General features: G+C 70.6%; 48 protein-coding genes and 1 pseudogene. 16 read left to right on the top strand and 33 right to left on the bottom strand.

The genetic code is table 11. The features are described 5' to 3' along the window. Positions 1-303: 303 nt before the first annotated feature. From ACFV9H_RS25910 to ACFV9H_RS25850, 13 genes are all read right to left on the bottom strand, one after another. A complete protein-coding gene (locus tag ACFV9H_RS25910) occupies positions 304-1,344 on the bottom strand; it encodes an ABC transporter ATP-binding protein (protein ID WP_385402420.1) in 1,041 nt (346 codons plus the stop codon). Next, positions 1,337-2,320 (bottom strand): ABC transporter ATP-binding protein, encoded by a 984-nt coding sequence (locus ACFV9H_RS25905; protein WP_385402417.1) that lies wholly within the window; start codon positions 2,318-2,320, stop codon positions 1,337-1,339. Before ACFV9H_RS25905 ends, ACFV9H_RS25910 begins: the two co-directional genes overlap by 8 nt. Positions 2,321-2,332: 12 nt before the next feature. Next, entirely contained in the window at positions 2,333-3,373 is a 1,041-nt protein-coding gene (locus ACFV9H_RS25900; RefSeq protein WP_385402414.1) for an ABC transporter permease, read from the bottom strand. Further along, entirely contained in the window at positions 3,366-4,289 is a 924-nt protein-coding gene (locus ACFV9H_RS25895; RefSeq protein ID WP_385402412.1) for an ABC transporter permease, read from the bottom strand. The genes ACFV9H_RS25900 and ACFV9H_RS25895 overlap by 8 nt, the downstream gene beginning before the upstream one ends. A 31-nt stretch (positions 4,290-4,320) precedes the next feature. Further along, positions 4,321-5,949, bottom strand: coding sequence for an ABC transporter substrate-binding protein (locus tag ACFV9H_RS25890; RefSeq protein WP_385402409.1), 1,629 nt, complete (start codon positions 5,947-5,949; stop codon positions 4,321-4,323). Between the two features lie 105 nt (positions 5,950-6,054). Next, complete coding sequence (locus ACFV9H_RS25885; RefSeq protein WP_385402406.1) at positions 6,055-6,999, bottom strand: GNAT family N-acetyltransferase; 945 nt, start codon at positions 6,997-6,999, stop codon at positions 6,055-6,057. A 338-nt stretch (positions 7,000-7,337) separates the two neighbouring features. After that, positions 7,338-8,390, bottom strand: coding sequence for an ABC transporter ATP-binding protein (locus tag ACFV9H_RS25880; RefSeq protein ID WP_385402404.1), 1,053 nt, complete (start codon positions 8,388-8,390; stop codon positions 7,338-7,340). Next, on the bottom strand, positions 8,383-9,438 hold the full coding sequence (locus tag ACFV9H_RS25875; RefSeq protein WP_385402401.1) for an ABC transporter ATP-binding protein: 1,056 nt from the start codon (positions 9,436-9,438) through the stop codon (positions 8,383-8,385). Before ACFV9H_RS25875 ends, ACFV9H_RS25880 begins: the two co-directional genes overlap by 8 nt. 13 nt (positions 9,439-9,451) lie before the next feature. Continuing rightward, positions 9,452-10,411 (bottom strand): ABC transporter permease, encoded by a 960-nt coding sequence (locus tag ACFV9H_RS25870; protein ID WP_385402398.1) that lies wholly within the window; start codon positions 10,409-10,411, stop codon positions 9,452-9,454. After that, positions 10,404-11,351: an ABC transporter permease gene (locus ACFV9H_RS25865; RefSeq protein ID WP_385402396.1), complete on the bottom strand. Its 948-nt coding sequence runs from the start codon at positions 11,349-11,351 to the stop codon at positions 10,404-10,406. The genes ACFV9H_RS25870 and ACFV9H_RS25865 overlap by 8 nt, the downstream gene beginning before the upstream one ends. Before the next feature lie 94 nt (positions 11,352-11,445). Further along, positions 11,446-13,062, bottom strand: a complete 1,617-nt coding sequence (locus tag ACFV9H_RS25860) for an ABC transporter substrate-binding protein (protein ID WP_385402394.1) — start codon at positions 13,060-13,062, stop codon at positions 11,446-11,448. A gap of 452 nt (positions 13,063-13,514) precedes the next feature. Next, positions 13,515-15,419, bottom strand: a complete 1,905-nt coding sequence (gene typA, locus ACFV9H_RS25855; RefSeq protein WP_385402392.1) for a translational GTPase TypA — start codon at positions 15,417-15,419, stop codon at positions 13,515-13,517. Positions 15,420-15,765: 346 nt separating this feature from the next. Further along, on the bottom strand, positions 15,766-18,225 hold the full coding sequence (locus tag ACFV9H_RS25850) for an ABC transporter family substrate-binding protein (protein ID WP_385402389.1): 2,460 nt from the start codon (positions 18,223-18,225) through the stop codon (positions 15,766-15,768). Positions 18,226-18,573: 348 nt separating this feature from the next. Here ACFV9H_RS25850 and ACFV9H_RS25845 point away from each other — a divergent pair, with 348 nt between their 5' ends. The 7 genes from ACFV9H_RS25845 (at position 18,574) to ACFV9H_RS25815 (ending at position 28,527) form a co-directional block, all read left to right on the top strand. Further along, entirely contained in the window at positions 18,574-18,804 is a 231-nt protein-coding gene (locus tag ACFV9H_RS25845) for a hypothetical protein (protein ID WP_385402387.1), read from the top strand. Positions 18,805-18,916: 112 nt separating this feature from the next. After that, positions 18,917-19,741: a hypothetical protein gene (locus ACFV9H_RS25840; RefSeq protein WP_385402385.1), complete on the top strand. Its 825-nt coding sequence runs from the start codon at positions 18,917-18,919 to the stop codon at positions 19,739-19,741. Position 19,742: 1 nt separating this feature from the next. Beyond that, entirely contained in the window at positions 19,743-21,659 is a 1,917-nt protein-coding gene (locus tag ACFV9H_RS25835) for a fumarate reductase/succinate dehydrogenase flavoprotein subunit (protein ID WP_385402382.1), read from the top strand. Then, a complete protein-coding gene (locus ACFV9H_RS25830; protein ID WP_385402380.1) occupies positions 21,656-22,432 on the top strand; it encodes a succinate dehydrogenase/fumarate reductase iron-sulfur subunit in 777 nt (258 codons plus the stop codon). The genes ACFV9H_RS25835 and ACFV9H_RS25830 overlap by 4 nt, the downstream gene beginning before the upstream one ends. 64 nt (positions 22,433-22,496) lie before the next feature. Continuing rightward, on the top strand, positions 22,497-25,589 hold the full coding sequence (locus ACFV9H_RS25825) for a protein kinase (protein WP_385402378.1): 3,093 nt from the start codon (positions 22,497-22,499) through the stop codon (positions 25,587-25,589). A gap of 42 nt (positions 25,590-25,631) precedes the next feature. Further along, entirely contained in the window at positions 25,632-27,722 is a 2,091-nt protein-coding gene (locus ACFV9H_RS25820) for a TPM domain-containing protein (RefSeq protein ID WP_385402375.1), read from the top strand. Positions 27,723-27,807: 85 nt separating this feature from the next. Continuing rightward, entirely contained in the window at positions 27,808-28,527 is a 720-nt protein-coding gene (locus tag ACFV9H_RS25815) for a PspA/IM30 family protein (protein ID WP_385402373.1), read from the top strand. A gap of 148 nt (positions 28,528-28,675) precedes the next feature. Here the strand turns inward: ACFV9H_RS25815 and ACFV9H_RS25810 are convergent, their stop codons facing one another. The 9 genes from ACFV9H_RS25810 to ACFV9H_RS25770 form a co-directional block, all read right to left on the bottom strand. Beyond that, positions 28,676-29,893, bottom strand: a complete 1,218-nt coding sequence (locus ACFV9H_RS25810; RefSeq protein ID WP_385402371.1) for a hypothetical protein — start codon at positions 29,891-29,893, stop codon at positions 28,676-28,678. A gap of 49 nt (positions 29,894-29,942) precedes the next feature. After that, positions 29,943-32,552, bottom strand: coding sequence for a SpoIIE family protein phosphatase (locus ACFV9H_RS25805; RefSeq protein ID WP_385402443.1), 2,610 nt, complete (start codon positions 32,550-32,552; stop codon positions 29,943-29,945). Between the two features lie 146 nt (positions 32,553-32,698). Further along, positions 32,699-33,127, bottom strand: a complete 429-nt coding sequence (locus ACFV9H_RS25800) for an ATP-binding protein (protein WP_385402442.1) — start codon at positions 33,125-33,127, stop codon at positions 32,699-32,701. A gap of 154 nt (positions 33,128-33,281) precedes the next feature. Next, on the bottom strand, positions 33,282-33,695 hold the full coding sequence (locus tag ACFV9H_RS25795) for a (deoxy)nucleoside triphosphate pyrophosphohydrolase (protein ID WP_385402368.1): 414 nt from the start codon (positions 33,693-33,695) through the stop codon (positions 33,282-33,284). Positions 33,696-33,720: 25 nt separating this feature from the next. Continuing rightward, positions 33,721-33,906 (bottom strand): SPOR domain-containing protein, encoded by a 186-nt coding sequence (locus tag ACFV9H_RS25790; RefSeq protein ID WP_214943524.1) that lies wholly within the window; start codon positions 33,904-33,906, stop codon positions 33,721-33,723. 160 nt (positions 33,907-34,066) lie between these two features. Then, positions 34,067-35,758, bottom strand: a complete 1,692-nt coding sequence (locus ACFV9H_RS25785) for a purine-cytosine permease family protein (protein ID WP_385402365.1) — start codon at positions 35,756-35,758, stop codon at positions 34,067-34,069. 340 nt (positions 35,759-36,098) lie between these two features. Further along, the gene (locus ACFV9H_RS25780) at positions 36,099-36,851 is read right to left on the bottom strand and encodes a GntR family transcriptional regulator (RefSeq protein WP_385402362.1); all 753 of its coding nucleotides are present in this window, start codon (positions 36,849-36,851) and stop codon (positions 36,099-36,101) included. Between the two features lie 148 nt (positions 36,852-36,999). Beyond that, a complete protein-coding gene (locus ACFV9H_RS25775; protein ID WP_385402360.1) occupies positions 37,000-38,160 on the bottom strand; it encodes a DUF4190 domain-containing protein in 1,161 nt (386 codons plus the stop codon). Positions 38,161-38,336: 176 nt separating this feature from the next. Further along, a complete protein-coding gene (locus ACFV9H_RS25770) occupies positions 38,337-39,914 on the bottom strand; it encodes a S8 family peptidase (RefSeq protein ID WP_385402357.1) in 1,578 nt (525 codons plus the stop codon). A 224-nt stretch (positions 39,915-40,138) separates the two neighbouring features. Here ACFV9H_RS25770 and ACFV9H_RS25765 point away from each other — a divergent pair, with 224 nt between their 5' ends. The 3 genes from ACFV9H_RS25765 (at position 40,139) to ACFV9H_RS25755 (ending at position 43,283) form a co-directional block, all read left to right on the top strand. Then, a complete protein-coding gene (locus ACFV9H_RS25765) occupies positions 40,139-41,251 on the top strand; it encodes a pyridoxal-phosphate dependent enzyme (RefSeq protein WP_385402355.1) in 1,113 nt (370 codons plus the stop codon). Between the two features lie 244 nt (positions 41,252-41,495). Then, the gene (locus ACFV9H_RS25760; protein ID WP_385402352.1) at positions 41,496-42,314 is read left to right on the top strand and encodes an isocitrate lyase/phosphoenolpyruvate mutase family protein; all 819 of its coding nucleotides are present in this window, start codon (positions 41,496-41,498) and stop codon (positions 42,312-42,314) included. Positions 42,315-42,368: 54 nt separating this feature from the next. Further along, on the top strand, positions 42,369-43,283 hold the full coding sequence (locus ACFV9H_RS25755) for an EamA family transporter (RefSeq protein WP_385402350.1): 915 nt from the start codon (positions 42,369-42,371) through the stop codon (positions 43,281-43,283). Positions 43,284-43,295: 12 nt separating this feature from the next. Here the strand turns inward: ACFV9H_RS25755 and ACFV9H_RS25750 are convergent, their stop codons facing one another. The 4 genes from ACFV9H_RS25750 to ACFV9H_RS25735 form a co-directional block, all read right to left on the bottom strand. Continuing rightward, on the bottom strand, positions 43,296-44,084 hold the full coding sequence (locus ACFV9H_RS25750; protein WP_385402348.1) for a trypsin-like serine peptidase: 789 nt from the start codon (positions 44,082-44,084) through the stop codon (positions 43,296-43,298). Next, a complete protein-coding gene (locus ACFV9H_RS25745; protein WP_385402345.1) occupies positions 44,081-45,190 on the bottom strand; it encodes an alpha/beta hydrolase in 1,110 nt (369 codons plus the stop codon). Before ACFV9H_RS25745 ends, ACFV9H_RS25750 begins: the two co-directional genes overlap by 4 nt. A 192-nt stretch (positions 45,191-45,382) precedes the next feature. Beyond that, positions 45,383-46,531: an alpha/beta hydrolase gene (locus ACFV9H_RS25740; protein ID WP_385402342.1), complete on the bottom strand. Its 1,149-nt coding sequence runs from the start codon at positions 46,529-46,531 to the stop codon at positions 45,383-45,385. A gap of 124 nt (positions 46,532-46,655) precedes the next feature. After that, entirely contained in the window at positions 46,656-47,093 is a 438-nt protein-coding gene (locus ACFV9H_RS25735; protein WP_385402340.1) for a MarR family winged helix-turn-helix transcriptional regulator, read from the bottom strand. Positions 47,094-47,180: 87 nt separating this feature from the next. Between ACFV9H_RS25735 and ACFV9H_RS25730 the strand changes: the two genes are divergently transcribed. Next, on the top strand, positions 47,181-48,161 hold the full coding sequence (locus tag ACFV9H_RS25730) for an SMP-30/gluconolactonase/LRE family protein (protein ID WP_385402338.1): 981 nt from the start codon (positions 47,181-47,183) through the stop codon (positions 48,159-48,161). A gap of 367 nt (positions 48,162-48,528) precedes the next feature. Beyond that, on the top strand, positions 48,529-49,143 hold the full coding sequence (locus ACFV9H_RS25725) for an antibiotic biosynthesis monooxygenase (protein ID WP_385402336.1): 615 nt from the start codon (positions 48,529-48,531) through the stop codon (positions 49,141-49,143). A gap of 95 nt (positions 49,144-49,238) precedes the next feature. Here the strand turns inward: ACFV9H_RS25725 and ACFV9H_RS25720 are convergent, their stop codons facing one another. After that, entirely contained in the window at positions 49,239-49,493 is a 255-nt protein-coding gene (locus tag ACFV9H_RS25720) for a Txe/YoeB family addiction module toxin (protein WP_385402333.1), read from the bottom strand. Next, positions 49,490-49,597, bottom strand: a pseudogene (locus ACFV9H_RS25715) (type II toxin-antitoxin system prevent-host-death family antitoxin); the annotation flags it as partial. The pseudogene ACFV9H_RS25715 and the gene ACFV9H_RS25720, both read right to left, overlap by 4 nt. Positions 49,598-49,637: 40 nt before the next feature. Here ACFV9H_RS25715 and ACFV9H_RS25710 point away from each other — a divergent pair. Beyond that, entirely contained in the window at positions 49,638-49,907 is a 270-nt protein-coding gene (locus ACFV9H_RS25710) for a type II toxin-antitoxin system Phd/YefM family antitoxin (RefSeq protein WP_019434848.1), read from the top strand. Further along, positions 49,900-50,163: a type II toxin-antitoxin system RelE/ParE family toxin gene (locus ACFV9H_RS25705; RefSeq protein WP_385402330.1), complete on the top strand. Its 264-nt coding sequence runs from the start codon at positions 49,900-49,902 to the stop codon at positions 50,161-50,163. The genes ACFV9H_RS25710 and ACFV9H_RS25705 overlap by 8 nt, the downstream gene beginning before the upstream one ends. 268 nt (positions 50,164-50,431) lie before the next feature. On the opposite strand, the gene ACFV9H_RS25700 is transcribed toward ACFV9H_RS25705, so the two are convergent. The 3 genes from ACFV9H_RS25700 to ychF form a co-directional block, all read right to left on the bottom strand. After that, on the bottom strand, positions 50,432-51,115 hold the full coding sequence (locus ACFV9H_RS25700) for a restriction endonuclease fold toxin-2 domain-containing protein (RefSeq protein WP_385402328.1): 684 nt from the start codon (positions 51,113-51,115) through the stop codon (positions 50,432-50,434). Continuing rightward, the gene (locus ACFV9H_RS25695; protein ID WP_385402325.1) at positions 51,112-52,086 is read right to left on the bottom strand and encodes a hypothetical protein; all 975 of its coding nucleotides are present in this window, start codon (positions 52,084-52,086) and stop codon (positions 51,112-51,114) included. The genes ACFV9H_RS25700 and ACFV9H_RS25695 overlap by 4 nt, the downstream gene beginning before the upstream one ends. Positions 52,087-52,281: 195 nt before the next feature. Beyond that, on the bottom strand, positions 52,282-53,370 hold the full coding sequence (ychF, locus tag ACFV9H_RS25690) for a redox-regulated ATPase YchF (protein WP_385402322.1): 1,089 nt from the start codon (positions 53,368-53,370) through the stop codon (positions 52,282-52,284). Between the two features lie 266 nt (positions 53,371-53,636). Here ychF and ACFV9H_RS25685 point away from each other — a divergent pair, with 266 nt between their 5' ends. Next, on the top strand, positions 53,637-54,026 hold the full coding sequence (locus ACFV9H_RS25685; RefSeq protein WP_385402320.1) for a DUF6542 domain-containing protein: 390 nt from the start codon (positions 53,637-53,639) through the stop codon (positions 54,024-54,026). On the opposite strand, the gene ppgK is transcribed toward ACFV9H_RS25685, so the two are convergent. Next, positions 54,023-54,769 (bottom strand): polyphosphate--glucose phosphotransferase, encoded by a 747-nt coding sequence (gene ppgK, locus ACFV9H_RS25680; RefSeq protein ID WP_385402318.1) that lies wholly within the window; start codon positions 54,767-54,769, stop codon positions 54,023-54,025. The genes ACFV9H_RS25685 and ppgK overlap by 4 nt on opposite strands. Before the next feature lie 21 nt (positions 54,770-54,790). After that, positions 54,791-55,795, bottom strand: a complete 1,005-nt coding sequence (locus tag ACFV9H_RS25675; RefSeq protein ID WP_385402315.1) for a 4-hydroxy-3-methylbut-2-enyl diphosphate reductase — start codon at positions 55,793-55,795, stop codon at positions 54,791-54,793. Positions 55,796-55,890: 95 nt separating this feature from the next. Between ACFV9H_RS25675 and ACFV9H_RS25670 the strand changes: the two genes are divergently transcribed. After that, positions 55,891-57,240, top strand: coding sequence for an APC family permease (locus tag ACFV9H_RS25670; protein ID WP_385402313.1), 1,350 nt, complete (start codon positions 55,891-55,893; stop codon positions 57,238-57,240). Positions 57,241-57,671 lie beyond the last annotated feature (431 nt).

Genomic DNA, 57,671 nt, shown 5'->3' with positions numbered 1-57,671 from the left:
CACACAGAAGGCCGGCCGGAGAGCTCCTACGTCTCTCCGACCGGCTGTCGGCACCCGCACGGCCGCACGTCACACAGGCTGCATGCCCCAGATCTCGGGGCAGAAACGGTCAAGTTGCCTACATGTTAACCGAGTTGCCCCCGTGAGCTCCCCCACCCCGTCGGCCGGCCAGGGGCCGCCGGGGGTGGCCGGAAATCATCGCCCGCTCGGCGACCGTGGCACGGCGGGGCGCACACGGCCGGATCCGCTCGGCCGTGCGCCCCGAACGACCGCCCCGCGCCGGGTCATACGCCCCCGGGGGCCCTAATCCGTGTCCTCCGGGGGCGACGGCGGGACCACCTGCTTCTCCGCCGCGAAGTGGCAGGCCGAGGGGTGGGCGGCCGGGCCCGAGGGGAAGACCCCCGGAATCGCGAGCAGCGGCACCTCCGTCGTGCAGCGGGGCTGGGCCTTCCAGCAGCGCGTGCGGAAGGGGCAGCCCGACGGCGGGTTGGCCGGGGACGGGACGTCGCCGCTGAGGATGATCCGCTCGCGGTGGGCGCGGGCCTGCGGGTCCGGGACGGGGACCGCGGACAGCAGAGCCTGGGTGTACGGGTGGGTCGGGTGGTCGTAGATCTGGGTGTCGGTGCCGATCTCCACGATCCGGCCCAGGTACATCACGCCGACCCGGTCGGAGATGTGCCGCACGATCGACAGGTCGTGCGCGATGAACACGTAGCTCAGGTCGAAGTCGTTCTGGAGCCGCTCCAGCAGGTTGATGACCTGCGCCTGGACGGAGACGTCGAGCGCGGAGACCGGCTCGTCGGCCACGATGATCTCGGGCTTGAGGGCGAGGCCGCGGGCGATGCCGATGCGCTGGCGCTGTCCGCCGGAGAACTGGTGCGGGTAGCGGTTGATGTACTCGGGGTTGAGCCCGACCACGTCGAGCAGTTCCTGGACCTTGCGGCGCCGGTCGACCTTCGGGGCCACCTCGGGGTGGATCTCGTACGGCTCGCCGATGATGTCGCCGACCGTCATGCGCGGGTTCAGCGAGGTGTACGGGTCCTGGAAGACCATCTGGATGTTGCGGCGGACGGCCTTGAGGGCCTTGCCCGACAGCTTGGTGAGGTCCTCGCCCTTGTACGAGATCGCGCCCGCGGTCGGGCGTTCCAGGTTGACCAGCATCTTGGCGACGGTGGACTTGCCGCAGCCGGACTCGCCGACGATGCCGAGGGTTTCGCCGGCGCGCAGCTCGAAGGAGACCCCGTCCACCGCCTTGACCGCGCCGACCTGCTTGCGGAAGACGATGCCCTGGGTCAGCGGGTAGTGCTTGACCAGGTCCTTCACTTCCAGAAGGGACTCAGCCATGGAGGCACTCCTTCCAGAAGTGGCAGGCGCTGGTCCGCTCCTCGGGCGACTCCGTCACCTCGTACAGCGGCGGGACGTCGGTGCGGCACACGGCCTGCGCCATCGGGCAGCGCGGGTTGAAGGCGCAGCCGGGCGGGATGGCCAGCAGGTTCGGCGGCAGGCCCTTGATGGCGTAGAGCTCTTGGCCCTTCTGGTCCAGGCGCGGGATCGAGTCCAGCAGACCGCGGGTGTACGGGTGCGCGGGCGCCTTGTAGATGGCGTGGACGGGCGCCGCCTCGACGATCCGGCCCGCGTACATGACGGCGATCTTGTCGGCCACGTCGGCGACGACGCCCAGGTCGTGGGTGATCAGGATGAGGCCCATGTTCAGCTCGCGCTGGAGCTCGGCCAGCAGGTCCATCACCTGTGCCTGGACGGTGACGTCCAGGGCGGTCGTCGGCTCGTCCGCGATGATCAGCGAGGGTTCCAGGGCCAACGCCATGGCGATCATGATGCGCTGGCGCATGCCGCCCGAGAACTGGTGCGGGTAGTCCCCCACCCGCTCCTTCGCCGCCGGGATCTTCACCCGGTCCATCAGCTCGACGGCCTTGGCCTTGGCGTCCTTGCGGGACATCCCGCGGTGCACCTCGTACATCTCGCCGAGCTGGGCGCCCACGCTCAGTACCGGGTTCAGGGACGACAGCGCGTCCTGGAAGATCATCGCCATCTCGGCGCCGCGGACCTTGCGCCGTTCGTCCTCCTTCATCTTCAGGAGGTCCTTGCCCTTGAAGAGGATCTCGCCGCTCGAAATGCGGCCCGGCGGCATGTCCAGGATGCCCATCACCGCCTGCGCGGTCACCGACTTGCCGGAGCCCGACTCGCCGAGCACCGCGAGGGTCTCGCCCTCGTCCACCGAGTAGTCGACACCGTTGACCGCCTTCGCGACTCCGTCGCGCGTCTTGAATTCCACGTGCAGATCGCGGACTTCGAGCAGCATGTGCGGGGCTCCTCAGCGCAGCTTGGGGTCGAGGGCGTCGCGCACCGCGTCGCCGAGCATGATGAAGGCGAGCACGGTCAGGCTCAGCGCGCCGGCCGGGTAGAGCAGCATGTGCGGGGCGTTGCGGATCTGCGTGGCGGCGTTGGAGATGTCGATGCCCCAGGAGACGGTGGGCGGGCGCAGGCCCACGCCGAGGAACGACAGGGTGGCCTCCAGGGCGATGTACGTGCCCAGCGCGATCGTGGCGACGACGATGACGGGGGCGATGGCGTTCGGCGCCACGTGCCGCAGCAGCATCCGGCCGTTGCCCGCCCCGAGCGCCCGGGCGGCCTGGACGTAGTCGTTCTGTTTGGCGGTGATCACCGAGCCGCGCGCGATGCGGGCGATCTGCGGCCAGCCGAGCAGCACGATGAAGCCGACGACGGGCCAGACGGTGGTGCTGGTGACCACCGACAGGAAGACCAGGCCGCCGAGGACCACGGGGATGCCGAAGAAGATGTCGGCGACCCGGGAGAGCAGCGCGTCGCCCCAGCCGCCGAAGAAGCCGGCGAGCCCGCCGAGGAGGGAGCCGAGCAGCGCCGCGCCGAGGGTGGCGCAGACGCCCACGGTGATGGAGGCGCGGGCCCCGTAGACGGTACGGGTGTACACGTCGCAGCCCTGGGTGTCGTATCCGAAGGGGTGGCCGGGCGCGGAACCCTGCTGTGACTTGGACAGGTCGCACTGGAGCGGGTCGCCGCTCGCGATGAGCTGGGGCCAGATCGCGATGACGACGAGGAAGAGGATCAGCAGCGCGGAGAGGATGAAGACGGGGTTGCGGCGCAGCTGGTGCCAGGCGTCGGACCACAGCGAGCGGGCCCGCTCCCGGGGGCCGGGGCCGCCGGGGCCGCTTCCGGTGACCTTCTCGATGCCCTCGACGCTCTCTGCCTCCTGCAGTGCGAGATCCATGGCTCCTCCCTGGCCGGTGGGCGACATGGCCTCGCGGGGGCGGGGTCCGACGGGGTCGTAGCCGTGCTCTTCGGGGTGCTCGGGACGGTCGGGGTCGGGCTCAGGCATAACGGATCCTCGGGTCCAGGACCGCGTAGAGCAGGTCGACCAGCAGGTTCGCCAGCAGGAAGACGATGACGAGGATGGTCACGAAGCCGACCACCGTGGGCGAGTTGTTGCGCAGGATGCCCTGGTAGAGCTGGTAGCCGACACCGTGGATGTTGAAGATCCGCTCGGTGACGATGGCCCCGCCCATCAGGGCCCCGATGTCGGTGCCGATGAAGGTGACCACCGGGATCAGGGAGTTGCGCAGCAGGTGGCGGGTGATGACCCGGCGGCGCGGCAGGCCCTTGGCGACGGCGGTGCGGACGTAGTCGGCCTTGACGTTCTCGGCGATGGAGGTGCGCGTGAGTCGGGTGACGTACGCGAGGGAGACCAGCGCGAGCACGATGCCGGGCAGGATCAGCTCGTCGAAGGGGGCGTCCGGGGAAACGCTGGACCGTACCCAGTGCCATTTGACCCCGAAGACGAACTGGAGCAGGTAGCCCGTCACGAAGGTGGGCACGGAGATGACGACGAGCGTCATCACCAGCACGGACGTGTCGACGGCCTTGCCCCGGCGCAGTCCGCTGACCACGCCGAGGGTGATGCCGACAAGGATCTCGATGACGATCGCGACGATGGTCAGGCGCAGGGTGACCGGGAAGGCCGAGGCCATCAGCTCGGTGACCTTCTGACCGTTGAAGGCCGTGCCGAAGTCGCCCTGGAAGATCTGGCCCATGTAGTGCAGGTACTGCTTCCACAGGGGCTGGTCGAGGTAGAGGTCCTTGCGGATGCGCGCGGCGGTGGCCGGGTCGGGGGCCTTGTCGCCGAACAGGGCCGCGACCGGGTCGCCGAGCGCGTACACCATGAAGAAGATCAGGAACGTGCTGCCGATGAACACCGGGATCATCTGGAGCAGCCGCCGGATCACATAACGTCCCATGGACTGCTCCAGGATCGATCCGACGGGTTGGTCAGCTGACCTTGATCTGGTCGTAGACCGGCACGCTGAACTGGTTGAGCGTCACGTCCGAGAGCCGCTCCGAGTAGCCCGCGCTGCCGTTCTGGTACCAGAGCGGGATCGACGGCATCTGCTGGGCGAGGATCTTCTCGGCGTCCTGGAACTTGGCGGTCGCCTTGGCCGCGTCGCTCTCCCGGTTCGCCTCGTCGACGAGCTTGTCGAACTCCGGGTTGCTGAACTTCCCGTAGTTGGAGGAGGCGCCGGTGTAGTAGAGCGGCTCCAGGAAGTTCTGGATCAGCGGGTAGTCGGCCTGCCAGCCGGAGCGGAACGGGCCGGTCAGCTTGAAGCTGCTCTGCTGGTTCCTGAAGTCGGCGAAGGTGCCGACCGGGTTGACCGTGCAGACCGGGCCCTCGCCCAGCGCGTTGTTGATGCTGTTGCAGACGGCGTCCATCCAGTCGCGGTGCGAGCCGGTGTCCACGTTGGAGGTCAGCGTGACCTTTCCGCCGGGCAGACCGCCGCCCTCCTGGATGAGCTTCTTGGCCTCGGCGGGGTCGAAGGCGCAGGCCTCACCGCAGGCTGTGGCGGAGAAGCCGCCCTTCTCGCCGAGGGCCGGCGAGGTCCAGTCCTTGGCGGGGGTGCGGGTCTCGCGGAAGATCTGCTTGGTGATCTCGTCGCGGTTGATCGCCCGCGAGATGCCCTGGCGGACCTTCTCCACGCCCTCCTTGCTCCACTGGGGGTCGTACAGCGGGAAGGTGAGGGTCTGGATGATGAGGGCCGGCTGGTTGATGTACCGGTCGCCGAGGTCGTTCTTGACGTTCTTCAGCTGCTGCGCCGGGACGTCGTCGACGAGGTCGAGGTTGCCGGAGATCAGGTCGGTGTAGGCGGTGTTGTTGTCGGTGTAGACCTTGAGGTCCACTCCGTTGTTCTGCGCCTTGTCCTCGCCGGGGTACGCGTCCCACTTGCGCAGCTTCATCCCGGTGCCCTTGGTGTACGAGTCCACCGTGTACGGGCCGTTGCCGACGGGCTTGTTCAGCCAGCCGGCGTGGTCGGTGAAGAAGGCCTTGGGCAGCGGGGAGAAGGCCTGGTAGCCGAGGGTCTCGGGCCAGGTGGAGAACTTGTCCTTCAGGGCGACCGTGAAGGTCTTGGGGTCCTTGACGACCAGCCCGGACATCGTCTTCGACTTGGGCTCGCCGGACTCCGGGTGCACGTCCGCGTAGCCGACGATGTCGGAGAAGAACGGCGAGTTGTTCTGCTTGTTGCGCACGTCCGCGCCGTAGTTCCAGGCGTCCACGAAGGACTGGGCGGTGACGGGCTCGTCGTTGCTGAACTTCCAGCCGTCCTTCAGCGTGATCGTGAAGTTCTGACTGTCGGTCGTCTCGATCTTCTCGGCGAGCATGTTCTTGGCCTCGCCGGTCTTCGGGTCGTACCGCTTCAGGCCCCGGAAGAGCATGTCGAGCACCTTGCCGCCCTGCACCTCGTTGGTGTTGGCCGGCTCCAGCGGATTCTGCGGGTCACCCCATGAGGAGCTGACGATTCCCGCGCCACCGCCCCCGCCGCTGTCGCTGTCCCCACCGCAGGCCGTCGCCGTGAGGGCGACGGCCACCGCACATGCGGCCCACTTGGCGTGGGTGGCTCCGCGCATGGAGTGCCTCCTAAGGTCCCAAGACTCGCTTGGGGCCAATGTCACCCTATGTGCGGGGGCGTGCACTCCTGGTTGGACCGATTGCACCCTCGCGTCCGCCGCCTGTCACCCCTGCGAGTGCAAAGGCAGCTCCCAGGTGTCGACCGCGTAGTGCAGGCCCATGCCGTGCGCCTCGTACAGCGCGAGGGCGCCGGTCTCGTTGTGGGTGTCCACTCCGAGGCCCAGGGTGTCCCGGCCGCGGGCCGCGTAGACGGCGAAGCCGTGGCGCAGCAGGTACGCGCCGATGCCCCGGCCTCGCAGCGCCTTGGCGACGCCGATGTGGCTGATCCAGGCCATGCTGGTGCGGTCGTCGCGGGTGAGGAGTACGCCCACGTCGCCGTGCGCGGGCAGGCTCGCGATCCACACCACGGACCAGTCGAGCGCGCGGGCGTCGATGTGGTCGAGCCAGGGCTCGTACGCGCGCTCCACGTGCCCGAAGTGGTCGGCGAAGGTCTCCTCCACCAGGGCGTGGGCCCGACGGCGGTCGGCCTCGTCGTCGCCGCAGTGGCGCAGGGTGAGGCCGGCGGGGGCGGCGGGGGCCGCCGCGTCGGCCGGGGTGAGGTGGCGGGTCATCGCCTGGTAGCGGCGGACGGTGCGATAGCCGCGAACGGTCAGGAGGGCGAGGTCGAGGGTGGGTTTCACGTTGAGCTGGAGCCGCAGCCGGGCCTGCTCGGCGCCGGCGGCCATCGCGCGGGCCCGGTTCTCCATGAGCTCCAGCAAACGGACGGCGGCCTCGGTGTGGCCGGGCAGTACGTAGTGGTCGCAGTCGACGCGGCCGGGGCCGGAGTCGGCCCAGACCAGTGTGTAGGCCACGAGGCGGCCGCCCTGGAAGGCGAGCCAGGAGTCGGTGGCCAGGTCGATGTCGGGGTGGTTGAGGTCTGCCTCGACGGTGCCGAGGTCGGTTTCGGGTCTGCCGATCTCGATGACGTCGACGGCGTTGAGCAGGGCGCAGATGTCGGACGCGTCCCCGGGCCCTGCGGGCCGGACGGTCAGCGGGTACGTTTCGCGCATCCCCTCACTGTCCGGGCCCACGCGCCGCGCCCGCAACTCCCTTTCACCACACCCCCGACGGCCATATTTCAGCCTCGCCGGCGTTTGAGGCGCGGGGGCTCGGGGGCGGAGCCCCCGCAACGGCGCCGCACCCGACGGCACACACTGCCTGGCCCGGACCTGCTGACGACCCCCGCGGGGAAAACGGCGGAGCCCCCGCAACGGCGCCGCACCCGAGGGCACGCACCGCCTGGCCCGGACCTGCCGACGCCCCCCGCGGGGCAACGGCAGGGCGCCCGGCACCGGAGGATTCCGGTGCCGGGCGCCCTGAACGCCGTACGGCGGTGCGCTGCGCGGGGTCAGACGGCCAGGACGGCCTTCTCCTCCGCGAAGTGGCACGCCGACTCGTGCGCCGCGTGCGTGGTCAGTCCCTTGAAGCGCTCCGGGATCGCCAGCAGCGGCTCCTCGGTGGCGCACTTGTCCTGGGCCTTCCAGCAGCGGGTGCGGAAGCGGCAGCCCGACGGCGGGTTGGCCGGGGACGGGACGTCACCGGTGAGGATGATCCGCTCGCGGTTCTCGCGGACCTCGGGGTCCGGGACCGGGACCGCCGACAGCAGCGCCTGGGTGTAGGGGTGCGTCGGGTGGTCGTAGATCTCGGAGTCGGTGCCGATCTCGGCCATCTTGCCGAGGTACATGACGCCCACGCGGTCCGAGATGTGCCGGACGATCGACAGGTCGTGCGCGATGAAGACGTAGGACAGGTCGAACTCGTCCTGCAGCTTCTCCATCAGGTTGATGACCTGCGCCTGCACCGACACGTCGAGCGCGGAGACCGGCTCGTCGCAGATGATGATCTCCGGGTTGAGCGCGAGGCCGCGGGCGATGCCGATGCGCTGGCGCTGACCGCCGGAGAACTGGTGCGGGTAGCGGTTGATGTACTCCGGGTTCAGACCCACGACGTCCAGGAGCTCCTGGACCTTGCGGCGCCGGTCGCCCTTGGGAGCCACCTCGGGGTGGATCTCGTACGGCTCGCCGATGATGTCGCCGACCGTCATGCGCGGGTTCAGCGAGGTGTACGGGTCCTGGAACACCATCTGGATGTTTCGGCGGACGGCCTTGAGGGCCTTGCCCGACAGCTTGGTGATGTCCTGGCCCTTGTAGAAGACCTCACCGGCGGTGGCGGTCTCCAGGCTCATCAGGAGCTTGGCGACGGTGGACTTGCCACAGCCGGACTCGCCGACGATGCCGAGGGTCTCACCGCGGTAGAGGTCGAAGGAGATCCCGTCGACCGCCTTGACCGCACCGACCTGCTTCTTGAACAGGATGCCCTGGGTCAGCGGGAAGTGCTTGACCAGGTTGCGGACCTGGAGGATCGGCTCGCGCTCGGGGGCGTTATTGGTGAGCTCAGCCATGGATCTGCTCCTTCCAGAAGTGGCACGCGCTGGTGCGGCCGGACAGCTCGGTGCCATCCTGCGCGGTCACCTGGTGCAGGACCGGCACGTCGGTGCGGCAGACGTCCTGCGCCTTGGGGCAGCGCGGGTTGAAGGCGCAGCCCGAGGGGATGTTGAGCAGGTTGGGCGGCAGGCCCTTGATCGCGTAGAGCTCCTGGCCCTTCTGGTCCAGGCGCGGGATCGAGTCCAGCAGACCGCGGGTGTACGGGTGCGCCGGGTTCTTGTAGATCTCGTGCACCGGGGCGTTCTCGACGATCCGCCCGCCGTACATGACGGCGATCTTGTCCGCGACGTCGGCGACGACGCCGAGGTCGTGGGTGATCAGGATCAGACCCATGTTCATCTCGCGCTGGAGTTCCGCGAGCAGGTCCATGACCTGGGCCTGGACCGTCACGTCGAGAGCCGTGGTGGGCTCGTCGGCGATGATCAGGTCGGGCTCCAGGGCCATCGCCATGGCGATCATGATGCGCTGGCGCATACCGCCGGAGAACTGGTGCGGGTAGTCACCCACGCGCGCCTTGGCGGCGGGGATCTTCACCCGGTCCATGAGCTCGACGGCCTTGGCCGTGGCGTCCTTCTTCGACATGCCGCGGTGCACGCGGTACATCTCGCCGAGCTGGGCGCCGACGGTGTGCACCGGGTTGAGCGACGACAGGGCGTCCTGGAAGATCATCGCGATCTTGGAGCCGCGGATCTTGCGGTACTCCTCGGCCGGGAGCTTCAGCAGGTCGGTGCCCTGGAACATGATCTCGCCGTGCGGGATCTTGCCGGGGGGCATGTCCAGGATGCCCATGATGGCCTGCGCCGTCACGGACTTGCCGGAGCCGGACTCGCCGAGGACGGCGAGGGTCTCGCCGGCGTTCACGGAGTACGAGACGCCGTTGACGGCCTTGGCGACACCGTCGCGGGTGTGGAACTCGACGTGCAGGTCGCGCACTTCGAGCAGGGGGGTCCCCTCCGGCGCCGAACGGGGCGCGGGGACGTTCGAGGTCTTGTCGATGATGGTCAACGTACGCCCTTCCTCAGCGCAGCTTCGGGTCGAGGGCGTCGCGCACCGCGTCGCCGACCATGATGAACGCGAGCACGGTGATGCTCAGCGCGGCGGCCGGGAAGAGGAGCACGTGCGGAGCCTGCAGCCAGCGGACGGAGGCGTCGCTGACCATGAGGCCCCAGGAGATCTCCGGGGGCTGGACGCCGATGCCGAGGTACGACAGGGCCGCCTCGGCGGAGATGTACACACCCAGGCTGATCGCGCCGACCACGATGACGGGGGCGACGGCGTTCGGCAGGATGTGCCGGATCGTGATGCGCCAGGCGCCGGCACCGAGGGCGCGGGCGGCCATCACGTAGTCGTTGTTCTTGTTCTGCAGCACCGAGGACCGCATGATGCGGAAGATCTGCGGCCAGCCGAGGGTCGCCAGAACGATGGAGACCGTCCAGGCGTTGCCGGGCAGGGCCGACATGATCAGCATGCCGCCGAGGAGCAGCGGGATCGCGAAGAAGATCTCGGCGAAGCGGGAGAGCGCGCTGTCGACGATGCCGCCGAGCCAACCGGCGAGCAGACCGAGGCCGCCGCCGATGATGATCACCAGCGAGGTGGTCACGACGCCGACGATCACCGAGTTCCGGGCCGCCCAGACGGTACGCGTGTAGACGTCGCAGCCCTGGATGTCGAACCCGAACCAGTGGTCCACGCTCGGGGTCTTGAGCGAGTTCTGCAGGGTGCAGGCGGTCGCGTCGAACGGGCTGCCGTCGGTGAACCACTGCGGCACGGCCGACAGGACCAGCATGGCCAGCACCAGCACGCTGCCGATGAGGAAGATCGGGTTGCGGCGCAGGTCCCGCATCGCGTCGGACCAGAGGCTGGCCTCGCGGTCCTTCTTCTTCTTGCGGTCGGCCTTGGTGACCGGGCCGGTCGGGGCCGGGGCTCCGGTGGTCTGGGTGTCGGTCAACTCATCCCCCACCGTAGTTGTGTCACGCATAGCGGATCCTCGGGTCGAGCACGGCGTACAGCAGGTCCACCAGCAGGTTGGCAACGAGGTAGATGAGGACGAGGAGCGTCACACCGCCGACGACGACGGCACCCTGCTTGAGGTACACGGCTTGGGCGAGCGTGCCGCCGAGGCCGTGGATGTTGAAGATGCGCTCCGTGATGACCGCGCCGCCCATGAGGCCGCCGAGGTCGGCGCCGAGGAACGTGACGATCGGGATGAGCGCGTTGCGCAGCGCGTGGCGTCCGACGACGGTGCGGCGGGGCAGGCCCTTCGCGGTCGCGGTGCGGACGTAGTCGGCGCGCATCGTCTCCATCAGGCTGGTACGGGTCAGTCGGGCCACGTACGCCAGGGAGGTCGAAGCGAGGACGAACGCGGGGAGGAGGTACGCCCGCATGCCGTCGGCCTCGTTGAAGGAGACGGGGAAGAAGTCGATGCCCCAAGCGGTGTTGAGCTTCACGCCGAGCGTCAGCTGCAGCACGAAGCCGGTGACGAAGACGGGGATCGAGATGACCATCAGGGTGGAGAGCAGCACCAGCTGGTCGAGGAACTTTCCGCGGCGCAGCGCGGCCATGATGCCGGCGAGGACGCCGACGATCGCCTCGATGACGAAGGCCATGATCGCGAGGTTCACCGTGTACGGGAACGCTTCGGCGATCAGGTCTGCCACCTTGCGACCGGTGAGGGTTTCACCGAGGTCGCCCTGGAAGACGCCGCTGATGTAGTTCCAGTACTGCAGCAGGAACGGGTCGTCGAGGTGGTACTTCTCGCGCAGCATGGCGGCGACGAGCGGGTCGGCCTTCTTGTCACCGGCGAGGAGCTGAATCGGGTCAGCGCCAGGCATCTGGAAGGTGAGGAAGTAGATCAGGAAAGTGGCACCGAGCAGAACAGGGATCGCCTGTATGAGTCGGCGGATGAGGTAGCGGCCCATCAGACCTCCAACGGAGAGCAGGGGGAAGGGGCAGGCAGGGCGGAAACCTGATTCCGCCTGCCCGCCCCCGATGTCCCCTTGGTGAAGAGGGGTGTTAGTTGAGCTCGACCTTGGCCAGGTCCATGCGGCCCTGGGCGTCGATCTCAACGTTCTTCACGGACTTGGAGTAGGCCGAGGAAGACATGTAGGTGAAGACCGGGATGTACGGCAGGTCCTTGATGATGATGTCATCGGCCTGCTGGTACAGCTTGAGGCCCTCAGCCGGGTCGGTCGCCTTGTCGGCGTTGTCCATGAGGGTCTCGAACTCCTCGTTGACGTAGGCACCGTAGTTGGAGCCGTTGTCGATCGCGATCTTGGAGAAGATCGGACGGAGGTAGTTCTCGGCCGCCGGGTAGTCCATGGACCACGCCATGCGGAAGGCGCCCTTGTACTTCTGGTCGCCCAGCTCGGTCAGCATGTCGCCGAACTTGGTGAACGGCTTGGCGGTGACCTCGAGGCCGAGGTTCGCCTTCAGCTGGTTGGCGACGGCCTCGATCCACTCCTTGTGGCCGCCGTCGGCGTTGTAGCCGAGCTCCAGCTTGTTGCCGGGGATGCCACCGGCCTGGGTGTAGAGCTCCTTGGCCTTGGTCGGGTTGTAGGTACCGACCTCACCCAGGGCGCCCTTGCGGTAACCCGGGATGATGGGGCTGATGAAGTCATCGGCCGGCTTGCGGGTGCCGTTGAAGATGGTCTTCGTGATGGCGTCCCGGTCGATGGCCATCGAGATGGCCTTGCGGATCTCGACCTTGCCGAACGCCTCGGGGTTGGTCTTCAGCGGGAGGCCGATGTAACCGACGCCCGACTCCGGCTTGTAGATGTAGCGGTCGCCGAACTCCTGGGAGACGGTGGCCATCGCCGAGACGGGGAGCTTGTCGACGATCTGGATGGTGTCGGCGCGCAGGTCGTTGTACGCCGTGTCCAGGTTGTCGTAGATCTTGAACGTGACGCCCTCGAGCTTCGCCTTGTCACCGGCGAACTTGTCGTAGCGCTTGATCTTGATCTGCTTGTTGTGCTCCCAGGCGCCGTCCATCTGGAAGGCGCCGTTGCCGATCGGGGCCTCGCCGAACTTCTTCGGGTCGGCCTCGAAGGCCTTCGGCAGCGGGTAGAAGGCGTTGTAGCCCAGCATCGTCTTGAACTGGGAGAACGGAGCCTTCAGCGTGACGGTGAAGGTCTTCTCGTCGACGACCTTCAGGCCCTTGAGCTCGGTGGCGGTGGGCTTCTTGTCCTTGCCCGGCGCCAGCTCCTCGGAGCCCTCGATCTTGTCGTAGAAGGGCAGGCCCTCAGCGGCGTTGTCCTGGTTGGCGCCCCAGTTCCAGGCGCGGACGAACGACTGGGCGTCGACCTTCTCGCCGTTGTGGAACGTGTAGCCGTCCTTCAGCTTGATCGTCCAGACCTTCGAGTCCGTGGTCTCGATGGCCTCGGCGACCGCGAGCTTCGGCTCGTTGGTCTTGTTGTCGTACTCAACAAGCCCGGAGAAGAGGGCGTTGAGAACCTCGGCGCCCTCGGACTCCGCGGTGTTCTGACCCACCAGGCCGTGCTGCGGCTCGCCGAGCACCACGGTGATGTTTCCACCGGACTTGCCGGCCTCGTCCTTGCTGGTGCTGCAGGCCGTGGCAGCCATCGCCACGATGACGGCACCCGCGACCCACTTGGCGCTCGTTGCTCCGCGCATGGGTAATTGCCTCCTCAGGAGTCACTGTCGATACGTGAAGGGCCCGGTAAGCCGCTGACACCCCTGACAGCGAAATCCGGTCCCATCGTGTGTGCTCGTGAGTCGGCGCTCCCCACAGCGCGTGACCCATTGACCCGAGCTCAATGGAGCCATCCTCAGGGACGCCCAGACGGTAAACCACACTTAAGTGGTCTCGTTTTCACAACATCACCTCATCCCGAAAACCCGAAATCCGGACAAACGGATAGGAGACAGACACGTGCGAAACGGACGGTTAGCTCATCTTCCGGAGTGTCACGGTCGGTATGCGGACACCAGAACGCAACAATCCGTTTGACAAAAGCAAACAGCCCCTCCCGTCACGGACAACGTGACGGGAGGGGCTGCTGGGTACTACGACGTTTCAGCCAACCCGGTCGCCACCCAAGCGGCGACTGGAGTCGGACGGGGTACTACTTGCCGGACTTGGCGCGCGACGCGGTACGCGAGCGCTCCTTCTGGTCCAGGACGACCTTGCGGATGCGGACGGCCTCCGGGGTCACCTCGACGCACTCGTCGTCGCGGCAGAACTCCAGGGACTGCTCCAGGGAGAGCTTGCGGGGCGGCACCACGTTCTCGGTGTTGTCCGCGGAAGCCGCACGCATGTTGGTGAGCTTCTTCTCCTTGGTGATGTTCACGTCCATGTCGTCGGCGCGCGAGTTCTCGCCGACGATCATGCCCTCGTACACCTCGGTACCGGGCTCGGTGAACAGGACGCCGCGCTCCTGCAGGTTGATCATCGCGAACGGCGTGACCGCACCCGAGCGGTCCGCGACCAGCGAACCGTTGTTGCGGGTGACCAGCTGGCCGAACCACGGCTCGTGGCCCTCGTGGATCGAGTGGGCGATACCCGTACCGCGGGTGTTCGTCAGGAACTCCGTACGGAAGCCGATGAGGCCGCGCGACGGGACGACGAACTCCATGCGGACCCAGCCGGAACCGTGGTTCGACATGTTGTCCATGCGGCCCTTGCGGACGCCCATGAGCTGCGTGACCGCGCCCATGTGCTCCTCGGGGACGTCGACGGTCATGCGCTCGACCGGCTCGTGCACCTTGCCGTCGATCTCCTGCGTGACGACCTGCGGCTTGCCGATGGTCAGCTCGAAGCCCTCGCGACGCATCTGCTCGACCAGGATGGCGAGCGCGAGCTCACCACGGCCCTGGACCTCCCAGGCGTCCGGGCGCTCGGTGTCGAGCACGCGGAGCGAGACGTTACCGATCAGCTCGCGGTCGAGGCGGTCCTTGACCTGGCGGGCGGTGACCTTGCGGTCCTTGACCGCGGACTTGGCGTCCGCGCCCTTGCCCGTGCCGCCGCGGCCGACCATCGGGGAGGTGTTCGTACCGATGGTCATGGAGATCGCCGGCTCGTCCACCGAGATCAGCGGCAGGGCGATCGGGTTCTCCGGGTCGGCCAGGGTCTCGCCGATCATGATGTCGGGGATACCGGCGACCGCGCAGATGTCACCCGGGCCCGCCACCTCGGCCGGCTTGCGGGTGAGCGCCTCGGTCATCATCAGCTCGGTGATGCGGACGTTGGAGATCGAGCCGTCACGCTTGATCCACGCGACCGTCTGGCCCTTGCGCAGCTCGCCCTGCTCGACGCGGAGCAGCGCGATGCGGCCGAGGAAGTTGTCGGCGTCCAGGTTGGTGACGTGGGCCTGGAGGGGGGCCTCCTCGTCGAACACCGGGGCCGGGACGTGCTCCAGGATGGTGGAGAAGAACGGCTCCAGGCTGTCGCTGTCCGCGGGGACGGTGCCGTCCTCGGGCTTGGTCAGCGAGGCGATGCCGTCACGGCCGCAGGCGTAGACGATCGGGAACTCGATCTGGTCCTCGGTGGCGTCCAGGTCCAGGAAAAGGTCGTACGTGTCGTTGACGACCTCGTCGATCCGGGAGTCCGGACGGTCGGTCTTGTTGATGCAGAGGATGACCGGCATGTTCGCCTGCAGGGCCTTGCGCAGGACGAAGCGGGTCTGGGGCAGGGGACCCTCGGAGGCGTCCACCAGCAGAACGACGGCATCCACCATCGACAGACCGCGCTCGACCTCACCACCGAAGTCGGCGTGGCCGGGGGTGTCGATGATGTTGATCGTGATCGGGGCCCCGCCGTCCTTGGGGTGATACTTCACCGCCGTGTTCTTGGCGAGGATCGTGATGCCCTTCTCACGCTCCAGGTCGTTCGAGTCCATCATGCGGTCGTCGAGGTGCTGGTGGGCGGCGAAGGCACCGGCCTGCTTGAGCATGGCATCGACGATGGTCGTCTTGCCATGGTCGACGTGGGCGACGATGGCGACGTTACGGATGTCGTGGCGCGTGGGCACTTCGGCGCTTCTCCCGGGATAGTGGATGGCGTCGCGTACGGTCCGGCACGCTCGCCTCGGCCGGGCGAAAACCTGCCACGGCCTTACCCCATGGTACGTCGCGCAGCGGGAACCGCCTGCCGGGGGGTCTGTCAAGAGGCCGGACGTATGAGTGCGGCCGAGTGCGGGGTGGGGTGCCTCGGGCGCCGGTCCTGCCTGAATTCCTGCGGGTCAATGGGTATCTCAAGACCTTGCCCGCCGGTGATCCGGCGGGCAAGGGACTTGAGTCACATCTGAGGTTGCGACCCTCCGGTCAACCGGACAGGCACCTGTTTGTCACCACTTCTTACGCACGGCTTCCGCTCGGCTACTTCTTCTTCTTGTCCTTCGCGGTCGGCGGCTTCTTCCAGCCGATGTCCTGGAAGCGGGGGGCGCCGAGGCCGAAGGCGCCCGCGTTGACCAGGCCCGGCTTGACCGCCACCAGCTCGGGGCGCTGGTAGAGCGGGATGGAGCCGGCCGCGGCCCAGATCCGGGCGTCCGCCTTGCGCACCAGCTCGCGGGACTCCTTCTCGTCCAGGGCGCTGACCGCCTGGTCGAACAACTGGTCGATGTGGTCGGTGCCGACCCGGGTGTAGTTCTGTTCGACGAGCAGCGAGCCGTCCGCGGCCGGCTCCGGCTTGGCGAAGATGGGCCGGGCGTCGGTGGCGGGGTAGGCGGTCGCCGGCCAGGAGTAGAGGGCCAGGTCGTACTGGCCCGCCGCGATGTGGTCCTTGAAGAAACTGTCGTCGGCCACCTTCGTCGTCTCGGTGGTCACGCCGATCTTCCGGAGCATCTGGGAGATCCGCTCGCCGACCGTGCGCAGGGCCTCCGAGCCGGGGCCCGACGGGACCACGAAGCGCAGGGTCAGCGGCTTGCCGTCCTTGGCCAGCACGCTTCCGGAGGTGCGCACCGCCCCCTTGGCCGGGGCCTGGGACGCCTTGTCGGGCTCGACCGCGTCCCCGTCACGGGCCGGGCTGCGCTTGCCGTCGTCGACGGCGAGTGCGCCGACGGCCGCGGCCTGGGCGAGGAGGGAGTCCTCCTGCTGGGCCAGGAAGGGGGCCGGGGCGAGCACCGGGGATGGCCGGGCTCCGGCCGCGCCCTTGGCGAATGCGTCGGCGTCGACGATCTCCCCGTCGAGTCCGTACGCGGCCGCGCCCTCGGCCCCGGCGAGGAGGCCGTCGCCGCTGTGGCCCTCGGGGCCCTCGGGGCGGCTCCCGAGCGTGCCCTGGTGGTCACGGCGGGCCGTGCCGGTGGTCACCGCCCGCAGGTCGGCGCCGGCCGGGTGGAGCTCGCCGTTGCGCTGGTCGTCCTGGCCCACGATGTACAGGCCGTCGTTGCCGGTGCCCGGGCCCGAGGGAGTCTTCGAGTCGTCCTGCTCCGCGCTCTCCGGGCCGGCCTTGGCCCCCGCGGGCTCGGTGATCTTCCCGCCGGGGCGCCAGCCGGCGTCCGCGAGCAGGGCCTGGGCCGCCTTGGTGTCCTGGCCGCCGAGGGAGTCGCTGTTGTCGGCGTACGCCTGCTGCCCGGCCAGGGCCACATGGCTGCCGACGGGCTTCGCGGGCAGGCCGAGCGGCTTCAGCACGATCTCGGCGAGCGCCTTGCGGTCCAGGGCCCGGGCCAGCGCCCGTCGCACCCGCTCGTCGGCGAGCGGGCCGGAGGCCCCGTTCATGGCGAGCTGGGTGTAGGCGGGCTCCAGGGACTTGCGCACGGTGAAGGTCCGCAGGGCCGACTGTTCGTCGGCGTAGCGCTGCACCGACTCGGCGTGCTTCTGGCGGCTCTCCTTCTCCGCCGCGGCCTTGCCCTCGTCCGCTCCGAAGGCCACCGCCCACGACAGGGTGGCCTGCGCCGGGGTCAGCGCGGCGGCCGGGCCGTGCGCCGGGGCCCCGCCCGAGCCGGCCGCGCCCGGGCCGTTCTTGCCGGAGGCGTCCCGGTGGGCCAGTGCGATCCGCTCGGCGCCCGCCCGGTCGATCTCCGCCAGATCGAGCTTCCCGGCGGCGAGCGCGGCCGGTCGCTCCGCCCGGGGCACGGCCGTCAGGACCAGCGTGTCCAGCTTGGTCGGGGCTCCCCACCAGCGGGGGTTGCGGGTCAGGGCCACCGTGCCCGTCTTCTTGTCGACCGCGCCGAGCGCGAAGGGTCCCGCGGTCACCTTCAGCGTGCCGCGGGCGGACTCGTTGAAGGCGTCCGGGGCGCCGGTGACCTGCTTGGGGTAGAGCGGGGTGAACAGGGAGCGCCAGTCCGCGTACGGCTTGACGAAGGTGACCTTGACCTCCAGGTCGGTCTTGCCCCGCTCGATCTTCTCGATCCGCTCGTAGCCGGCGTTGCGGGCGGTCCAGTACGCCGAGTCCTTGCCGTTCAGGGCCCGCCACTGCGCCACGAAGTCCGCCGCGCCGATCTCGCGGCCGTCGCTCCACACGGCCTGCTGGTTCAGCTTGTACAGGACGACCTGCTTGGGCTCCCGCTCGACGACCTCGGCCTTCTCCAGGTAGTCGGGATTGGCCACCGGCCGCCCCTTGGCGTCCAACACGAACAGCTGGGGCAGCACCGCCCCGGCGATCCGGGTGGTCGTGGCGTCGGCGTCGGCCTGGAAGGCGTTGAAGGTGTCGGGGAGGCTGTCCACCGCCCAGCGCAGCGTGCCGCCGTCGGCGACCTTGTCGCGGGTGGTCGCGGCGATGTCCTGTCCGGCGGCGGCCGGGCCGCCCTCGTCGTCGCCCGCACCGCAGCCCGCGAGCAGCGGCAGCGCGAGGACTCCCGAGGTCAGCAGCGCCAAGGACCTGCGCCTTCTCTGGGACATGGGTGGTACCTCCGGGGCGGGGCGTGGGGGATGCATGATCACGTTCGGCGGTATATGGAGCTGATCACACCGGTTGCCGAAAACCACTGAAATCGACGTCCTGCCGCACCCCTCGCAGCAGCACCTCGCCACGCCGCGAACCCCACCCGTGCGGACCAATCCCGCTTGCGCGCCGAAGGAGCGTTCCCCCGGGAGAGGGATGAGAATGGGGGGCAGGGAGGGGCGCACGGTTTACGCCTGCGCGCCCGCAATCGCTGCACGTCCCTTCACAACCGGGGACGGGAAGCGCGACACTCGCAGGCGCACATGAGCGTTGCCACCGCACCTTGGCGGAAGTGAGGGCAAATCATGTCCCTGCAAGACGATCTGACTGCCGTACGACGCAACCTGGACGAGCTGACGCGCAAAGTCGAGCAGCTGGAGCAGCAGGCCAAGCGCCAGAGGCCCGGGAGCTCGACGCCGGCGGCCGCTCCGGACCCGTCCCGCATGGTGACGGTCCCGGACACGCCGTACGACAGCTCGCTGTGGCAGGACGTCGACGACGAGGGCCTCGGCGCCCGCGACCGCCGCGCCCCCTGACCGGGGCGACGTCCCGACACACCCATCCCGACCCCCGCACACCCCATCTGGCCCGGCCGCCCCGCGGCCGGGCCTCCTGGGCCACCCCTCATCACTCCACCCGGAGTCCCCTTTGGCCACAGGCACACAACCACCTCAGCAGCGGCCCGGCGGCGTCCACGACGCCTCCCGGGCCGCGATCGCTGCCCGGCACCTGCGGACCGACCGGTGGTGGCTGGCCCCCGCCGGCACCGCGGCCGGGCTGCTCGCCTTCATCGTCTACTCGACCTGGCGCGCCTTCGCGAACGCCGACTACTACGCGGCCCCGTACGTGTCCCCGTTCTACTCCCCGTGCCTCGCGGAGAACTGCGTCCCGATGAAGGACGGCCCGAACTGGGACCTCTTCGGCAGCTGGTGGGGCCTGTCCCCCGCGCTGCTGATCTTGATCTTCCCGCTCGGCTTCCGGCTGACCTGCTACTACTACCGGAAGGCCTACTACCGGGGCTTCTGGGCCTCGCCGCCGGCCTGCGCCGTCGCCGAGCCGCACGGGAAGTACACGGGCGAGACCCGCTTCCCGCTGATCTCCCAGAACATGCACCGGTACTTCTTCTACGCGGCGCTCCCGGTCGCGGGCATCCTCACGTACGACACGGTGCTCACCTTCCGCGACGAGAACTACGCGTGGGGCCACATGGGCCTCGGGACGCTGCTGTTCCTGGTCAACATCGCGCTGATCTGGGCCTACACACTGTCCTGCCACTCCTGCCGGCACATCATGGGCGGCCGGCTCAAGCACTTCTCCAAACATCCGGTGCGCTACCGGCTGTGGGGCTGGATCAGCCGGCTCAACACCCGCCACATGCAGCTGGCGTGGGCCTCCCTGATCAGCGTCGCCCTGTGCGACTTCTACGTGTACCTGATCGCCAGCGGCGCCTTCACCGACCCGAGGATCTTTTGACATGGTTCAAGTCGACCGGCAGCAGTGGGACGTGGTCGTGGTCGGCGCGGGCGGCGCCGGGCTGCGGGCCGCGATCGAGGCCCGCGAGCGCGGCGCCCGTACGGCCGTGATCTGCAAGTCCCTCTTCGGCAAGGCCCACACGGTGATGGCCGAGGGCGGGATCGCCGCCTCCATGGGCAACGTCAACGAGGGCGACAACTGGCAGGTCCACTTCCGCGACACCATGCGCGGGGGCAAGTTCCTCAACCAGTGGCGGATGGCGGAGCTGCACGCGAAGGAGGCCCCGGACCGGGTCTGGGAGCTGGAGACCTGGGGCGCGCTCTTCGACCGGACGCCCGACGGGAAGATCTCCCAGCGCAATTTCGGCGGCCACGAGTACCCGCGCCTCGCGCACGTGGGCGACCGTACGGGCCTGGAGCTGATCCGCACCCTCCAGCAGAAGATCGTCCAGCTCCAGCAGGAGGACTTCAAGGAGTACGGGGACTACGAGGCCCGGCTCAAGGTCTTCCAGGAGTGCACGGTCACCAGGGTTTTGAAAGATCGCAGTCTCAAAGACGGAGCAGGGGTCTCGGGGACCTTCTGCTACGAACGCGAGTCCGGCCGGTTCTTCGTCCTGGAGGCCCCGGCGGTGGTCCTGGCCACGGGCGGGATCGGCAAGTCCTTCAAGACCACCTCGAACTCCTGGGAGTACACGGGCGACGGCCACGCGCTGGCCCTGCTCGCGGGCGCGCCCCTGCTGAACATGGAGTTCGTGCAGTTCCACCCCACGGGAATGGTCTGGCCCCCTTCCGTGAAGGGCATCCTCGTCACCGAATCGGTCCGCGGTGACGGCGGGGTGCTGCGCAACTCCGAGGGCAAGCGGTTCATGTTCGACTACATCCCGGACGTGTTCAAGGAGAAGTACGCCGAGTCGGAGGAGGAGGGCGACCGCTGGTACGAGGACCCGGACCACAACCGGCGTCCGCCCGAGCTGCTGCCGCGCGACGAGGTGGCGCGGGCCATCAACTCCGAGGTGAAGGCGGGCCGCGGCTCCCCGCACGGCGGTGTCTTCCTCGACGTGTCCACCCGGATGCCGGCCGAGAAGATCAAACGGCGACTCCCCTCCATGTACCACCAGTTCAAGGAGCTGGCGGACGTGGACATCACGGCCGAGCCGATGGAGGTGGGCCCGACCTGCCACTACGTGATGGGCGGCATCGCGGTCGACTCCGACACCGCGGCCACCGTCGGTGTCCCGGGGCTGTTCGCGGCGGGCGAGGTCGCGGGCGGGATGCACGGCTCGAACCGGCTGGGCGGCAACTCCCTGTCCGACCTGCTGGTCTTCGGCCGCCGGGCGGGCCTGCACGCGGCGGAGCACGCGGCGGCTTCCGGTGCCCGGGCCGTCGTGTCCCAGGCGGAGATCGACGCGGCGGCCGCGGAGGCGCTGGCCCCGTTCCACGCCGACGACGGCGCGGAGAACCCGTACACCCTCCACCAGGAACTCCAGACGACCATGAACGACCTGGTCGGCATCATCCGGCGGGCGGGCGAGATGTCCGAGGCCCTGGAGAAGCTGGCGGGCCTGCGCGAGCGGGCCGCCCGGGCCGGGGTCGAGGGGCACCGGCAGTTCAACCCGGGCTGGCACCTCGCCCTGGACCTGCGCAACATGCTGCTGGTCAGCGAGTGCGTGGCCCGCGCGGCCCTGGAACGCACCGAGAGCCGGGGCGGGCACACCCGCGAGGACTGCCCGGCGATGGAGCGGAGCTGGCGGCCGGTGAACCTGCTGTGCCGGCCGGTCGATCCGTCACCCGCGGATCCGGCGGCCGACCGGATCGAGCTCACCCGGGTCCGCACCGACCCCATCCGTCCCGACCTGCTCGCGCTCTTCGAGAAGGAAGAGCTGGTCAAGTACCTCGCCGAAGAGGAGCTGTACGAATGAGTACGTACGACGCGAGCTTCCGGATCTGGCGGGGCGACGCGGAGGGCGGGGAACTGCGGGACTTCACCGTCGAGGTGCACGACGGGGAGGTGGTCCTGGACATCGTCCACCGGCTCCAGGCCACCCAGGCCTCGGACCTCGCGGTGCGCTGGAACTGCAAGGCCGGCAAGTGCGGCTCGTGCAGCGCGGAGATCAACGGGCGGCCGCGGCTGATGTGCATGACGCGGATGTCGACCTTCGAGCGGTCCGAGACGATCACGGTGACCCCGCTGCGCGCCTTCCCGGTCGTCCGGGACCTGGTCACGGACGTGTCCTTCAACTACCAAAAGGCCCGGGAGGTCCCGTCGTTCGTACCTCCGGAGGGGGTGGCCCCGGGCGCGTACCGGATGCAGCAGATCGACGTGGAGCGCTCGCAGGAGTTCCGCAAGTGCATCGAGTGCTTCCTGTGCCAGGACACGTGCCATGTGGTGCGTGACCACGAGGAGAACAAGACCGCCTTCGCGGGCCCCCGCTTCCTGATGCGGGTCGCGGAGCTGGACATGCACCCCCTGGACGCGGCGGCGGAGGCGGGCCTCGACCGCAAGCGCACCGCCCAGGAGGAGCACGGGCTCGGCTACTGCAACATCACCAAGTGCTGTACGGAGGTCTGCCCCGAGGGCATCAAGATCACCGACAACGCGCTGATCCCGCTGAAGGAGCGGGCGGTGGACCGCAAGTACGACCCGCTGGTGTGGCTCGGGAGCCGGATCCGGCGCCGTTCCGATCCCCAGTAGTCCGCGATCGGTACACAATGCCCCCTGAAGTAGCGTCGATTGACGTGACGTCAGGGGGCTTCGCGTGCGCGTGGGGGATCAGCTGGGCGGCCGGTACCGACTGGACCAGCGGCTCGGGCAGGGTGGCATGGGCGAGGTCTGGCGGGCACACGACCTACAGCTGGGCCGGTCCGTCGCGGTCAAGGTGCTGCTGGAGGCGGCGACGGGCGACGAGGTCGTCGCCCGGTTCCGGCGCGAGGCCACCATCGGGGCCCGGCTCCAGCACCCGGGCATCACGGTGGTGCACGACGTGGGGCAGGAGGACGGCCGGCTCTTCATCGTCATGGAGCTGCTCTCCGGCGAGGACCTCGGGAGCGTACTGGCCCGCGAGCGGGACGGACTGCCGGTCGCCACCGTGCTCGGACTGGCCGCCCAGACGGCGGAGGCCCTGGCCGCCGCGCACGAACAGTCCGTGGTGCACCGGGACCTGAAGCCCGCGAACCTGTTCCTGCTGCCCGGCGGCCGGCTCAAGATCTGTGACTTCGGCATCGCGCACTCCTCGGACGCCACGGCGGGCTGGACGGTGACGGGCCGGATCTTCGGCACCTTCGCCTACATGGCCCCCGAGCAGTGGCTGGGCGAGCACGTGGACGCGCGCTGCGATCTCTACGCCCTGGGGTGCGTGCTGTACGCCCTGCTCTGCGGGAAGCCGCCCTTCGGCGTGGCCGAGCCGATGTACACCCTGGCGCGCAGGCACATCGAGGAGCCCCCGGCCCCGCTGCCCGCGGCGCCCCCCGCCCTGGCCGGGCTGCTCATGGCCCTGCTGGCCAAGAAGCCCGCCGAGCGCCCGGAATCGGCACGCGTGGTGGGCGAGATCCTGCGCGGGCTGTCGGCCGCGGGCCCGGCGCCGGAGTACGTCCCGACGGTCGTGGAACGGGGCACCCACGGCGCCCCTGCCGGCGCCTCCCGATCCCAGGAGCCGCCGTGGGAGCTCGTGCGGGAACTGCTGCGTCAGGCGGAAGAGGCCGTGCGGGTCACGCCCGGTGCCGGGGAGCGGCGCCTGGAGGCCCTGGCCGCCGCCGCGGACGTCGCCGCCCGCTTCGACGCCGGGCTCGCGCAACGACTGCTCACCGATGCCGAGCTCTGCGCCTGGACGGACGGCGGCGGCGGGGCCCGGGTCGCCGTCCTGCTGACCGCCCTCGCCCGGCGGATCTCCGTACATGCCCCCGCGCGCGGCGGGCGGGTGCTGACCGAGGCCCAGCAAGCGCTGTTCACGGAATTCGGCCCGACCCGCGCGGACCCGCTGCGCCAGGTGGCCGAGGCACTTGCGGCGGTCGCCCCGGAGCGCGCGGCCCAGCTCGCCCTGCACGAGTTCGGGGACCGGTCGACGACCGACCGCATCCTGGCCCGGGCCGCCGTCGCCGCCGCCCGCACCGATCACGTGCTCGCGGCCCGGTACCTGTCCCACATCGGCGACACCGGCCTGTACGCGGCCACCGAGACCGACATCGTCGCGGCGATCGCCGAACGGGACCTGCCCGGGGCACTGCGGCACGCCGAGGGGATCGGGCAGCCCGGTGCGCGCGCCGTGGCCCTGGCCCGGATCGCCCGCGCCAGGGCCGACGCCGGGGACCCGGAGACCGCGGCCGAGGCGCTCGGCCTCGCGGAGCGGACCGCTTCCCGTGCCGCGCGGGAGCGGGCCGTCGCTCTGCGGGAGACGGCGGACGAACTGGCCGCGCGGGGGCAGCGCGTGCAGGCCGCGCGGTTGCTCGGCCAGGCGGAGGGCATGCTGCGGGCGGACGGGGAAAGGGTCGGCGACCCGGAGATCGACATGGTCATCGGCTCCTTGGCCGAAGCCCGCCGGCGGCTCGCGCAGGGCTCCCCGACAGCCCTGGATCCGGCGACCGCCCGGGACCGGGCGACCGCGGCGCGTGCCGCGCACCCCGCGGGTCCCGAACGGGCCCTCGCACTGGCCGGGATCGCCCGGGAGTGCCTGGCCGGATGGTCGGCGCCCTGGCTCCCGGAAGTGGCCTCGGATGCCGGCACCCCGCCGGAGCACCCCCCGGTGACGGCCGGCGGCGCCGACTCCCCGCTCCGGCTGAGCCACCGCCTGGAGGGACTGTCCGGGGTACCCCGCTGGTCCACCTCGGCGACCCCGTCATCGCTCCGCCGGGTCGGGGACGACGTGGCCTGGATGGCGGGGGGCCATGTGGGCTGCGTACGGGCGGAGAACGGCGCGACGCTCTGGATGGCGGCCGCCGACGCGGGGGTGCGGGCGACTCCGCTGTCCGGGTCGAGGTCGGTGGCCCTCGCGGCGCACCCGAACGAGAGCGTGGTCCATGTCGCGGTGCAGCGGCGGGACGCCCCGGGGGTGCGGCTGCTGGCGCGGGAGGCGCTGAACGGCAGGGTGCGGTGGTGGCGCGACCTGCCCGGGGAGACTCCCGTGGGCTCGCCGGACCGCGCGCGGTTCACGGTGGCCGGGAACCTCGTGCTGTACGGGGGTCGGGAGGCGGTGACGGCCGTGAGCGCGGCCACCGGGCAGGAAGTCTGGCGGCATGCGGGGCCGTTCACGGACGCGCTCGCGCTGACGGTCGGTCCGGACTGCGTGGTCCTCGCCGACCGAGGGGGCCTGACGAGCCTGCACCTGCAGAGCGGCGCCCTGCTGTGGCCGGGGGCGGGGGTGGAGGCGCCGAGTGTGCCCGTGGGCCCGGTCCACGTGGTGGACGGGACCGAGTTGCGCGCGCTGCACCAGGGCACCGGCGTGCCGCTGTGGGCCGTCGAACTGGGTGTGCCCGCCCCCGTGGCACTGGCCGGACGGGGCGTGTTGTACGCGGCCGGGGTGCTTCGGGGCACTCGGGGGGACTCGGTGTTCGCCGTCGACGCGGACTCGGGCCGGGTGGTGTGGCGCAGGGAGGTCACGGCGCGGAGCGACGCCCGCGACTGTGTGCTCGAACTGCTCGGCATCCGCGCCGGACTGCTGTACGTGAAGTCGGCGAGCGGCAACACCGGCAGACTGCGCCGGCAGGCCGGGACCCCGTTCCTGACCGCCCTCGATCTCGCGGACGGCAGTGTCCGATGGCGCTGGGCGCACCCCGGTATCGGCCGCCACGAGGCGATCCTGCGCGCGGACAGCGTCGTGCTCCCGCTGCCCGAACTGACGGCGATCACCTTGCTGTGACTCCGGGTGCGGAAGGGCCGAACCGCCCATACCCTCCCAAATGTGATCCCGCCGAGAAGTAGGTCGAGAAGCGAGATATGCGTACGGGCCGGGCTCGCCCTGGCCGCCGGACTGATCACCGTCGGCGGTTGGGGCGTGGCCGGGGCGCCGCCCGCGCGGGCGGACGATCCCGTCACCCTGTCGCAGCAAGGGCAGATCACCGACCGCGTCGGGGCACTGGGCGACCGGCAGCCGGCCGTCACCGCCGCGCTCGACAGGCTCTACGCGGACCGCCGCATCCAGCTCTTCGTGACGTACGTACGCGACTTCTCCGGGCGCTCCGCCCAGAGCTGGGCCGACGCCACCGCGGAGAAGAACGGCCTCGGCCAGAACGACGTCCTGCTGGCCGTGGCGACCGGGGCCCGCCAGTACGCGTACTCGGCCGCCGTCGACTCCGGTTTCACCGAGCAGCAGCTGGCGGAGGTGGCCCGGGTCGCCATCGAGCCGGCCCTGAAGCAGAACGACTGGGCGGGCGCGGCCATCGGCGCGGCAGGCGGCTACGCCGCGGTGCTGGGCGGGCAGCCCGTACCGGCGCCGACCATCACGCCGGGCCCCGCCGATCCCGGCGGCAAGGCGAGCGGGGAGAGCGGCGCCGGGGACTACGTGCTCCCGGTGGTCGCGGTCGGCGCGGCCGGGGCGCTCGGCCTGTACGCGTACACCCGCCGCAAGCGCTGGGTCTCCGGCAGCGGCCGCGGGGCCACGACCGGGCCGGGCTGGCCCGAAGGGGCGCCGGACCGGCTCCCGCTCCCGGAACTGGACACCAAGGCCAAGACGCTGCTGGTGGAGACCGACGACGCGATCCGTACCAGCATCGAGGAACTCGGCTTCGCCGACGCCCAGTTCGGCGAGGCGGCGATCGGCCCCTTCACCGAGGCCGTGAAGTACGCCAAGGACGAGCTGACGCACGCCTTCCGGCTGCGCCAGCAGCTCGACGACGCCTACCCCGAGGACGACGCGACCCGGCGCCGGATGCTGGACGAGATCGTCGCCCGCTGCACCGAGGCGAACCGGCGGCTCGACGCCGAGTCTGCGGACTTCGACCGGCTGCGGGACCTGGAGAAGAACGCCCCGCAGGCCCTCGCCACGGTGGAGCAGCACTTCCGGGCACTCACCGGGCGCGCCACCACGGCCGAGGCGACCCTGACGGCGCTGAAGCGGCGGTACGCCGACTCCGCGTCCGGGCCGGTGGCGTCCAACCCCGAACAGGCCGAGGAACGGATGCTGTTCGCGACGACCAGTCTCGACGAGGCCCGCGCGGCGCTCGACGCCGGCGACAACGGCAAGGCTGCCGTGCACGTACGCGCCGCCGAGGGCGCGGTGGACCAGGCGGCGACCCTCGTCGACGCGGTCGAGCGGCGGGCGCAGGAGCTGGCGCAGGCCGCCGGGAAGCTGCCGGGCGCGCTGAACGAGGCGGAGACCGACCTGGCGGACGCCCGCGGGCTGCTGACCGGCACCACGGAGGGCACCTCCACGGCGGACCTGCGCGGCCGGATCAGCCGGGCGGAGGCCGTACTGGCCGACGTACGGCAGGAGGAGGCCGGCGGCCGGTACGACCCGATCGACGCCCTGCGCCGCATCGAGGAGGCCGACGCGGCCCTCGACGAGGCGCTGGCCGGTGCGCGGGAGCGGGAGTCGGGCCGGCAGCGGGCGGTGGCCCTGCTCGACCAGGCCATGCTCTCGGCGCGCAGTGCGATCGGAGCGGCCACGGACTACGTCACCACCACCCGGGGCGCGGTCGGCAGCCAGGCCCGCACCCGGCTGGCGGAGGCCGGCCGACACCTGGAGCGGGCCGCGGCCCTGTCCTCGTCGGACCCGGCGGGAGCGCTGGCGGAGGCACAGCGGGCGGATTCCCTCGCCCGGCAGGCGCAGGAGCTCGCGGAGGCCGACGTACGGGCGTACCAGGACCCGTACGCCGGCAGGCGCGGCGGAGGCGGCGGCCGGGGCGGCGCGGTACTCGGCGGAATCATCCTCGGCGAGATCCTGCGCGGCGGCGGCCTTGGGGGCGGGGGCGGCTTCGGCGGCGGGGGCCGCGGCCCGGGCTCCTTCGGCGGCGGCGGAACCCGCGGCCGCATGGGCGGCGGCGGCCGCTTCTGAACCGCGTTCGGCTTTCGGCTTCGGCTTCGGCAACACGCCTTCCCCTTGACCCTTGACCCTTGACCCTTGATCAGGAGAGCCCCACATGAGCAAGCAGACCATCCTCGGCCGTGTCACGCAGCTCGCCAAAGCCAACATCAACGCACTGCTGGACCAGGCCGAGGACCCGCAGAAGATGCTCGACCAGCTGATCCGCGACTACTCGAACAACATCTCGGAGGCCGAGCAGGCCGTCGCGACGACGATCGGCAACCTCCGGATGCTGGAGGCGGACCACAAGGAGGACGTGGAGGCGGCCGCCGAGTGGGGCACCAAGGCGCTCGCGGCGAGCAAGAAGGCCGACGAACTGCGGGCCGGTGGCTCCGCGGTGGACGCCGACAAGTTCGACAACCTCGCGAAGGTGGCGCTGGGCCGGCAGATGCAGTCCGAGAAGGAGGCGAAGACGGCGGAGCCGACGATCGCCGCGCAGACGGAGGTCGTGGACAAGCTCAAGTCGGGCCTCGACTCCATGAAGAGCAAGTTGACGGAGCTCCAGGCGAAGCGGGACGAGCTGGTGTCTCGGGCCAAGACCGCGCAGGCGCAGAACACGATGATGGACGCGGTGAAGAACATCGACGTGATGGACCCGACGAGTGAGTTGTCGCGGTTCGAGGACAAGGTCCGCCGGGAGGAGGCCAAGGCCCTCGGCAAGCAGGAGCTGGCGGCCTCCTCGCTGGACGCGCAGTTCGAGTCCCTGGAGGACCTCGGCAAGACGTCCGAGATCGAGGCGAGGCTCGCTGCGCTCAAGCAGGGCCGCGCCGCCTGATCCCTCCCGGGGGGTGCGGGTGGGTGCCGGGCTCCGCCCGTACCCGCGGCTCAAAACGCGGCGCTCCGCGCCCGCGCCTCAAACGCCGGCGGGGCTGGAACATCCGGCCAGAGGCGCGGGGTCCGGGGCGGAGCCCCAGCAGCGGCGCTCAGCCGGATGACCGACCCCCCAGGCGGGCTTCGGCGGCCGCGCGGACCTCGGGGTCCTCCATCGGGTCGTCCCGCAGGACCGCGAGCCGGGCAACGGCCTCCGGCCCGTCCGGCGCCTCCGCGATGCCCAGCAGCCGCGCCCCGGTCTCGCAGTCCCAGAGCGACTCGGTGTGCGTGTGGTCCAGGCCGCCGCGGTCGACGGCGGCGAGCGCCCGCAGATAGTCGGGCCGCTCCAGGGAGTGCGGGGTGCGCAGCCAGAACCGGCGCAGCACCGGCACCGCCTCGGCCGCGTCGGGTCCGAACCGGGCGAGCCGCTTCGCGGTCAGGTAGGGGCCGCACCAGTCCCGCTCCCGCCACTGGTCCGCCAGTTCCGCCACGAGCCGCGGGATCACCTCGGGCCCGAGGTGATCGGCCAGTACGTCGGCCCCCAGAGCGGCCAGCCACTCCCGCTCGTCCGCCGCCCACCACCGCGCGGCCGGCACGGCGAGGGCGCCGAGGCCCTCCACGGCCCGGGTGAGGGCGGGCAGCGGTAGCCTGCCGTCCGAGCGCCCGAGCAAGGGCACGAGCGGGATCAGCCCTTCCTCCGGTGGCCGGCGGGCCAGTACGTACAGCGCGCCGATCTTCTCGCCTTCGCCGGTACGGGGGTCGGCCAGCAGGGCGAGCAGCTCCTCGCCGCTCCGGTCGGCGAAAGCCTGGGCGGGCAGGTCGGGGAAGACCTTCGTCTCCATCCCGAACCGGATCCACGGCTCGCAGGGCCACAACTCCTCCTGCTCCCCGCCGATCCGGGACCGCGCGACCGGCTCCAGGTCCTCCCACCACTCGACCGGCCAGAGGTCCGCGACCGACTCCAGTACGCGGATCCAGTGCGCGCCCTCGCGGACATGGGCCCGCAGGCCCTCCCTCGCTTCGTCGGATCCGGCGAGAGCGAGCAGCTCCAGTACCTCGATCGCCCGCATGCAGTCGTCCTCGTCCCCCGCCAGCTGCGCCACCACGGGCGCGGGGGACAGTTCCAGGTCCCGGAGCAGACGCGCGTGGAAGAGGGCGCGGTGGTCGAGACCGTCCCAGCGCCAGTCCCGCCGGATCACCTCGTACACGAGCGGCGCGGCCGCCGCCGGGTCCTGCCCGGCCCGTACGGCGCCCAGGCCGCGGCCGCGCTGGAGCAGCCCGTGCAGCGAGTCGTAAGGGGCGTACCGGGCTCTGTGTTCGTCGTCGCTCATCGCCCCGTACCCTGCCCGCCGCGGTACGGGGCCGCCACCGGTTATCCGTTCATCCGTACATGTTCAGCAGCTGCTCCGCCGAGAGTTCGGCCACCGCCTCCGCCGTCGCGCCGGGCAACGGCAGCTCGAACCAGACCGTCTTCCCCCGGTGGGTACGGCGGGTGCCCCAGCCGGCCGACAGCAGGCCGACCAGCTGGAGGCCCCGGCCGCCCTCGTCCGTGTCACGGGCCCGGCGGCGTCTCGGCTGGACCAGGTTCGCGTCCCACACCTCGCAGACGAGGGTCCGGTCGAGCAGGAGGCGGAGCCTGATCTCGCCCTCCCCGTACCGCAGGGCGTTGGTGACGAGCTCGCTCACCAGGAGTTCCGTGGTGTCCAGCAGGCCTTCGAGGCCCCACGCCGGCAGCTTCGCCCGGGCCAGTTCCCGGGCGCGGCCCACCGAGCGGGCCTCGCGGGGCAGCTGCCAGTCGCCGACGGCGTCCACGGGCAGGCCCTGTACCCGGGCCATGAGGAGGGCGATGTCGTCCTCCCCGTGCCGGGTGTCCAGGGTGTTCAGCACGTGGTCGCAGACGTCTTCCAGCGGGCGGACCGGGTCCGCGAGGGCCTCCCGCAGCCCACGCAGGCCCTCCTCCAGCGGGTGGTCGCGGGATTCGACCAGTCCGTCGGTGTAGAGCGCGAGGAGCGCGCCCTCGGGGAGATCCACCTCGACCTCCTCGAAGGGCTCGCCGCCCACGCCGAGGGGCATGCCCGGCGGTACCTCCAGCAGCAGCGCGGGCCGCGGCTTGCCGGCCTCGTCCGGGGGCTCCACCAGTACCGGCGGCATGTGGCCGGCGTTGGCGATGGTGCAGCGCCGGGTCACCGGGTCGTAGACGGCGTACACGCAGGTGGCGAGGTACACCTCGGAGCGGTCGGCGTCCCGCGAGTGCAGGGCGGCCCGGGAGGCCTGCTGGGATCCGCCGGGGGCGCCGAGACCGCGGGCGATCTCGTCCAGCGCGGTCAGCACCTCCGCCGGTTCGAGGTCCAGCAGCGCGAGGGTCCGTACGGCGGTCCGCAGTTCGCCCATCGCGACGGCGGCCCGCAGCCCACGGCCCATGACGTCGCCGACGACCAGCGCGGTGCGGTGCCCCGGGAGTTCGATGACGTCGAACCAGTCGCCGCCGACCTCGGTGGCCGCGTTCCCGGGCAGGTAGCGGCAGGCGATGTCGAGGCCGGCCGCTTCCGGGTCGCCGGGCGGCAGCAGGCTGCGCTGCAATATCAGCGCCCGCTCGTGCTCGCGCCGGTACAGCCGCGCGTTGTCTATGCACACGGCGGCGCGGGCGGCCAGCTCCACCGCGACCGCCCTGTCCCGTTCGCCGAAGGGTTCGCTGCCCTTCGTACGGGAGAACTGCGCGAGCCCGACCACCGTGTCGTGGGCGACCATCGGCACGACCAGCGTGGACTGCACGAGGTCGTCCGGCCCGCCGCCCTCGATCAGCCGCGGCCGGGCCGTGCGCAGCGCGAGCGCGCCCGGCGAGGCGGCCGGGTAGCGGTGGACCTCCCCAACGGAGACCAGCGCGCCCGGGCCGGACAGCGGCGCGTCCGAGACCGCCGAGGCGAAGGCGACCCGCCGCAGCGGCGCGGACGGGGTGCGTGCCGGGCCCTGGCCGGGCAGGCTCGGCACGCCGGGGCCTTGTGGCCGGGCGGGGCGGTCGTCGTCGCCGAGCAGCAGCCCCTGGTAGAGGTCGACGGCGGCCAGGTCGCAGAAGCCGGGCACGGTGACGTCGAGCAGCTCGCGGGCGGTGGTCTCCAGGTCCAGGGAGTTCCCGATCCGGTGCCCGGCCTCGTTGAGCAGGGCGAGGTTGCGCCGTACGCCGGCGGCCTCGCGGGCGGCGAGGTGGCGCCGGGTGACGTCGGTGCCGATGCCGGCGACTCCGATGGGCCGGCCGGTGCCGCCGTGCACGCGGTAGAGGTTGATGGACCAGTGACGGTTCTCCCGGCTGCCGGGGGCGGCTCCGGTGATCCGGAGGTCGGTGACGGAGTCCCCGGTCTCCAGGACCCGGCGCAGGGCCTCGGCCATCCGGTCGGCCTCGTCCCGCGGCAGGTAGTCGTGCACGGTCCGGCCCCGGTGCTCCTCGGCCGCTCCCCCGAAGACGGTGGCGAAGCGGCGGTTGGCCCGCTGCACGGTGAGGTCCGTGCCGAAGAGGAGGAAGCCGAACGGAGATTGGCCGAATATGGCTTGTGAGGCCGCAAGATCGGATTCGATGCGTCGCAGCGCGCGTACGTCGACGACGACGCACAGCGCGGCCCGCTCGGAGCTTTCGGTCTGGGTCGGCATCACGTAGATCTCCGCCACCCCGTGCGTGCCGCCCCCGCCGGGGATGCGGAAGGGGATCAGGCCCGTCCATTCTTTGCCGTCGAGGATCTCGGAGACCCTGCGGTGGGCGTCGGCGCGCAGCTCCGGCGGCATGAAGGCGTCGACGGGGTCGCGGCCCACGGCCTGGGAGGACGGCAGCCCGAAGAGTTCCTCGGCGCGCAGGCTCCACTGGTCGATGAGCCCGTCGGGCCCGATCGAGAACGACGCGACCTTTATGTAGTCATATATCGAGCCAGGTGGACTGCTGTGCCACAGGGCGTCGTGCCATGTTTCGCGAGGCACGCTGGTCTGCTGTGCCTGCGCAGGTATCTCGCTCACGCGACCGTCCCCTCCAGCTCACCGCAACCGGACCGGCCATGACCGCAGTATTCAGCACCACGGCCCCGCTCGGCACGGCGTTCACGATCACAAAAAGGTCCCGTTAGTTTCGAGCCACGTCACGTGATCTCACCTTGTTACTCACCAGGAAGAGCCAACTCGAACCACACAGTCTTGCCCGACTTCCCGTGACGGGTCCCCCAACGCTGCGAGGAGGCGGCGACGAGGTGCAGTCCGCGGCCGCCTTCGTCGTCGGGCTGCGCGACCCGTTCGCGGGGCGGATCCGGAAGCGGATCGGAAACTTCCACGAGCAGCGCGGCCCCGCCCGCCGGGCCGGTGGCGGCTGGATCACGCCGTACCAGCCGGACGCCGATGGGGCCGGAGGCGTACCTGAGGGAGTTGGTGACGAGCTCGCTGACCAGCAGGACGGTCACATCGCCGACGGCCTCCAGGCCCCAGGCCCTGAGGGTGCCGCGCACGGCGTGGCGGGCGGTACGGACGGCACCGGGCTCGGCGGGGAAGGCCCATTCGGCACGTTCACCGTCTGTGTCGATCACGCCGATCACTTCCCGGGCCAGCATTGACCCCAGTCCGGTTCGTCTGTGACGAAAGGGGGACGAGATAGGGACTAATAGCGACATACCCGATATTTGAGGCGTCGTACCACCCGATCCCCCGCCCACCGGCGCACTGTGGCGCAGACGGCCCAGCGCGCGAGCGTCACGCGCCCCCGTCGGCGCTCGCGCTCCGCAACCGGCGACCGGCCTCGGCGACGGCGGGCCGGTCCTGGTCGAGCCAGTCCACCGACTCCAGCTCCTCCGGCCCGAGCCAGCGCAGTTCGTCGTGGTCCTCCAGCGGGGCCGGCACTCCGGAGAGCAGCCGGGCCGTCCACACGTGCAGGACGAGGCCGGGCTTCAGCGGCCACTCACCGGGGATCCGCTCCAGCGGCTCGGTCTCGACGCCGAGTTCCTCGCGCAGTTCGCGGACCAGCGCCTCGGGGACGGACTCACCCGGCTCGGCCTTGCCGCCGGGCAGCTCCCAGCGTCCGGCGAGCTCCGGCGGCGCGCTGCGTCGGGCGGCCAGCAGGCGCCCCTCATGACAAAGGGCTCCGCCCACGACCACTCGTACAGTCATGGGCGGAGCCTATGTCAACGCTCACTCAGTTCGTCGTGGCGGTCTGACCGATCCGCTCGACCCAGTAGAGCTGCTTGTGTCCTCGGTCATCGAGACTGTCGACGACCTTCTGGGCCTCGGCCCGGGTGGGATAGCGACCCACCCGGTAGCGGTTGCCGTTGTCGTCCTGACGTATGACCAGCCACGGAAGCAGGGCACCGCTGTCGTTCATCGCGTTTCACCCTCCGCCGACGTACCTGCCCGGGAAACCGCATTGCGCATATGCCCGAGCTTACGCCCGACCTTTACGCAGCGGATACGGTTTTTCACGAAGAGGTACCTCGCGGGCGTACTCATCCGGCCATGTGTACGAGTGAGCCGTGCGCGCCGGTTCAGACGGGGCGTACGGGGCGCACCGCGGGCATCGGCAGGATCACCGCGCCGCCCGTCGCCTCCTTGCGGCAGACGTCCCCGCAGGTCGCGTCGAGCGAGCAGCAGAGCGAACAGATCGGGCCCGATTGCACGGGGCAGTCGGCGATGTCGGGGAGTTCGTACGACGTCTCGCAGACGGAACAGACGTGGGTGGCGGTGACGTCCTCGACCGCCACGTCCGGCCCGTTCACGGTGTTCGGCCGGGCCAGGTAGTACTTCCCCCTGGTCATCCAGGCGATCAACGGGCACAGCAGGAGGGCGAGGCCGGCCGCGATGAAGGTGGAGAAGGCCTCGGCGTAGGTGCCGAACAGCCCGAAGAAGGCGAGGATCGAGACGGTGGAGGCGATCACCATCGCGCCGAAACCCGCCGGGTTGACGGCGTACAGGTAGGCCCGCTTGAACTCGATGTACGGCGGGCTGAGTCCGAGCCGCTTGTTGATCACGAGATCGGCTGCCACGGCGGCGATCCAGGCGATGCCCACGTTGGAGTAGAAGCCCAGCAGCTTGCCGAGCATCGCGAACATGTTCAGTTCCATCAGCGTCAGCGCGATGCCGAGGTTGAGGAAGATGTACCAGACCCGGCCGGGGTGGCGGTGGGTGACGCGGGAGAAGAAGTTCGACCAGGACAGCGAGCCGCTGTACGCGTTCGTCACGTTGATCTTGATCTGCGAGACGATCACGAAGAGCGCGGCGGCGGGCAGCGCGAAGCCGCCGAGCCACGGGCGCAGGGCCTCGATCTGCGGGGCGATCGGCTCCAGGGCGTGCGTGGTGCCCACCGCCTCCAGGGCGACGAACGCCAGGAAGGCGCCGCCGAGTTGCTTGGCCGCGCCGATGATCACCCAGCCGGGCCCGGCGGCGAGCACGGCGAGGTTCCACTTGCGGCTGTTGGCGGGGGACTTGGCGGGCATGAACCGCAGGTAGTCGGCCTGCTCCCCGATCTGCGCGATGAGCGAGAGGGCGATGCCGGTCCCGAATCCGAAGCCGATCCAGGAGAACCCGGATCCGGCGCCCTGGGTCCCGCCGAAGTCGGCGAAGGCGCCCCACGCTTCGGGGGCGTGGAAGGCGAGCACCACGAAGGGCAGCACGAGCCCGATCAGCCAGATCGGCTGCGTCCAGGCCTGCACCTTGGCGAGCGCGCCCATGCCCTTGAACACGATCGGGATCACCACGAGGGTGGTGAGGAGGTAGCCGACCTCCAGCGGGAGCCCGACCGCCTGGTGCATGGCCTGGGCCATGATCGAACCTTCGAGGGCGAAGAAGATGAAGGTGAAGGACGCGTAGATGAGGGAGGTCAGGGTGGACCCGAAGTACCCGAAGCCGGCCCCGCGGGTGACGAGGTCCATGTCCAGGCCGTACGTGGCGCACGCGCGGGCGATCGGAATGCCGGTCAGGAAGATGACCACGGCGGCGGCCAGGATCGCGGCGGCGCCGCTGGTGAATCCGTAGGCGAAGACGATGGACGCGCCGATGGCGAAGTCGGCGAGGTAGGCGATCCCGCCGAGGGCGGTGCCGGCGACGGTGCCTGGGCCCCAGCGGCGGAAGGAGTGGGGCGCGTATCTGAGCGAGTAGTCCTCACGACTTTCGTCGGCGGCCAACTTCGCGTAGCTGCGGGTTGCTTTCGCGGGGGCGGGGGTGGTGGCGGTGTCGGTCATGCCGTCCGACGCTAGGCCGCCCTTGTGACGCCCCGTCACGCATTGGTGTTGCCCGGGGGTTACACCCTCCGGACCCCCTGTCCGCTGTCCGGTGCGCCACCGCTGTCGGGGGCTCCGCCCCCGAGCCCCCGCGCCTCAATCGCCGGCGGGGCTGAATTTGGCCGGCGTCAGCCGCAGGTGCACGCGGCGCAACCTTCCGCCCGCAGCGGCACATCCAGCCTCGCCGGCGTTTGAGGCGCGGGGTACGGGGCGGAGCCCCGGGCTTTGAGCCGCGCTGGACAGGCGGCATCGGGCACATCCAGCCCCGCCGGCGATTGAGGCGCGGGGCGGCGGCGCCGGGCTACCGCACGGGTAGGTGGTACGACAGGCGGTACCGGTCCGCCGGAACCACCACGTCCGCCGTCTCCACCGCACGGCCCGACGCGTAGTACGTACGGCCGATCACCAGCACCACGTGCCCCGGGACTCCCCCCAGCAGCAGGATCTCCTCCGCCAGGCCCGGCCGTGCGCCGACCTCCTCGACCACGTTGTCCACGACCACGTCGATCGCGGCCATCCGGTCCACCACCCCGGAGCCGCCCAGCGGGCCCTCCTCCGGGAGCATCACCGGGGTCCGGCCGGTCACGGCGAGCGGCTCCCAGGAGGTGGACAGCATCATGGCCTCACCCGCGTCGCGGAAGACGTACCGCGTCCGCATCACCCGCTCGCCCGGCTCGATGCCCAGCCGCTGCGCGACATCCGCGGGCGCGCCCGTCTGCTCGCTGTTCGACTCCCACGTGCCCCGCGCGCCCGCGTCCGCCTGTTCCTGCCGGAACGGCGTCGACGTGCCGCCCGTGCGGTAGCCGGAGCGGGCGACCCGCCGCGGGACCGGCTGTTCGCGTACGTACGTGCCGGACCCGGAGCGGCCCTCCACCAGGCCCTCCGCCATCAGGACCTTGCGCGCCTCCAGCGCCACGGTGTCGGAGACCCCGTACTCCTCGCGGATGCGGGCCTGCGAGGGGAGCCGGGCGTGCGGGGGCAGGGAACCGTCGACGATCTTCCGTCGCAGATCCCCGGCCACGCGCAGATAGGCCGGCTGCTCACCGAAAGTCACTGGCCACTCCCATCAGGTTGACAGACAGCTACACCCTGGCAACCGACGGTTGTACATCGCAAGCAAGGGCCAGAGTTTCACCCGAAGTGATGAAGCCTGGTCACTCAAACCTGTTACCGCGCGTTACCGAGGAGACGCCCCGACGACCTCACACCGACTCGCGCGAAGGCCCCCGCCCGGAGTCCGACTCCGAGTCCTCCGGATACTCCTCCAGCCACGGCGGGATGTCCGTCGCCAGCCCGTACGCCCCGCGCAGCGCCTTCTCCGTCTCGGGTGACATCGCGCCCAGCGCCCGGTCCCACTGCTTGTCGAAGTCCGCCGGCGTCCTGGACTGCGCGGCGCGCTGCCACGCCGCGCGGGCCGCCTCGATCTCCTTGAGCTGCGCCCGGGCGGTCTTCTCCATCCCCGGCAGGGCCGTGTGGCCGCCCACCACCTTCGCCTCCTCCGCCAGCGCCGAGGACACCTCGCGCGCCCACTTCTGGTGCTCGGCGAAGGCCTCGTCGAGCTCCCCCTCGGGAGGCCGGCTCAGGACGAACTCGACGGCGTTGGCCGCCCGCAGGAAGGCCGCCTGCTCCGGTTTCAGCGTTCCGGCGTCCTGGCGCAGGCTCCCCTTCTGCTCCTCGCCCGTCGTCCCGATCACGCACAGCAGCCGCCGGTCGCCCTGGCGCCAGGACTCGCGCGAGGGCGCGTAGTAGAACATCTCCGCGTAGGCGGGCAGGGCCCAGGTGTCCATCGCGTACGTGTCCTGCGCCCTCCAGCACTCGTCCTCGTAGGCCCGGTCCGCCTCGGGCGACTCGGGGGCCGCCTTCGGGTCCATCGGCTTCGACTCGGTCACCTCGCCGTGGTGCACCAGGCCGCAGTCGATCTTGTACATCAGGGGGTGCTCGGCCATCAGGTCGCCGCGCGGGACGTTGAAGCAGTCGCCCGCCCGCAGGTCGTCGATGTCGGCGAGCTCGCCCTCCACGTCGCCGAGCTCGCGCACCGAGTCCAGCCGGTGGCGCAACTCCGTCGCGACCCGGTCGGCGGAGAGGACCACGACACCCGTCATGAGCACCGACACCACCAGACCGACGATCGCCAGGGCCTTGCCCTGCTCCCCCTTCTTCGCGATCTGTACGAGTGCCACGATGCCGAAGACGATGCCGAGCGGCGGCAGGCACAGCAGGCCGACGAGGAGCGAGGCGAGCGCGAAGCCGTTGAGCCCCGGCGGCCGCTGCCCGTACCCCGGAGGCGGACCCCACCCCGGCTGCGGCGACGGCGGGGCCCAGGGGTTGCCCGGCCCGGGCGGCGGTATCGGCGGGGTGCTCACAGCGGCGGACTCCATAACGGGAGGGGCGTCGGCGACGGGACGGGCGTCCGGGCGCGAACGAACGCGCGAATAGTACGCAGCGGGGGCGACCGGTCCATCGGTCGCCCCCGCCCTGTTCACCGCTCGGCGCGCCTGCTCAGCGCGCCCGCCCTGTGCCTCCGCTCAGCTCCGGTGCCTCAGAACTGGAGCGCCCAGGAGTCGATCTTCCCGGTGTCGATGTTGGCGTTGTCGTTCACGCGGAGCTTCCAGAGCCCGTTGGCGACCTCCGAGGAGGCGTTCACGGTGAAGGTCCGGATGATGTTGTCCGCGCTGCCGCCGGCCCGGTTGTGCAGGGTGTAGACGGAGCCGTCGGGGGCGACCAGGTCGACCTTCAGGTCACCGATGTAGGTGTGCTTGATGTCGACCGCGACGCTCAGGGTCGCGGGAGCGTTGCCCGGGACCCCGCTGACGGTGACCGGCGACTCGACGGTCGAGTTGTCGTTGATCGCGTAGTCGGCGGTGTTCTCGAACCGCTTGCCGGGCGGGACGGTGCCGCCGTCACCGACGTAGAGCAGCCGGTTCGGGGAGCCCGTGCCGGGGCTGGTCACCACGTTCGGGGTGGCGGCGTTCACCAGGCCGTCGCGGACCTGGGCCGGGGTGCTCGCCGGGTTCTGCGACAGGTAGAGGGCCGCCGCGCCCACGACGTGCGGCGTGGCCATCGAGGTGCCGGAGATGGTGTTGGTGGCGGTGTCCCCGGTGCCCCACGAGGAGGTGATGTTGGAGCCCGGCGCGAAGATGTCCAGGATGCTGCCGTAGTTGGAGAAGCTCGACTTCGCGTCGGTGTTGGTGGTGGAGCCGACCGTGATGGCCTCGGCGACGCGCGCCGGGGACTTCGTGGAGGCGTCGGTGGACTCGTTGCCCGCCGCGACGCCGTAGGTGATGCCGGAGGCTATGGAGTTGCGTACGGCGGTGTCGAGCGCGGAGTCCGCGCCGCCGCCGAGCGACATGTTCGCCACGGCCGGCTTGACCGCGTTCTGGGTCACCCAGTCGATGCCGGCGACGACCTGGGCGGTCGTTCCGGAGCCCTGGTTGTTGAGGACGCGGACGCCGACGATCTTGGCCTTCTTGGCCACGCCGTACGAACCGCCCGCGACGGTGCCCGCGACGTGCGTGCCGTGGCCGTGGCCGTCCTGGGCGGTGTTGTCGTTGTCGATGGCGTCGTAGCCGTAGGAGGCGCGGCCGCCGAAGTCCTGGTGGGTGATGCGGACACCGGTGTCGATGATGTACGCGGTGACGCCCTCGCCGGCCTTGTCCGGGTAGGTGTAGCTCTGGTTCAGCGGCAGCGCGCGCTGGTCGATGCGGTCCAGGCCCCACGACGGCGGGCTGGGCTGGGTGCCGGCGGCGCCGTCGACCGTGAAGACCCGGTTCTGCACGACCGACTTGACCGCCGGGTCGGCGGCGAGCTTTCTGGCCTGCGTCTCGGAGACCTCGACCGAGTAGCCGTTGAGGGCGGCGCTGTAGGTCCGGTCGATCTTCGCGCCGTACCGCTTGGCGACGGCCTTGCCGCTCTCGGAGGTGGAGCGGGCGGCGGAGTCCTTCAGGGTCACGATGTAGCTGCCGGAGACGGATCCGGGGGCGCCCGCGTTCTCGATGACCCCGAGCGCGCCGGTGTCGGCGGCCGAGGCGGGCAACGCGGCGGCGGCGCCCAGCGCGAGGGCCGCGACGGCGGTCGCACTGATGCCGGCGATCTTCCGGCGGGTGTGACGCACGGACATTGAGGGTCCTCCTCATAGGTGGTGCGTTGCGGGGGGTGAGGCGCGCAGCCGTCGGAGCACACCGGAAGAACAGCGGTGGTTAGCCATGCCCATGACAAGGCATTCGGCCCAACGGGCTGTCGCCACCGAAAGGTTGACCCACCTCCGCAGCACTCACAAGAGGACGGCGGAGACGTAACATCCGTGCCATACACCCGCCATGATCGAGCAAAGGCGCTCCGCACATGACGCACGCACTGCCCGGTTACATCTGCTCCGAGGACGGCACGCGCGCCGACGCCCGGACGGCTCCCTGGTGCTGCCCGGTCTGCGGCGGGCCCTGGGACCTCGACTTCGTACCGGATCCGGCCAGTCCGCTGGAGCCGGCCGTCGGGCCGAACTCGCTGTGGCGGTACGGGGCCGTACTGCCCCTGCCGGGCGCGTTCTCCGTCTCGCTGGCGGAGGGGCACACTCCACTGGTGCCGTTGGCGGAACGGGTTCACGCCAAACTCGACTTCCTGATGCCGACCCTGTCGTTCAAGGACCGGGGCGCGGTGATGCTCGCGGAACTGGCCCGCCGGCTGGCCCCGGAGCGGGTCGTGGCGGACAGCAGCGGCAACGCGGGGACCTCGGTGGCGGCGTACTGCGCGCGGGCCGGGCTGGATTGTGAAGTTTTCGTGCCCGAGGGCACCTCGGAGAAGAAGACCGAGCAGATGCGGGCGCACGGGGCCGTCGTACGGGTCGTCCGGGGCGGCCGCGAGGCCGCGGCGGAAGCGGCTCGGGCGGCCGCGGACCGGCCGGGGGTCTTCTACGCGAGCCACGTCTTCAACCCGTACTTCCTGCACGGCACGAAGACGTACGTGTACGAGATCTGGGAGGAGCTCGGCGGCCGCCTCCCGGAGGTTCTGGTCGTCCCCGTCGGCAACGGCACCCTGCTCCTCGGGGCCGCGCTGGCCGTGGAGGAGCTGGCGGGGCGCGGGGTCCGGCCGCCGGCGCTGATCGCGGTCCAGTCGGAGGCGGTGGCCCCGCTCGCCTCCGCCTTCGCGGCGGGCGCGGAGGACGCCGGGCCGGTGCCCCAGTTCCCCACCCTGGCGGAGGGGATCGCGATCCCCGCCCCGCCGCGCGCCCGTCAGATCCTGGCCGCGGTCCGCAAGTCCGGCGGCACCTTCCTGACGGTCCCGGACGCCCGGCTCCGCGAGGCCCAGCGGGACCTGGCCCGCCGCGGCCTGTTCGTCGAACCGACGGCCGCGGCGTGCTGGGCGGCCGTGGGCCCCACCGCCCCGGACGACCCGCTCCAGGGCCGCACGGCGGTGATCCCCCTGTGCGGCGCGGGAGCCAAGACGGGCCTGGCCCCATAGCCCACGCGGGCCCGTCCCCGGGCTCTGCCCGGACCCGCGCCTCAAACGCCGGCGGGGCTGGATGTGGCTGCTGCCCGCCCGCACGTGCGCGCCGTTTCCCGGGCTCTGCCCGGACCCGCGCCTCAAACGCCGGCGGGGCTGAAATTGCCCTACGGGCAATCCAGCCCCGGCGGCGGCGCCGCGCCCCGGCCTTCATGTCGGAAACCCGCGCGCCCCGACCCGCCCGGTCTGGTCAACTGGCCCCATGACCAAGAACCTTGACCTCGCCGCCAAAGCCACCGCGTTCGCGGAGCTGCACACCCCCACCACCCCCCTCCCCCTGGCCAACGCCTGGGACGTGGCCACCGCCCGCCTCGTCGAGGCGGCCGGCGCGCCCGCCGTGGCCACCACCAGCGCCGGCGTCGCCTGGTCCCTCGGCGCCCCCGACGGGGACACCCTGGCCCGCGACCGGGCCCTCGACCTCGTCGCCCGCGTGGCGGCCGCCGTGTCCGTGCCCGTGACCGCCGACATCGAGGGCGGCTTCGGCGCCGACCCCGCCGGGGTCGGCGAGACCGTCGCCGGGGTGCTGGCCGCCGGCGCGGTCGGCATCAACATCGAGGACGGCAACCGCGCCCCCGCCGAGCACGCGGAGCGCCTGGCCGCGGCCCGCGCCGCCGCCGACGCCGCCGGGGTCCCGCTCTACATCAACGCCCGCGTCGACACCTACCTCTTCGGGCTCGGCGACCCGGCGACCCGGCTCGACGAGACCCTCGCCCGCGCCGCCGCCTACCTCCGCGCCGGAGCCACCGGAGTCTTCGTGCCCGGCGTCACCGACCCGGCCACCGTCGCCGAGCTCGCCAAGGGCATCGACGCCCCGCTCAACATCCTCGTCGGCCCCGGCGCCCCGAGCGTCGCCGAGCTCGGCGCCCTCGGCGTCTCGCGCGTCAGCCTCGGTTCCTGGGTCGCGGAGGCCGCGTACGCCGTGGTCCGGCGCGCCACCGAGGAGTTGCTCTCCGCCGGGACCTACGGGACGCTCGCGCACGCGCTCCCGTACGGCGAGCTGAACGACCTGCTCAAGGGCTGAGACGCGCGCCTTAATCCAGAAGCTTGCATGGGCCAACGACCATAGGATCTGGCCATGCGCACATCAACTCCGGTGGGGAGCAGGCCGGCTGCGGCCGTCTGGACCGCCCTCGGCCTCGTCTACGTGGTCTGGGGTTCGACCTACCTCGGCATCCGGATCGTCGTCGAGACCATGCCGCCCTTCCTCTCCGCCGGAGCCCGCTTCATCACCGCCGGACTGCTGCTGGCCGGCGCCGTCGCCTGGCGGTACGGACCCGCCGCCCTCAAGGCCACCCGCGCCCAGCTCGGCTCGGCGGTCCTGGTCGGCCTGCTGCTGATCCTCGGCGGGAACGGCCTGGTCGTGCTCGCCGAGACCTCGGTGCCCTCCGGGCTGGCCGCGCTGCTGGTCGCGGCGGTGCCGATGTGGGTGGTGGTGCTGCGGGCGGGCACCGGGGACCGGCCGCCGCTGCGCACCCTGGGCGGGGTCCTGGTGGGGCTGGCCGGGCTCGCGGTGCTGACCAGCCCGGGGCTCAGCGGGGCCGTGCGGCTGTCCGGGGTGCTGCTGGTGCTGGCGGGTTCGGTGCTGTGGTCGCTGGGCTCGTTCTCGGCGTCGAAGCTGACCCTGCCGGAGAACCCCTTCACGGGCAGCGCGTACCAGATGCTCGCGGGCGGGATCGCCGGCGTGGTCGTCGGCCTGCTGCGCGGCGAGCACCGCGGTCTGGACCCGGCGGCCTTCTCCACCGCCTCCTGGCTGGCCCTCGGCTACCTGGTCGTCTTCGGCTCGCTCGTCGGCTTCACGGCGTACGTGTGGCTGCTCCAGGCCGCGCCGCTGTCGCTCGTGGCGACGTACGCGTACGTCAATCCGGTGGTCGCCGTCGCACTGGGATGGCTGATCCTCGACGAGGCCCTGACCTGGCCGATCGTGCTCGGCGGCGGGATCGTGGTGGCGGCGGTGGGCGTGATCGTCAGCACGGAGCGCGCCAAGAAGTAGCGCCGGGCCGGCTCAGCCCCGCGCCGCCCGCTCGTACAGGGCCTTGGCGCGCTCGTCGAAGAGCGCGGCCGTCGAGTCCACGTCCGTGTCCCCGCCGCTCAGTACGCCGATCAGCCGGCCGGGCCGGCCCGGACCGCCGCGGTCGGCGATCCAGGGGCTGCCGCTGGTGCCCGTCCAGAAGCCCGCGCAGCTCATGTACAGCATGTCGGGGTCGTCCTCGTCGTGCATGGTCTGCGTCGTGCAGGAGACGGGCTTGTTCTGCGGATTGTGCTCGGACTCCGGGTAGCCGACGACCGTCACGTCCCGGTCGTAACCGGAGGTCCACTCGGGTTTCGGGGCCTTCGCCGCGCCGCCGACCGCCTCCTGCACGCTGCGCCCGTCCTCGTCCGGCGCGACGGTGAGGAAGGCGAAGTCCGCGGTGTCCTCGCCCCACTTCGTCCAGCGGTCGTCCACGTGGATCGAGCGGACCTTCCACACCCCCAGGGGGTGGGTGCCGGCGCCCTCGCCGGAGAAGCCGGGGGCGAAGGCGAGCTCGCCGATGGCCAGGCCGTCGTGGGCGACCTCGCCCGGCTGCCCGTCCTCGCCGGCCGGGGCCACGCAGTGCGCGGCGGTGGCGACGACGTTGCCCTTCGGGCTGTCGACGACGCTCGCCGTGCACCAGTGCTCGCCGCCCGCGATGAGCACGCCGACGGTGGGGAAGGGGAGCACCGGCCGGTCGCCGGGCTTGAAGAACGCGACGGCGCACACCGCCGCGATCCCCGCCGCGGCGGCAGCCGAGGCGCCCTTCACCACGGTGCTCATCGCACGGCGGGGTCGGGGGTCGGCGCCGACATCACCTTGCTGATCCACTCCAGCGCGCCCTCCCTCATGCCTCGTACGTACGACTTCCCGTTGTGCTCTCCATCCTGGATCACCTGGAGCGTGGTGTGCACGGGGCCCTTCCCGTACTGCTTCATGAAGTTCTCGGCCTTTTCGCGGCCGGACTCGGCGGTGCCGATCTGGAAGTTGATGTAGACGTCCGGGCCGCCCGCGTTGATCAGCTTCTCGGCGAGCTTCTCCGGGTTGTCCTGGTCCATGGCCTGCGTGTTCCCGTTCCACAGCGGGGAATCGGGGACGATGTCGACCCCGCTCGCGATGGCCGCCTTGAAGCGGTCGGGGTGCTTGAGGACGTGCTTGAAGGCACCGAATCCGCCGGCCGAGGAGCCCATGAAGGCCCAGCCGTCGCGGGAGGTGAAGGTCCGGAAATTGGCCTTCGTGAAATCCGGGATGTCTTCGACCATCCAGGTGCCCATCTTGGGCTGGCCGGGGATGTCGGAGGCGTCGAAGTGGTGCTTGGTGTCGGCGTTGTGCACCGGCATGATCAGGATGAAGGGCAGGCTGGTGCCGGCCGCCGCCCCGTCGCTGACGGCCTTCTGCAGGCCGAGGCCGGGGCCGGTGCCCCAGTAGTTCGTCGGGTAGCCGCGGCCGCCGGGCAGGGAGATCAGGACCGGGAAGGCGCTCTTGGCGTACCTCGGCTCGTCGTACTCCTTGGGCACCCACACCCACACGTCACCCGTGAACCCGGACTTCGCCCCGGTGAGGGTGGTCTTGCCGATCTGGGTGCCGTCCGGCAGCCGGCTGGTACGGGTGAACTCGGCCTTCGGGCCGGTCGGCATGCGCACCTCCGGCGGGAGCTCGGAGACCGCCGCGGTCTTGGAGGTCTGGGAGGTCTTCTCCTGCTCCTTCCCGAAGGAGACCGGCTCCCCCACGTCCGAGAAGAGGCCGTACTTGTACGCTGCCGCCCCGCCTCCGACGGCCAGGACGGCGGCGAGCCCACCGCTGATCAGAAGCAGGCGCCTGCGCGGGCGCTTGGGGCGACGGCCGCCCTCGGTCATGGGGCTGCCGTCGCCTTGCTGGTCATACTGCACGGATTTTGTCCCGTTCCCTCTCCGGCGCTCGCCTCGGAGCGCGGGTCGGACCGTTCGGTCCCCCTTACACCCTTGACAGAGGTATGAACGACGCGACGGGTTGCCCGGGACGGGCGTGACGTGGCGAGCGCCACCCGAGGGGGCCGGTCGTTCGGGTGACCGTTCGAGGCAGCCGACAGGGTCGGCGGCCGATCACCCGGCCGCTTCGGGCTTGGGGCCCTTCAGCACCTTGCTGATCCACTCCAGGGAGCCTTCCTTCATGCCCCGGACGTAGTGCCAGCCGTTGTGCTCGCCGTTCTGGATGTCGCGGATGGTCGTCTTGACCGGCCCCTTGCCGTAGGCCTGCACGAACTTCGTCATCCGATCCTTCCCGCTCTCCTTCGTGCCGACCTGGAAGTTGATGTAGACCTCGGGCCCGTTGGTGTCGATCAGCTTCTTGGCGAGGGTCTCGGGGTTGTTCGCGTCCATCTCCGCCTGGTGGCCCTTCCACAGCGGGGAGTCGGGGACGATCTCGCCGCCGCTGGCGATCACGGCCTTGAACTTGTCCGGGTGCTGCAGGAGCGTCTTCATGCCGACGAACGCGCCGGAGGAGGAGCCCATGAAGGCCCAGCCGTCACGGGACTTGTACGTACGGAAGTTGGCCCGGGTGAAGTCCGGGACGTCCTCGGCGATCCAGGTGCCCATCTTCGGCTGGCCGGGGATGTCGGCGCCGTCGTAGTAGTACTTGTTGTCCGGGTTGAGCACCGGCATGATCACGATGAAGGGCAGGCTGGTGCCGGCCTGGACGCCTTCGGTGATGGCCTTCTGGAGGCCGAGGCTGCGGTCGGCCCAGTAGTTGTTCGGGAAACCGTTGCCGCCGGGGAGCGCGATGAGCACCGGGAAGGCGCTCTTGGCGTACTTCGGGTCGTCGTACTCCTTGGGCGCCCACACCCATACGTCGCCCTCGAAGCCGGACTTCGCGCCCGCGAGGCGGGTCTTGGCGATGATCGTGCCGTCGTCCAGCTTGGCGGTCTGCTTGAAGTCGGACTTCGGGCCGCTCGGCATCTGCACGTCCGGGTCGCCGGTGGGCTTGGGCGAGGGCGCCGGGGCGCTCGGGTCGCTCTTCTCCGGGCCGGCCGGGGCCGGGGTCGGCTTGCCGAAGCTCACCGCGTCGCCGTTGCCGGAGAACCAGTCGAACTTCCAGGCGGCGAAGCCACCGCCGCCGAGGAGGAGCGCGAGGGCGACCACGGCGCTGATCCATATTCGGCGCCGGGACCGCTCGGGCCGCGGCCCCTCGGGCACGTCGGACTCGTACGGCTCGTCGGGCCGGGGCGGGGCCGGGGGCTGCGGGTGCTGGTGCACGAACTTCGCTCCGAACGGTTGTGACTGCCCCACGGGCAGAACGGCTTGCTGCTTTTCCTGATGTACGAATGCCGCCCGCAGTTCCAAATCCCGGCAAAAACATGGCCGGAACGCCGGGTGAACATCAGCGCTGCGCGTCGAGGACCTCGGCGCACCGGCCCAACAGCGCGATGAGCTGCTCCCGCTCCTCCGCGGTGAACTCGGCGGCCAGCGCCCGCTCGACGCGCACCGCGCCGGAGTCCGCCTGCTCCATCACCGCGCGGCCCTCCTGCGTGAGGCGGGTCTCCAGCACGTTGCGGTGCAACTCGTGCGGGGTGCGTTCGATGAGCCCGCGGTCCTGGAGGTTCTTCAGGACGGTGTTCATGGTCGGCGGCGTCACCCCGCACAGCCGGGCGAGCGCGGCGGCGGAAACGCCGGGCTTCTCGGCCAGCCAAAGCAGCGCGGCGTACTGCGGAACCGTTACTGCGGCCGGCTTGACCGCGACGTTCTTCGCCGCGAGGAGCGCCTGCTCGGCGCGCTTGATGTGCGCGCCGATGCGCTCGTCGGGGGCCATGGAGGTCATTCCCGCATCCTACGACCCTTGCGCACATTAGAGCTCTAACATAGATTCGCCCACACACGCCAAGTAGAGGACACCGGAGCCAACGTGATGAAACTCCTCACCACCACCGCCCTGACCGCCACCCTGACCCTGGTCTGCCTGGGGGCGGCGCCGGCATCGGCCCGGTCGCAGTCGGCCGACGCCCGAATATCCACCGCCTTCTCCATACCCGGCGCGAAGGTCTACCCCGAGGGCATCGCCACCGATCCCCGTACCCACACCGTCTACGTGGGCTCGTACGCGGACGGCACCGTCTACCGGACCCGCCCCGGCCGCACCGAGGCGGAGGTGTTCCTGCCCTCCGGAACCGACGGCCGCCGCACGGCGAACGGCCTGCGGGTCGACGCCCTCGGCCGGCTCTGGGTGACGGACTCCACGGCCGGGGTCGCGGTCTACGACACCGCGACCGGTTCCCGGCTGGCCCACTTCGAGGTGGCCGGCACGGCCGCCCACTTCGTCAACGACCTGACGATCACCCCGGACGGCGCCGCGTACCTCACCGACAGCATCCGCGGGGTGATCTACCGGGTGACCCCGGAGCAGCTGGCCGCCGGTAGCGGCCCCCTCACCCCGGCGTACGACCTCTCCCCGGCCCTGCGCCCCCGCCCGGCGGGCGGCTTCAGCCTCAACGGCATCGTCTCGGACCGCGCCGGCCGCTACCTCCTCACCGTGGACATGCCGGAGGGCGACCTCTACCGCGTCGACCTCACCACCGGGACCGTCAGTCGCGTCGACCTCGGCGGCCGGGACATGAAGGCCGCCGACGGTCTCGCCCTCTCCCCCGACGGCACCCTGCGCGTGGCGCACAACACCACCAACACGCTGACCCGCTGGCAGCTCACCGCGAACGGCACCCGGGCCCGCCTGACCCGCACGATCACGGACCCGTCGCTACAGATCCCGACGACCCTCGCCCACACCCCGGGCCGCACCCTGGTGGTCCGCTCCCAGTTCGACAAGGGCGGCCCGCTGACCCCGAGCACGGGCACCCCCACCACGTTCACGGTCGCCGCGGTCCGCGGGCTCTGACGGCCCGGCGCCGACGGAGTCGTCGAGCCCGAACGACGACGCCCCGAGAGACGAGGCCTCTCCGGGACGTCCAGCCGGCCTCCGGTCACCGGCGCCCGCTCACACCACCGGGGCTCTGGCACGAGGTGGGCCGCACCGAGCGCCGCGAGCACGGCGGCGGCGGCGATCCGACCCATACGTTGCATCATGCGAACTACACCCCCTTTCCAGACTTACGCCCTTCCGAGCCAGCCCTCCCCCCACCGATGGCGCGACCCCGCATCTTCACCTGATTGCCCCGGCCACGTTGCCCCCGTCCGCCCCGGCCATCGAATGGAGTGGGGAACAGGAGCCCGCACGGGGCCACCGGAAGGCAGGAAAGGGCGCTATGTACGTTCGCAGCATCTATGCAACGGGTGATCCGGCCGAGCTCGACGGGGTCGCCGAGTCGCTCCGAACCGACGGGCGGGCGCTGCTGTCGGCGCAGCCGGGCTTCCGTGGGATGGGCCTGTTCGCCGACCGCGAGCTCGGCAAGCTCCTGGTCGGATCCTGGTGGGAGGACGAGGCCTCCCGGCAGGCCAGTTTCGAGAACCTGAGCAAGCGGCGGGCCGAGATGATGGCGCCCTTCGCGCAGACCGTGGCGATCGACAACTGGGAAGCGGCGGTCGCCCGGCGCGCGGAGGAACTCGGCCCCGGCGCGGGGTTCCGGCTGGTCCGCATGGACGTCGAGCCGTCCGACATCGACCTGCTGGTGGACACGTTCCGCGACACCTCACTGCCCAAGGTCCAGAAGATCCCGGGACTCGCCGGCATCTCCCTCCTCGTCGACCGCGACCGGGGCAGAGCCGCCGTCGGCGCGCTCTACACCGACCGCGACGCCCTCGTGGCATCCCGTGGCGCCGTCGCGGCGGTCCGCGCAGAGGCCACGGCGAAGGCCCGCGCGACCACCAGCAGCCTGGAGGAATTCGAGGTGATCCTCGCGACGGCGGTCCCCCACGCCTGACCCGTGCCGCCGGCCCGCCGGCTTGAGCTGCGGGCCGCTACGGCGAAGCCATGACCGCGCTGCCCGACTGGATGAAAAGGCAGCACCATGAGCGGTCAGTACTGGTACCGGGCCGCGAGGATGACGATCTCGTTGTCCGTTACCAGGTAGACGAGGCGGTGCTCGTCGTCGATCCGCCGCGACCACACCCCGGGCAGGTGGTACTTCAAAGGTTCGGGCTTACCGATCCCCGAGAAGGGGTCGCGCCCGACGTCCTCAGCGAGCTTGTTGATCCGGGCGAGCACCTTGCGGTCGTTCTTGAGCCAGGACGTGTAGTCCTCCCAGCCCTGGTCCTCGAAGACAAGCCTCACGCGGCACCCGCACCTGCGTCCGCGGAGTCGGGATCGATCAGCTCGCGCTCCGACACGTTGATGTGGGCCAGAGCATTCTCGTACGCCTTGAGTAGCCGACGGGCAGCGTTGTGTACACATGGGACACTCGGTACGCTTGAGCGCATGACGCAGCCACTGCCCATAGAGTCCATCCGCGACGTGCGCGCGCATTTGGCGGAGGTCGTGGAGCGCGCCGATCGCGACGACGTGCCCACAGTGATCACGCGCCGAGGCAAGGAAGTCGCCGCCGTCGTCTCCATCGAGGTGCTGCGCAAGTACCAGGAGTGGGAAGAGCGCGAGATCAACCGGATCATCGACGAGCGCATGGCCAACCCCGCACCCGGCATCCCCATCGAGGACATCATGAGGGAGACGCTGGCGCGCGGTGAGTGAGTACCGAACCGTCTTCCGCCCCGAGGCGCAGGCCGAGCTTCGGAAGATCCCTCGAGACATGGCGCTGCGCATCCTGGCCAAGCTGACCGAGTTGGAGACTGACCCACTCGGCCTCAACACCACCGCACTCGTGTCCCAGCCCGAACGACGCCGTCTGCGCGTCGGCGACTACCGCGTCGTCTACACGATCGACAACGGAGAACTGGTGGTCTGGGTCGTTCACGTGGGACACCGGTCCACCGTCCACGACACCTGACGCAGACTGATCCGGCGTCAGAACATCCAGCACCCATCCAGCACGGTGACGGCGAAGGGGCCGACTCCCGGAGGAGTCGACCCCTTCTGACCTGCATGTCTGCCACGTCAGCGACGTGGTGTCATTCCATCCGCTCACACCTTGAAGCGGAATGTCTGCGGCCCGTTCCTGACCTGCGGCGGAGCCACGCACAACGCCCTGACCAGCTATTTCTCCGTTGGTGTGCGTTGGGTCCCGACGGTGACTTACGGGTGTCCTGCGGACTGGCCTACGGGGTCTCGACGGAGTCGAGGTGCCTGCGCAACTCCGCGGCGATGTCCTCGTCGCCACCCTCGGCAGGCAGCGGCCACGGGTCCTGCTCGCCGTTCGCCACAGCGAGGCTGCTCGCGAACCAGACGAGGGGGGTGCAGGCACGAAGGAGTCCCGGAGCCACCGCGCGAAGACAGCGGCTTCGCTGGCGGTCACATCGGTCAGAGTGATGAAGGCATAGTCGGGCTTGGGCATCGACGCAGTCCCGTCGATCCATACGCCAGGCGCCAGCGTTGCCCTTGCCGTTCGTGACGATCTCCAGTCCCCGTATCTCGCTGTTCGCGGGGTTCTCCATGGCTTGCTTGTACCGAACGAGCTCCTTCTCGTCACCGGCGTACATGGAGTCGATGACGGGATCCCAAGCGATCTTTCCCTGCGAGTCCACCTTGACCGGTTTGGTCAAAGTCTCTTCCAAGCGGTCAAGCGATCGGAAGCTCTTCTTCTTGCAGTCGGGATCGCGAACGTGCTTCGCCTCGACGAGGTACCCGTCAACGGGCCGTATGCCGTCCACCATCAGTCCACGGTTCTTGCCGGCCAGTGGCACCTCCCGCTCCGGGTACCCGGAAGTGCGCAACTGGTAGGCGTTGTCCGGATCGCTCGGGCCTCCGCCGCCTGCGAAGCCGCCAGGCGTGAGCGAGTTCATCCACGTGCGAAATTGCTGCTGCTCAGAGGCCGTGAGCAGCTTCGTGGTACCGGGGACCGGAGCGAGTCGAGCGCGTGGGCGACGTCGCCCAGATCGCGTATCCAGGAGTCGCCGAGAACGGCATCGTGCAGCCCACCGTCGTAGCCGTTGGCTCCGAACATGGGAGTGTCCCAGGGCATGTCCACTTCGAACAGGGCGCTCTTGTGTTCCTGGATCTTCGTCTTGGCGACTTCCACGTGATCGGCGTACCGATGGCATGCCTTTGCCAGCTGGGAGCAGACGGCGACCAGGTTCGTCACCAGGGGTTCGTCTTGCTGCGCCTTCGCCGGCGGGCAGGTAAGACCGACAGAGTGCTTGAAGTACGACTGGAAGGCATCTGCCGCCTCCCCGGAGTGCGCTTTGCCGGCAATCGATGCATAGGTCTGGGCGTCTTCCAGGAAGCGCTGCAGGAGGGAGCCCGCGTGCTGCCAGGACTTTGCAACGTCGCGGATCTTCTCCGGTGAGCCGCGGAACCGGTCACTACGCCCCGCCGGCGCGTACTGGTCGTACCAAGCGGTTTCGCCCACCACTTCGGGGAGCCCCTGCCCGAGGCCGAGATAGGTCTCCGCGCAGTCGGCACCCGGGTCACCCATGCCCACGGTGAGGTCGACCTGCTTGCCCAGGAACGCCGACACCTGCCGGCTCTCCGCGGCCATGAATTCACGGGCATTGCGCATCAGACCACGACTCCGGGCCCCGAAGATGTAAGAGCTGAACCCCATCTTGTCCAGCGCCGTGGACGCCGCGGACACGTAGACCTTCGCGAACGAGCGGCCCGCATCGTCATCACCGGCCATCCCGTGCTGCCGCGCCAGCTCGTGGCCGAGCGCGATGGCGGTGTCCCGAGCCCCACGCATCGACTCGATCAGCCCCATGGATCCGCGGATCATGCCCTCCGCGATGAACTCCAATTCAGGCGCAAGTCCGCTCATGGCGCCCCTCCCCACTGCAGACGTGAACGATCAAGCTAACGCCCGAATACAGCAACGTCTGCGCGAGATTGCGCCTAGAGTTCGAATGATCGTCGAGGAGGTCTCCCCGGGGGTCAAAGCGTTCTGCGGACCGTTGCGGACAGCACAACGGCCTGACCCGCGTTCTCGCAGGTCAGGCCGCCTTTAGGTATGCGATCAGACGTTGAAGCGGAACTCGACCACGTCGCCGTCCTGCATGACGTACTCCTTGCCCTCCATGCGGGCCTTGCCCTTCGCGCGGGCCTCCGCCACCGAGCCGCATTCGACCAGGTCGGCGAAGGAGATGACCTCCGCCTTGATGAAGCCGCGCTGGAAGTCGGTGTGGATGACGCCCGCCGCCTCGGGGGCGGTGGCGCCCTTCTTGATCGTCCAGGCGCGGGTTTCCTTCGGGCCTGCCGTCAGGTAGGTCTGGAGGCCCAGGGTGGCGAAGCCGACGCGGCCCAGGGTGGCCATGCCCGGCTCGTCCTGGCCGACCGACTGGAGGAGTTCGAGGGCCTCGTCGTCCTCCAGCTCGATGAGCTCCTGCTCCAGCTTCGCGTTCAGGAAGATCGCCTCGGCCGGGGCGACCAGTGCGCGCTGCTCGTCCTTGAAGGCCTCGTCCGTCAGCTCGTCCTCGTCCACGTTGAAGACGTAGAGGAAGGGCTTGGTGGTGAGGAGGTGCAGCTCGTGGAGGAGGTCGCCCTGCTCCGTGCCCTTGGTGATGCCCTTCGAGAAGAGGGTGTCGCCCGCTTCGAGGATCTTCTTGGCCTCGACGACGGCCGCGAGGACCGCGACCTTCTCCTTCTGGAGGCGGGACTCCTTCGTCAGGCGCGGCTCCGCCTTCTCGATCGACTGGAGGTCGGCGAGGATCAGCTCGGTGTTGATCGTCTCGATGTCGTCCTTGGGCGAGACCTTGCCGTCGACGTGGACGACGTTCTCGTCCTTGAAGGCGCGGATGACCTGGCAGATCGCGTCCGACTCGCGGATGTTCGCGAGGAACTTGTTGCCGAGACCCTCGCCCTCCGAGGCGCCGCGCACGATGCCGGCGATGTCGACGAAGTCCACCGTCGCCGGGAGGACCTTCTGCGAGCCGAAGAGGCCGGCGAGGACGGCCAGGCGCGCGTCCGGGACGCCGACGACGCCGACGTTCGGCTCGATGGTGGCGAACGGGTAGTTGGCCGCCAGCACGTCGTTCTTGGTCAGGGCGTTGAACAGGGTCGACTTGCCGACATTCGGCAGGCCGACGATTCCGATCGTGAGCGACACGTTGGCGACTTCCCGTAGCTGGAGGGGGCGGCGGCCCGGAGTGGGCCATCGGACAGTTTACTTTCCGATGAGTGGCGGTGGATGTACGCGTGTCCGGGACCGGATCCGACCGCCTCCCCGCCTAGTTTGGAGGGGTGGAGCAATACAGGACGCGACCGGCCCCTCACCCCCAGCGAACCCCGAGATCCCAGCGGCCCCAGCGGCCCCTGCGGCCGCCGGCACAGCGCACACGGCCGACCGTCACCGCCGCGAGCGTGGCGCGGCGGATGCCGCGGCCCCGGCTGACGGGGCTCGGCGGCGGGTTGTTCGCGTGTGCCGCCATGGTGTTGGTGGCCGGGATCGCCTGGCTCCTCTTCGACTCGTCCCTGTTCGTTTACGGGCTGCTGTTCCCGCCCGTCGCGGCCGCGACCGCCCTGTGGGTGCGGCCGGCCGATCTGATCACCGCGCCGATCGCCGCCCCCATCGCCTTCGCCGCCGGAGTGTGGCCCGTGTCGGGCGGCTCCGGCGGCTTCGGCGGGCAACTGATGGGGCTGGTGTCCGCGCTGTCCCTGCACGCCGGGTGGCTGTACGCCGGGACGCTGGTCGCCGCCCTGATCGTGGTCGTACGGAAGGCCGTACTGATCGGGAGGCGGAGGGTTCCGCGGCGCGTCGGCTAGTGCTGTGACGCCTTCGCGGCCATGGCCGCGCCGACGATGCCCGCGTTGTTCTGGAGCTTCGCCGGAACGATCTCCGCCCGGATCCCCTCGATCAGCGGCAGGAACTTCTCCGGCTTGCGGCTGACCCCGCCGCCGATGATGAAGAGGTCCGGGGAGAAGAGCATCTCCACGTGCGCGAGGTACTTCTGCAGCCGGTGCGCCCAGCGCTCCCAGGTGAGCTCCCCGTCCTCCTTGGCCTTCACCGACGCCCGCGTCTCCGCGTCGTGGCCCTTCAGCTCCAGGTGGCCGAGTTCCGAGTTCGGGACCAGTCGCCCGTCCGTGAACAGGGCACTGCCGATGCCCGTGCCCAGGGTGAGCAGGATGACCGTGCCCGAGCGGTCGCGGCCCGCCCCGTACGTCATCTCCGCGACGCCCGCCGCGTCCGCGTCGTTGAGGACCGTCACCGGCAGGCCGCCCAGCTCGCGCGTGAGCAGCGCCGCCGCGTCGACGCCGACCCATCCCTTGTCGACGTTCGCCGCCGAACGGGTGATCCCGTTCGTGACCACGCCCGGGAAGGTGACCCCGACCGGCCCCGACCACGAGAAGGCGCCGATCACCTCCGCGACACAGCCCGCCACTCCCTCGGGAGTGGCGGGCTGTGGTGTCAGCACCTTGTGGCGCTCCTGCGCCAGGTCGCCCCGCGCCAGGTCCACGGGAGCGCCCTTGATCCCGGATCCGCCGATGTCCACACCCATGATCTGCATGGACATACCGTACGAAAGGACTTACTTGTCGGCGACCAGTTCGGCCGCTTCGGCACGCAGATCGCGCCGCAGTTCCTTCGGGAGGGAGAAGACGATCGACTCCTCCGCCGTCTTGACGATCTCGACGTCGGCGTAACCGCGCGCGGCCAGCCACTCCAGGACCTCCTCGACCAGCACCTCCGGCACCGAGGCGCCCGAGGTCAGGCCGACCGTGGTGACGCCCTCCAGCCAGGCCTCGTCGATCTCGCTCGCGAAGTCGACCAGGTGGGCGGCCTTTGCACCGGCGTCGAGGGCGACCTCGACCAGGCGGATGGAGTTCGAGGAGTTCTTCGAGCCGACGACGATGACCAGGTCGGAGTCCGCGCCCATGACCTTGACCGCGGCCTGCCGGTTCGAGGTGGCGTAGCAGATGTCGTCGCTGGGCGGGGAGACGAGGAGCGGGAACTTCGTCTTCAGCGCGTCGACCGTCTCCATGGTCTCGTCGACCGAAAGGGTGGTCTGCGAGAGCCAGACGACCTTCGACTCGTCACGGACCTGGACCTTGTCCACGTCGTCCGGGCCGTCGACGATCGTGATGTGGTCCGGGGCCTCGCCCGAGGTGCCGATGACCTCCTCGTGCCCCTCGTGGCCGATGAGGAGGATGTCGAAGTCCTCGTTCGCGTATCGGATCGCTTCCTTGTGCACCTTGGTGACCAGCGGGCAGGTGGCGTCGATCGTCGCGAGCTTGCCGCGCGCCGCCTCCTCGTGCACCACCGGCGCCACGCCGTGCGCGGAGAACATCACGATGCTGCCCTCGGGCACCTCCTCCGTCCGCTCGACGAAGATGGCGCCCTTCTTCTCCAGGGTCTGGACGACGTACTTGTTGTGCACGATCTCGTGCCGCACGTAGACCGGCGCCCCGTACTGCTCAAGGGCTTTCTCGACGGCGATCACGGCTCGGTCCACGCCCGCGCAGTAGCCGCGGGGCGCGGCGAGCAGGACACGGCGGGAAGCGGGAGCAGGGGCGGGAGCAGTCATGGGATCCATCGTACGGGGGCCCCCGGCAGGCCGGGCGTCCCCCGTCCGGCACACACTTGCCGGGAAGATCAGAAAAAACGTCCCGACTTTCGCCCGGAGGACTGATGGCGTCCGCTACGGATTCCAGCGACACGGCGCCCACCGCCCTACGGCGGAGCCTCGGCTTCCGGGACCTGGTGGTCTACGGGCTGCTCTTCATCGCCCCGATGGCCCCCGTCGGGGTCTTCGGCACCCTCGACGCGAAGTCGCACGGCGCCGTCGCCCTCGTCTACCTCGTCGCGACGGTCGCGATGGCCTTCACGGCCTTCTCGTACGCGCAGATGGTCCGGGTCGCCCCACAGGCCGGCTCGGTCTTCACCTACGCCCGCAAGGGCCTGGGCGAGGGGCCCGGCCTGATCGCCGGGTGGATGGCGATGCTGGACTACCTGCTGATCCCGGCGGTCGCGTACCTCTTCTCGGGGATCGCGATGAACGCGCTGGTGCCGGAGGTCTCGCGGTGGGTGTGGACGGCTCTGGCGGTGGTCGTGACCACCGCCCTCAACCTGTGGGGCGTACGGGCCGCTGCGCGCGTGGGTTTCGCCGTGCTGGCCATGGAGATCCTGGTCCTGCTGGTCTTCCTCGTGGCGGCGGTGACGGTGCTGGTCCGCGACGGGGCGCAGCGCGGCTGGCTCTCCCCGCTGACCGGCGACGGCTCGCTCGGCTTCAGCGTCGGCGCGGTGCTGGGCGCGGTGTCGGTGGCGGTGCTGTCGTACCTGGGCTTCGACGCGATCGCCTCCTTCGCGGAGGAGGTGACGGGGGGCTCGCGGCGGGTGGCGCGGGCGGTGCTGTTCTGCCTGGGGCTGGCGGGGGTGCTGTTCATCGCGCAGAGCTACCTGGCGGCGCTGCTGATGCCCGCGTCGGCGGCGGAGCTGGCGGCCGATCCCGGGCAGCAGGGCCCGGCCTTCTACAACGCGGTGGAGGCCTCGGTCGGCTCCTGGCTGCACGACCTGGTGGCGGTCAGCAAGGCCGTCGGGGCGGCCTTCGCCGCGCTGGCCGGGCAGGCGGCGGCCGGCCGGCTGGTGTTCGCGATGGCCCGGGAGGGGCGGCTGCCGCGGGCCCTGGCGCGCACCTCGGACGGCACTCCGCGGCCGGCGCTGCTGGTGGCGGCGACGGTGACGCTGATCGCGGCGGTGTGGGCGGCCCGGCGCGACGACGGGCTCGACCACCTGGTCTCCGTCGTCGACGTCGGGGCGCTGGTGGCGTTCACGCTGCTGCACGCCTCGGTGGTCGGCTGGTTCGTGGTCAAGCGGCGGGAGGGGCCGCCGGAGTGGTGGAAGCACCTGGTGGTGCCGGTGCTGGGGGCGGCGGTGACCGTGGCGGTGATCGTCGAGGCCTCGTGGACGGCGCAGGTGGTGGGGGCGGTGTGGCTGGCGGTGGGCCTGGGCGTGCTGTTCGCCCAGCGCGGCTCCGGCTGAGCGGCTCCCCTACCGGGGCTCAACCCCGCACCCCGCGCCTCAAACGCCGGCGGGGCTGGGTTGTGCCCCCTGGCCGGGACCGGCCCGGTCGGGGCGGCTTCGTTGCCGGGGCTCCGCCGTGTGCCTCCCGGCGGGGCTGAGTTTGCCCCCTGGCCGGGACCGGCCCGGTCGGGGCGGCGCTGCTGCCGGGGCTCCGCCGCGTGCCTCCCGGCGGGGCTGGGTTATGCCCCCTGGCCGGGCCCGGCCTGTGCGGGGCGACTTCGTTGCCGGGGCTCCGCCCCGGACCCCGCGCCTCAAACGCCGGCGAGGCTGGATTTTCCTGGGCCGGGACCGGCCGGGTTGGGGCGGTGCCCCGCCGGAGCATCTCCTCGTCCTCGCGCACTTGGCAGGTGCTTCGACAGGGAGGGTGGTTGCGCGCTCGTCCTGCGGGG

It is taken from the genome of Streptomyces sp. NPDC059874 (assembly GCF_042731135.1).
Lineage (GTDB): Bacteria > Actinomycetota > Actinomycetes > Streptomycetales > Streptomycetaceae > Streptomyces.
The sequence above is the reverse complement of the archived record's forward strand: the minus strand, read 5'-3'. Positions and strand labels throughout refer to the sequence as shown.

Coding starts and splice junctions, on each gene's coding strand:
- ACFV9H_RS25910 (WP_385402420.1), bottom strand. CDS start 1,344: ATGGCTGAGTCCCTTCTGGAAGTGAAGGACCTGGTCAAGCACTACCCG.
- ACFV9H_RS25905 (WP_385402417.1), bottom strand. CDS start 2,320: ATGCTGCTCGAAGTCCGCGATCTGCACGTGGAATTCAAGACGCGCGAC.
- ACFV9H_RS25900 (WP_385402414.1), bottom strand. CDS start 3,373: ATGCCTGAGCCCGACCCCGACCGTCCCGAGCACCCCGAAGAGCACGGC.
- ACFV9H_RS25895 (WP_385402412.1), bottom strand. CDS start 4,289: ATGGGACGTTATGTGATCCGGCGGCTGCTCCAGATGATCCCGGTGTTC.
- ACFV9H_RS25890 (WP_385402409.1), bottom strand. CDS start 5,949: ATGCGCGGAGCCACCCACGCCAAGTGGGCCGCATGTGCGGTGGCCGTC.
- ACFV9H_RS25885 (WP_385402406.1), bottom strand. CDS start 6,999: ATGCGCGAAACGTACCCGCTGACCGTCCGGCCCGCAGGGCCCGGGGAC.
- ACFV9H_RS25880 (WP_385402404.1), bottom strand. CDS start 8,390: ATGGCTGAGCTCACCAATAACGCCCCCGAGCGCGAGCCGATCCTCCAG.
- ACFV9H_RS25870 (WP_385402398.1), bottom strand. CDS start 10,411: ATGCGTGACACAACTACGGTGGGGGATGAGTTGACCGACACCCAGACC.
- ACFV9H_RS25865 (WP_385402396.1), bottom strand. CDS start 11,351: ATGGGCCGCTACCTCATCCGCCGACTCATACAGGCGATCCCTGTTCTG.
- ACFV9H_RS25860 (WP_385402394.1), bottom strand. CDS start 13,062: ATGCGCGGAGCAACGAGCGCCAAGTGGGTCGCGGGTGCCGTCATCGTG.
- ACFV9H_RS25850 (WP_385402389.1), bottom strand. CDS start 18,225: ATGTCCCAGAGAAGGCGCAGGTCCTTGGCGCTGCTGACCTCGGGAGTC.
- ACFV9H_RS25845 (WP_385402387.1), top strand. CDS start 18,574: ATGTCCCTGCAAGACGATCTGACTGCCGTACGACGCAACCTGGACGAG.
- ACFV9H_RS25835 (WP_385402382.1), top strand. CDS start 19,743: ATGGTTCAAGTCGACCGGCAGCAGTGGGACGTGGTCGTGGTCGGCGCG.
- ACFV9H_RS25830 (WP_385402380.1), top strand. CDS start 21,656: ATGAGTACGTACGACGCGAGCTTCCGGATCTGGCGGGGCGACGCGGAG.
- ACFV9H_RS25815 (WP_385402373.1), top strand. CDS start 27,808: ATGAGCAAGCAGACCATCCTCGGCCGTGTCACGCAGCTCGCCAAAGCC.
- ACFV9H_RS25810 (WP_385402371.1), bottom strand. CDS start 29,893: ATGAGCGACGACGAACACAGAGCCCGGTACGCCCCTTACGACTCGCTG.
- ACFV9H_RS25795 (WP_385402368.1), bottom strand. CDS start 33,695: ATGACTGTACGAGTGGTCGTGGGCGGAGCCCTTTGTCATGAGGGGCGC.
- ACFV9H_RS25790 (WP_214943524.1), bottom strand. CDS start 33,906: ATGAACGACAGCGGTGCCCTGCTTCCGTGGCTGGTCATACGTCAGGAC.
- ACFV9H_RS25785 (WP_385402365.1), bottom strand. CDS start 35,758: ATGACCGACACCGCCACCACCCCCGCCCCCGCGAAAGCAACCCGCAGC.
- ACFV9H_RS25770 (WP_385402357.1), bottom strand. CDS start 39,914: ATGTCCGTGCGTCACACCCGCCGGAAGATCGCCGGCATCAGTGCGACC.
- ACFV9H_RS25765 (WP_385402355.1), top strand. CDS start 40,139: ATGACGCACGCACTGCCCGGTTACATCTGCTCCGAGGACGGCACGCGC.
- ACFV9H_RS25760 (WP_385402352.1), top strand. CDS start 41,496: ATGACCAAGAACCTTGACCTCGCCGCCAAAGCCACCGCGTTCGCGGAG.
- ACFV9H_RS25755 (WP_385402350.1), top strand. CDS start 42,369: ATGCGCACATCAACTCCGGTGGGGAGCAGGCCGGCTGCGGCCGTCTGG.
- ACFV9H_RS25750 (WP_385402348.1), bottom strand. CDS start 44,084: ATGAGCACCGTGGTGAAGGGCGCCTCGGCTGCCGCCGCGGCGGGGATC.
- ACFV9H_RS25735 (WP_385402340.1), bottom strand. CDS start 47,093: ATGACCTCCATGGCCCCCGACGAGCGCATCGGCGCGCACATCAAGCGC.
- ACFV9H_RS25730 (WP_385402338.1), top strand. CDS start 47,181: ATGAAACTCCTCACCACCACCGCCCTGACCGCCACCCTGACCCTGGTC.
- ACFV9H_RS25725 (WP_385402336.1), top strand. CDS start 48,529: ATGTACGTTCGCAGCATCTATGCAACGGGTGATCCGGCCGAGCTCGAC.
- ACFV9H_RS25710 (WP_019434848.1), top strand. CDS start 49,638: ATGACGCAGCCACTGCCCATAGAGTCCATCCGCGACGTGCGCGCGCAT.
- ACFV9H_RS25700 (WP_385402328.1), bottom strand. CDS start 51,115: ATGAACTCGCTCACGCCTGGCGGCTTCGCAGGCGGCGGAGGCCCGAGC.
- ACFV9H_RS25695 (WP_385402325.1), bottom strand. CDS start 52,086: ATGAGCGGACTTGCGCCTGAATTGGAGTTCATCGCGGAGGGCATGATC.
- ACFV9H_RS25685 (WP_385402320.1), top strand. CDS start 53,637: ATGCCGCGGCCCCGGCTGACGGGGCTCGGCGGCGGGTTGTTCGCGTGT.
- ppgK (WP_385402318.1), bottom strand. CDS start 54,769: ATGCAGATCATGGGTGTGGACATCGGCGGATCCGGGATCAAGGGCGCT.
- ACFV9H_RS25675 (WP_385402315.1), bottom strand. CDS start 55,795: ATGGATCCCATGACTGCTCCCGCCCCTGCTCCCGCTTCCCGCCGTGTC.
- ACFV9H_RS25670 (WP_385402313.1), top strand. CDS start 55,891: ATGGCGTCCGCTACGGATTCCAGCGACACGGCGCCCACCGCCCTACGG.